Here is a 53467-nt window from a genome sequence, read left to right on the forward strand (position 1 = left end):
TTCATCGCGACACCGGTCATCGGGGAGGCGCTCCGAGAGGCGGTCCGGGCGGCAGAGGCCTGGATACCGGAGAGGAGATAGACCCCGTCCGGAAAACTCTTTCTTTTGAGAAGACCCATACCATCTCTGTGAATATCGCCGAGCGCCTCTCCCCCCCCGCCTACATCGCGATAGTCGGGGCCGCGGTCGTCATCATCCTCGCCGGGCTTCAGGCGGCCACTGCCATCGTCAGCCCGCTCCTTGTCGCCGTCTTCTTCGCCATGATCACCGCGCCCATCATGACGTGGCTGACCCGCCGGGGAGTGCCCCCGGTCATCGCCGCCGGAGCCGTGGTCGTGGGGCTCATCGGGGTCCTCGCCGGGATGATCGCCTTCCTCGGTGTGGCCCTCACCGGGTTCGTCCGCTCGCTGCCGCAGTACCAGGCGCGCCTCGACGAACAGCTCGCCATCACCCAGTCCATCCTCGCCGAATACGGCATCACCCCCGGCACCATCCAGCTCGGGGACTACATCGATCAGGCGTTCATCGTCCAGCAGGTCGCCGGGATAGCCCGCGAGGTCGGGTCCATCGCCGTCGAAATCTTCGTCATCCTCGTCGGGATCGGGTTCCTCCTCCTCGAAGCGCCCCGGATCGCAGCCGTCGTCAGGCGGCACCTGGGGGCGGAGAGCCCTCCCTACCGGCACCTCATGGAGTCGGGTCGGCTCCTCATCGAGTACGTCGTCGTCAGGACGAAGGTGAACCTGGTCACCGGCACCGGGACCGCGCTCTTCCTCGCCGTCCTCGGGGTCGACTTCGCGCTGCTCTGGGGCTTTGTCGCCTTCGTCCTGAGTTTCGTCCCCTACATCGGCCTCGTCATGGCCGCGATCCCGCCCATCCTCCTTGCCCTCATCGAGTTCGGGCCGGCCGGGGCCGGGGCCGTCATCGTCGCCATCACCCTCATCGACGCCGCCGCAGAGAACCTCGTCCTCCCCCGGATGGCCGGGCGGGACCTCAACCTCTCGCCGTTCGTCGTCCTCTTCTCCGTCGTCTTCTGGGGGATCATCTTCGGGGTGGTCGGGGTCCTCCTCGCCATCCCTCTGACGATCGCGGTGAAACTCTTCCTCGAGAGCTGGGACGAGACCCGGTGGATCGGGGAACTGCTGGGTGCCAGGGAGGAGTAAGGTTATATACGCCGAGGAGATATCCCGGCGCATGTCACCTGGAGGAAGAGAGCCATGAGCGACCTGGTCGCCATCGCCTACGAAGGCGAGGATACCGCGTTCCGGGTCAGGGACCGGCTCGTGCAACTGACGAAGGAGCACGTCATCGAACTGGAGGACCTGGTGGTCGTCGTCCACCGTCAGGACGGCAAGACCGAGATCAAGCAGGCCACCGACCTGGTCGGGATGGGGGCGCTCTCCGGCGCTTTCTGGGGGCTCCTGATCGGCCTGATCTTCCTTGCACCGATCGTCGGGCTTGCCATCGGCGCGATCGCCGGGGCGCTTGCCGGACGCTTCACGGACTACGGCATCGACGACAAGTTCATCAAAGAGGTCGCGGAGAACGTCGGACCGGGCAACTCCGCGGTCTTCCTGCTCATCAAGAAGATAACGCCGGATAAGGTGGTCGACGCCATCAAGGAGTACGGTGGCCGCGTCATCCGGACGTCGCTCTCGGAGGCGGACGAGGCAAACCTCCGCGACGCCTTCGGGACCGGTGCACAAAGAGAGGTCCCGCCGCCTTCCGCGTGAGCGCCAGCACCCCACTCTTTTTCTAAGGATAGGGCCGGATATCCCGGGGCATACGTTCATCACGCCGCAATACGTATTCAGGATGGAGACGTAGCGGGTCGCCCGGAGTAAGTATGCGGGAAGTCAGGGTCACGAGAACTGAGCGGGACGGGGCGCTCGAGATCGGGTTCCGGTTCAAGTCGCTGGATCAACTCCTCGACCCGGACGACCCGTCCCCACTCCCCACGCGGGAGGTCACGGAGTTTGCCGAAGAGTACATCGCAAGTTACCTCGACGGGTGCAACCTCAAGAAGATCGCCGGCATCGCCGTCGGCCTCCCCCGGGAGTCGCTCACTCCCGGGGAGGCCGCGCTTCTCCCGGAGGCGATCCGGCGACACTTCTCGTTTCGTATCGCCGACCTCGACGATGACATGCGGGTCTCTCGCCGGGAGGGCAGGATCAGCCTCGCCCTCGCCATATCCAACGCAACGGTCGCGGTCCTCTTCGTCACGGTCTTTGCCGGGGACCTCGAAGACCCCCTCGTGATCCTGCTCACCGGCCTCGTTACCATCTTGAACTGGGTGACGGTCTGGGACACCTACGAGTACTTTGTCTACGATTACCGGCGCGAGGTGCGGAAACGCCGGATCTACCAGAAACTCGCGGGCATCGAGATCCGGGTCGAGGGATGGTGAGGCCGGAAAAACGCAAAACGTTTAGGAAACGCCGCCCAACGTCATAGGATGAAGAGACCAGCCGGCCGCTATCTTGCTTACCTCTTCCAGTTCCTCATCGCGGTAAATATCCTCATCGCGCTCTCGTTCGGCGAATACTCACAGGTCTTCACCGGCGTTATCGGGCTTTTCCTGACCCTGGTTCCCGCCATCGCCACCCACAAGTGGAGCATCACGCTCCCCTGGCAGGTCAATCTTCTCATCGCCTTCCTGCTCTACCTCCATGTCGCCGGCGAGATCCAGGGGTACTACCTGCTCTACTACCCCTACTACGACAAGATCGCCCACCTCATCGCCGGGATAACCGTCTCGATCCTCGCCTTCGTCATCGTCCTGCTCCTCGACCGGTTCAGCAGGCTGAACCTCTCCCGGTGGATGATCGTCGGGTTCATCATCATTGCCGCGATGGCAATGGAAGGGTTCTGGGAGATCTACGAGTGGCTCTTCGATACCTTCCTCGGGACCAACCTCCAGCACGGCCTCGACGACACTATGCTCGATATGATCTTCGTCCTCATCGGCTCGATCATCGTTGCGCTCGTAGGGAATCGCCGCCTTCAGGAGTTCTCAAAGGAGGAGATCACTGACGGGTTGGTGATCGCTGAAGAAGACCCGACCGGGTGACGGCCGGAACCTTTTTCCGGTGCGGCCCGGAGAGGGGGCGCCATGCTTGAGCAGATGGAGACGGGTGCCGAGAACGTCGTCGGGTTCCGGTTCGACGGCGAGATGACGGACGATGACTACACCGGGACGCTGATCCCGGCGCTTGAGGAGAAGACCCAGCCGGTTTTCGGGGTCCTCTTCGTGATCGTGGACTTCCACGGGTGGAAACCTCGTGGATACTGGGAGGCCCTCAAGCGGTGGCCGGGGATGGGAAAGGTCGACCGGATCGCGGTCGTCGGTGGCGAGAAGTGGGAGGAGTGGATGAACCACCTTCCGGGACTCTTTGTGGGGTTTGTCGGGATCGACGTCCGCTACTTCACCGAAGGCAGCCTGGACGACGCTCTCGACTGGCTGCGGGGACCGCTCGCCGTCGAGGGGACCGCACCACCGGGTCCGGGATAGCGGGGCGGGCAACCTTTTTTCATCCCGGGCGATCCAGAAGTGATCAGACATACAGCCCATGCACTATTATAAAGATATCATATTCGAAAGACCCCGGTCGGTAGAGATCCGACGTTGCGGGTTGCTCCCGGCGGACCTCCACTTTCATACCCGGCACTCCGACTCGGCCACCCGCGTGCGCGACGCACTGAAACTTGCCGCGCGGCAGGGGATCGGGCTTGCGATCACGGATCACAACCAGGTGAGCGGCGTAACCGAGGCCGCGGGGCAGAAGATCCGCGTCCCCCTCATCCCCGGCATCGAAGTCAGCGCGAACGACGGCCCGCACATCCTCCTCTACTTCTACTCGGTCTCCGACCTTCTCGACTTCTACCAGCGCCACATCGAGAAGAACCGGAGGGACGGGCCGTTCACCGCGATACGCCTTGACACCCCGGATATCCTCGACCGCCGGGAGGACTACTCCTGCATCGCCGTCGAGGCCCACCCCTGCGGCTACGCCTTCCTGAACCGGGGCGTCGAGCGTTGCGTCGCAGGCGCGTGTATCGGCGAAGAGGTCTTCTCCCGCCTCGACGCCCTCGAGGTGATCTGCGGCGGCATGGCCCGGTCCCACAACCTGAAGGCGGCCGGGCTCGCCGTCGCCCACGGCCTCGGCCGGACCGGGGGGACCGACGGCCACCTCCTCCACGAACTCGGCGGGGTCGTCACCTCCGCCGAGGCCGATACCGTCGACGAGTTCCTGGACGCCGTCCGGGCGAGGGAGACGGTCGTCATCGGCCTTGAAAGGCCACTCATCGAGAAGGCGGTGATGGGGACCGCGGTCCTCCCGCACCACCTCCCCTATGCCGTCCCCATCCTCCAGGCCCGCTGGGAGCAGAGCCTCCCCCGGATCCGGAGGTTCGTCGAAGGCCGGCTGAACTGGTGAGGGACCTCACCCGAGCGGCGAGAAGAGCCGGGAGACCGACTCCTTCACCCGGATCCGCAAAGGTCGCGCCCGATAGCCTGCGAGCGTGATCTCGGTGGAGACAGTGAGGTCCTCCTCGAACGTCCGCGCAAGCTCCGCCCCGACGGTCGCGTCGTAGAAGAAGGCGTTCGCCTCGAAGTTCAGCCGGAAACTCCGGATGTCCCAGTTTGCACTCCCGACCGACCCCGCCTTTCTGTCGACGACGATCGTCTTTGCGTGGAGGAACCCGGCGTCGTAGGTGTAGGCCCGCACCCCGGCATCGAGCACGTCGCCGATGAACGAGAGCGTCGCCCAGTAGACGAACGGGTGGTCGGGCTTGCAGGGGATCATGATCCTGACGTCGACCCCGGAGAGCGCCGCGATCCGCAGGGCGTCGGTGACGCTCTCGTCGGGAATGAAGTAGGGCGTCTGGATGTAGACCGACTCCCGGGCGGAGGTGATCAGCTTGATGTAGCCCTCCTTGATCGGGTTCCACCGGGTATCCGGGCCGCCGGAGACGATCTGGACCGGCGTCGTCCCGGGACCGACTCCGTCGGGGAAGTAGGGGGCCTCGAGAGAGAGATGCTCGTCGGTCGTGTAGTTCCAGTCGAGGAAGAACCGGAACTGGAGCTGCTTGACGGCATCTCCCGTGATCCGGACGGCAGTATCCCGCCAGGGGCCGAGCGGTCCATCCCCCAGGTAACTGTCCCCGATGTTGAACCCGCCGATGAACCCCACGACCCCGTCGATGACGGCGATCTTCCGGTGGTTGCGGTAGTTGACCCGGTAGAACGAGGGGAAGAAGACCCCGATCTTCCCGCCGGCATCCTCCAGTTCCGAGAACGCCGCCCGCGACCCGCCTCCGGACATAGCCCCTATCGCATCGAAGAGAAAGCGGACCTCGACACCCTCCCGCGCCTTCTCTGCGAGGGCGTGGACGACCGCCTGCCCGAGGTCATCGTTGTTGACGATGAAGTATTCCAGGTGGATGTGGTGGCGTGCCCCCCGGATCGCATCAAAGAGCGCCTCGAACTTCTCCTCTCCCCGGGTGTAGATATCGACCCGGTTCTTCTCGGTCAGGTAGGCCCGGTTGTTCTGGAGGAGGAGGAAGATCGTGTCGCGGAACTCCTCCGCCACCGGGGTGGCGAACCGGTGGAGGCGACCGGCGAGTGCACGGCGCTGCTCCTCGAAGAGGTCCTCGAGGTAGCAACGGTCCGCCCGTTCCTTGACGACGAACATCCGCTGCCGGGTGTAGTTCTGCCCGAAGAAGAGGTAGAGCACAAACCCGGCCAGGGGCAGGAAGAAGAGGACCATCAACCAGGCAGCCGTCGCCGTCGGGTTCCTCCGCTCGAAGAAGACGATGGTGACGCCGGAGATGATGTTGATGAGTATGATGATGGAGAAGACTACCGGGAGATCCATTCCGCCGCCTCCCCGCCGGAACCGGGCATACCTCTCTTCTCTCCACGGGAGTATATCCGTGTATCTGTACGGCTCCGGTCCGCCGCATTCGCGCCGGTCGGATACCCGGGTGCATGCTACCGGACATACGGTTCGCAGCACCCGGACGGCCGCAGCTTTTTTCTCTTCAGCGGCCTAAGGGGCACCCATGCTTGACCGGATGAAGGAGAGTTCAGGGCGTGTAATCGGGTTCCGGTTCGACGGGAAACTGAGCGAGAACGAGTTTGCCACCATCCTGGTCCCGGAACTCGAACGGGCCATGAACGATGACCAGGGTGTCCGGGTCCTCTTCAAGATCGAGGGCTTCCGGAGCTGGAGGCCGGGGGAGGGGTGGGACGCCTTCCGGAAGTGGCCGGGACTGGAGAAGGTCGACCGGATCGCGGTCGTCGGCGGGGAGCAGTGGCGGGAGTGGATGAACCGGCTGCCGGGGCTCTTCGTCGGCTTTACGGGGGTCGACGTCCGCTACTTCCCCGAGAGCCGTCTCCGGGACGCCTGGGGCTGGCTCCGCGAGGGGCTCGTGGTCCTGATGGTCCCGGAATGACCGCCCGGACCAGAAACACCTCCCGGGATCGTGAGAGATGGGCAACCTTCTAACAACGATCGTCTCTCTGCGAGAGGGGTGACCATGCCCGCCCCGTCCCGCCTCGCATCCCTCACCCGGGTCGTCATCATCGCTGCCGTCGTCGTCACCGGCATGCACCTCGGCGCCGCGATCGTGAATCCGGTGCTCGTCGGGCTCATCCTGGCGGTCATTATTACGCCAACCGTGCGTCGCCTAGAAGGGCGTGGGTTGCCCCGGGTGGCAGGAGTGCTGGCGATGGCCGGGGTGATCGCCGGGGTTGCCCTGCTGCTCGTCGCACTCCTGAGCCTCTCGCTCATCGAGCTCGACAGCGCGCTGCCTGCCTACCAGAACCTCTTACAGGCGCAAACCCAGGGGCTGCAGTCGTGGCTTGCAGACCGGGGAGTCCCGATATCGGCGCAGCCGCCCGAATCACCGAACGGCTCCGGGCTCATCCCGCCGCTCGGGGAGATCCTTGCCGGGCTCTCTACTCTGGTCATCGATTTCCTGGTCATCCTGGTAGTGACCGTTCTCATGCTTCTCGAGACGGACTCGTTCCGGGAAAGACTCGCAGAGAGCCTGGGGCCGGGCGCCATGGCGGAACTCAGCCGCTCCGCGAACAGTCTGGTTGCATACGCGTCCTTCCGCACCAAAAACGGGCTTGCAACCGGTATCGCTGTCGCGATTCTCCTGCTGCTCCTCGGCGTCGACGGACCGGTGCTCTGGGCGATCCTGATCGTCGTCCTCGGCTACATCCCCTACTTCGGGACGCCTATCGCATCGGTCCCCCCGATCGGGCTTGCCTGGCTCGAGGGCGGCCTATCGGGGGCACTTGCGGTTGCGGTCGGCATCTTCGTCATCGATCTCCTCGCCCGCCATCTCCTCCTGCCCTACCCTGCCGAGCAGGCGCTCCAGATCTCCCCGCCGGTGATCGTCCTCTCGGTCCTCGCCTGGACGCTGGTGCTCGGTGTCCCCGGGCTGTTTCTCGCAGCACCCCTGACACTGCTCATCAAGGCGGTGCTCTCGGGCTCTCTTGAGACACGGTGGCTGGCGATACTGATGGAACGGACCTGAGGCATACCGGGGTCGGGCGGCGAGCGCATATTTATGCATCGGCGGCGAACGCAGGTGTTATGCACTGTCCCGTCTGCGGAGACGACTGCGTCACGGACGCCCGGACCATCCTCGCGGAACTACCTGGCCGTTTCGCCCCCTGTCCCGACTGCATGGGGCTCGTCTACGACAAACAGAGCCCCCCGCCCGATATTGATACGGCGGAGCCCTGCCCCTCCTGCGGGAGACGGTTCATCGACGAGGTCTTCGCCGATATCTACCGGGTGATGGCCGGGGAGGGCGACCTTGCCGGGACCGAACCACTCGCCGCCGTCGGGACGCCGCTCATCCACCCCGGGACCGCGATGCGGCGGGCCCCCTACCTCCCGCGGCGGTCGCTCCTCCTCCTCTCCCGGTCGGTGGGGGAGCGGGCGGCCGCCCGGCTGGTCGGCGAGGTCCCGGAGGTCCGGGGGGTCGTCCGGACCGGGGTCGGGACACCCGGGATCACGGACACCGATGCGGCGCCGCAGGCCTACACCCTGCTTAGCGGCTGCGACGTCCGGGCCGACGTCTTCCCGACCAGGAGAGGGCCTATCGTCGTCTACAAGCAGCAATCGGTCCTGCACATCGAGTTTTCCCGGGGCCAGAACGAGAAGATCCTCTCCCTCGAGCAGGAGATCGGGCGGCACCGCCCCGGGACCTTCGTCGACGCCTGCTCCGGCGCAGGCACCCTCGCGCTTGCCGCCGTCCGGGCGGGCGTCCCCCGGGTGATCGCAAACGACGCCTGGTACGCGGCCGCCTTCTGGACCGCCTGCAACCTCCAGGTGAACCGGGAGATCCTCGGTATCGAGGAGGTGACGATGCACCGGTCCTACGACGACCTCCGGCGCCGACCGGTTGCGCGGGACCCGGTCCGGGTCGCCACCGCCGCCGGCCGAGGAGAGGTCGAGGTCTACCAGGGCGACCTCCGGGACCTCGCCACCGTCCTCCCGCCCGGAATCAACCTTTCGGCCCTCGACCTCTTCGAGAAGGCGGATCCCGGGAAGGTCGAGGCGGTCACCCGGGCGTGGCGGACCCGGGTGGGCGGAGCTATTTTTATCCCATAGACCCCAGTATATACGGGGACTAGCCTGGGTGGCTCGGCGTCACCTGTTACCCGAAACCGTCGTCACGCGGGAGGCGAAGTCCGGAGAAGGCCGCAACGGCTTGCAGAATCTGTTGCGTCCCGACGGAGAAGCCTCGTCCCATGAGGTCGGCGGAGAGGTATCAAAGCCCCGGAGGGGGCGGCGACCTTTTGCCGCGGGTACCGGTTCAGGCCCGGAAGGGAGCAGACTTACCGTGGACGTTCGGCGCCCATGGGGTTGCGGGGTGGAGGAGGGATGCAGCGGTGAATGCTTGTGCGTACGGTCGACCGAGGACGTGTCCCCAACGGCGATCTCCATGGCAAAAGTAACGATTCTTGGGGCTACAGGGAACGTCGGCATGTTTGCGGCCCACACCATATCCGAGATACCCTACGTCAGCGATATGCTGCTCGTCGGGAGACCCGGACGCGAAGATTTTCTCGCGGGCTGCTGCCGTGACCTATCCGATTCATTTGCTGCACGAGGCACCGATGTCCGACTCTCCTGCAGCACCACGCTCGTGGATATAGAAGGCTCGGACATCATCATCTGCACCGCAGGCATACCCCGCCGGCCGGGGCAGGACCGAAACGACCTCGCCTTCGAGAACGCGAAGATCATCGCCGAGACCGCCGAGATTGTCGGCCGGTCTGCGCCCGACGCCCTCCTCTTTCTCGTCACGAACCCCGTCGACGTCATGACCGCCGTCGCCCTGAAGTACTCGGGGTTCAAGCCGCGGCAGGTCTTCGGCCTCGGGACGCATCTCGACTCGATGCGCTTGAAATCCCTGATCGCCCGCTATTTCCGGGTCCACGTCAGCGAGGTGCATACCCGAATCATCGGCGAACACGGCGAGAGCATGGTTCCGCTCTGGTCGGCGACGACGATCGGCGGCATCCGGATCAGCAACCTGCCCACGTTCTCAGGGCTGCCCGTACAGGAGTTCATCGATACGGTGCGCACGAGCGGTGAAGCGATCATCAGGGATAAAGGCTCTACCGTCTACGGGCCGGGGGAAGCGATTGCAACCCTTGTCAGGACGATCCTCGGGAACGAAAACCGTATCCTCACCGTCTCAAGCCACATCGCAGGTGAAGTCCATGGGATCGGCGACGTCTGCATCGGCGTGCCTGCCCGGATCAATCGCGACGGCGTCTTCCCGGTTCCGCTCAGTCTCGAAGTGGACGAGGTCGCCGGGTTTGCGGAGTCAGTCAAAAAGATCCGCAAGGTCACCGCTGAAGTGATGGAACGGCTCGAAGAAGCCTGTTAAGCGGGGAAAACGGGTATAGGAATCCACTCACACGAGGGTGGATTCGATGATATCGGCGCTTGCGACGCCTTCAATGCCCCGGAGCGCTGCTTCGACCTCATCGGGAGCCCCGGCTTTGTCGGGGACGACGATGGCGGCTTTCAACGCAACGAGCCCGAAGCCGATCGGCTCCTCCCGGATATCGTCGACCGGGACGGCCGCCCTGACCGCCGCCTTGAGGGCTTCACGGTCGATCTCGGGGGATTCGGGCATGATCTTCACGATTATGGCTACGTTTCCCATGGTTATGGCCCCTGGAACCCGCACTTCGAACACGTATAGGCTATGCTCTGCTCCCTGCACCGGTAGCACCGGTTGATCCTCTGGCCGCAGACCGGGCACAAGAATCCGGTTGAGCCTTCTTCGGCCAGCGTGGCATTGCAGGAGGTACATCGCTCACTTGCTATCATCATCATTTCCTCGGAAGTCAACCTATCATATCTCCCCCGGAGCAGTTAAAATCTCGGATCGACGAGAGTCCCGATGACGGGCTCGTCACGGAGAGCCTGCCGGACACGGTCAGGATGCCTGCCGTTGACCACCCGCGCCGCGAGGCCGTGCTCGAAGACGAACCGGATGAACGCGGGATCGACCTCGTCGGGGGTGATACCCGGGTCCTCGACCCGGGCAAGGAGTCTCCGGCGGTGGTGGATCCCGTCGACCGACTTGAGGAGGAGGAGGTCGGCCGAGAGTTCGTGCGCGACCCAGGCGGCGATGGTGTCTGAGGTGATGCTCCAGGAGTGAGGGAGGGGGTCGGCCTCCCGGAGAGCACAGTAGGGGAGGAGGACTGTCACCTCCTCCGGAAGCGCGAGGACGGGTGTCGCCGGGACGCCGTGCGAGGCGATGTACCACCCGAACTGCTCCATGCCGGCGATCGCCATCCAGTGGCCGGCGGTATCCGAGACGGCGAGGCGCCGGACGAGGTCGGTGAACTTTCCGCCGCCGGGGACGATCAGCACCGGGCGCCCGACCTCGCGGAAGACCTCGATCAGGGAAGGGGCCCGGTCAAAGAGGCTTCCGCCCATCTTGACGACCAGGGGGGGTGCGATTGCGGTCATAATCGCTCTGGTATTAAACCGGGAGAGACATAACCCTGCGTATGCGCCGGATCGTCCTCGTTGTCCTGCTCCTCTGCCTCCTTGCCGGGACGGCCGGTGGAATCCAGATCGTCGAGTTCTGCCCGGACCCCTATCTTCCCGGCGATCTCGACGAGTACCTGGTGATCGAGGGAGAGGGCCTTCTCGACGGCTACGTCCTCTCTGACGGCGAAGGAGGGTTCCGGTTCCCGGCGGGGACCCGGATCGACGGGCGGCTGGTGGTCGCGAAGAGCGGCCGGGCCTTTGCGCAGGTCCATGGCTATCTCCCCGACTTCGAGATGGAGGAGCGGACACCGGAGGTTCCCGACGTTCTCCCGAACGGGAACTTCCAGATGGCGAACACGGCCGACGAACTCCTTCTCTACCACGGGACCACCCTCGTCCAGAAGGTCGCCTGGCCCGCCGACGTCCACCCCCGGCAGGGGCAGGTCCACTACCTCGAAGGGGAGGCCTGGGACCCGCGCCCGCTCTCCATCGGCCAGTCCCGTCTTGCGCCTGAGACGTTCGAGGACGTCGCGGTGACCGCGTTCGTCGCCCCGGACTGCTCGTATGAGGTCTTCGCGGCGGCCGTGGAGTGCGCACGGCGCGAGATCCTGGTGAACGTCTACGAGTTCACCGATGAAAAGATGGCCGGGGATCTCATCCGCGCCCGGGAACGGGGCGTGGCCGTGACCGTCCTCCTGGAGGGCGGGCCGGTGGGTGGTGTCTCCCCTGAAGGGCGCGCGGTCGCAGGCGCCCTCAACCGGAGCGGTATCCCGGTCCTTGCGATGACGACGACAGACATGGCCCACGCCAAGTACCGCTACGACCACGCGAAGTACCTCGTCGTCGACGGTGGACTGGTCCTCGTCGGGAGCGAGAACTTCAAGCCCGGCGGCTACCCGGCGCCGGGGCTGCAGGGCAACCGCGGGTGGGGGGTCGTTCTCGAGGACCGAAAGACCGCGGCCTACTTCCGGGAGGTCTTCCTCCTCGATGCGGCGGGCGGAGATATCGTCCCGCTCGAGGGGACGACGGCCGACCTCCGCACCCCCTGGGCACCCGACTACACGGTGGAGTTCCGCCCCATCCGTGTGGAGGGGGCGCGGGTGACCCCGGTCCTCTCCCCCGACACGAGCGCGCTCGTCCTCGAACTGATCGAGGGGGCAGAGGAGAGCATCGCGATCGAGCAGGCCTACATCACGAACGAGACCGCGCTGGAACTCAACCCCTACCTCGCGGCCGCGATCGAGGCCTCCCGGCGAGGGGTTGCCGTCCGGGTGCTCCTCGACTCCGCCTGGTTCAACATCGCTGACCGCGCGGACAACGACGAGATGGTCGAGGTCATCAACCGGGTCGCCGCGGCCGAAGGGCTGCCGCTCGAGGCCCGACTCGCGAGCCTTGAGGCGAACAACCTCGACAAGATTCACAACAAAGGGGTCGTCGTCGATGGCCGGACGGTTCTCGTCAGCAGCATCAACTGGAACGCCAACTCGCCGGCGTTCAACCGGGAAGCGGGCGTGATCATCGAGCATCCGGGGGTTGGGGCCTACTACACCCGGATCTTCGACGACGACTGGAACGCCGCTCTGGCGGGCACCGCGCCCGGTCCGGACTTGCTCAAGATCGCGGTAGCGGCGTGCATCATCGCCTGGCTCGTGGCGCTCTACCTCTATCGGCGGCGGCGCACCTGAGGCTTCACCGTCTGCCGGAGAGGCCGGCGGAACGGCAGACGTCGCAGATGGTGATCGCCCCTTCGCCCGAAGCGACGGCGGAGACCCACCGTTCGATGACCATCTCGAGGGCACCCGGAAGATCGCTCCCGGAAAAACCACGTTTCCGGCTCATGTACTGGGATATCGCGGCCCTGCTGATCCCGAGGCGCTTTGAGGCCTCGCTCTGGCTCAGCCCGCGCTCGTTCACCAGGCGGTAGACCATCTCGGCACGCATCTGCGGGAGGAGCTCCCGGGCGAGGGTGTCGCAGCGCATGATGTCGCAGGAGGAGGGCTCGGTCATTGCGCGGACACCGCCTGGGACTCTTTGTATTCGTAGAGGATCTGCCGGGCGTCGCGGAAGTTGAACTTCTCCACGATCATATCGTTGTCTTTGAGTCGCTTTAAGGCATAACGGACGGTGCGAGGGGCCAGGCTGCTGAGACGGACGAGCTCCTTATGGGTCAGGGCACCCCCGTCCTCGAGCAGCAGGAGGATCTTGCGGGAGGAGGGGGGAAGGTTCACATCATCCATGAGGATCAGTTAACGCTGTTAACATATCAAACTGACGGATGTTATAACCCAAAAAGACCATACGGGATCTATGCTCGAACGGCAGGAGAAAATAGCCATCGTCACGCTCGTATGCGTCGTCGGGATCGTGCTTGCGACACACCTCCTCTTCGACGCCGTCGGCCGGACGATGGTTGCGGCCCCCTACTCCGAGGAGGTCCCGGACGGGGCGCTGACCCTCCTCGAGGGGAAGGTCGATGAGGTCAGGAGGACCTCGACCGGCGGGCACCTGGTCCTCACCGTCAACGGCACCTCCGTCTTTCTGCCGCAGGACGTGGCGAGAACGCTCGATATCGGCGAGGGCGAGAACGTGACGCTGTACGGGATCGCCCAGACCTACCGCGGAAAGAGGGAGGTCGTGGTCTCCTCCGCGGCAGACGTCCGGGTGTTCAAATGATGGAAGTCATGGGTTTTCTGCCCGGTTGAGCACCCGGACGGCTCACTTCGTCCCGGTATAGAAGATATCGGCGTCCCTGTCGTCTTTCCCGATACGGGGCCGCGCACGGCGGGGTTTTCCGGAACCCTGCTCATCTTTTTCGACCGTAGTCTCAGGCTTCTCCCGGGCGGGCGCCGGGGTCTCGTCGGGCCTCCTCTTCCTGCCCCCCTCCACACCGGCCCCGGAGGGGAGATCTCCGTCGTTGATCCGCACGCTCGGCATAGAGGAGAATGGCCCGGTCGGGTATATGACACCTTGGATCTGCCGCCGGCCTCGAGACAACGGAAAATCCCGAAACCCTGCCCGCTCTGGAACGGAAGTTCCTCGTCCGGCTCACATGAACTGTTCGAATCGGTCGCGGGGCACCCGGCAGATCGGGCAGGTCTCGGGCGGTTTGTTCCTTGCGCAGAGGTAGCCGCAGACCCGGCACCGCCAGACCGGGTACTTCAGGCCGCCCGGCAGCACGGCAGGCTCCTCCTCTGCTCGCCGCCGCTCCGCCGGTGTCGGACGCCGTTCCGGGACGGAGGCGGCGCTACGCAACCCGGCCTCGATCTCCGCGTTGACGTAGAGAGCGCAGTAGCAGGCGCCGTAGTCGGCGATATCGGGGTCCCGGTAGTCGCAGGGGCAGATGATGTCGAGGTCGTCCTCGTGGTCCCCGGAGGCGAGCCGGCAGGGGCAGGATATATAGCCGTAGCGCTCCCGGTTGGCAAGCAGGCCCCGGACAAGGGACTGGGTGAACTCCTTATCAGGGTTGAGGTGATAGCCGCCGGCCTCCGCCTCCTCTGCGAGGTCCTGCGTGAATCGGTCGATCTCCTCGTCGCTTGCCATCTCAGGCATCGACCGCCTCCCGGATCTCCTCCTCCTGGAACCCCACGATCACCTGTGCATCGTTGACGACAAGTGTCGGGAACGAGAGCCGCGGGTTCCAGCGTTCGACCTCACGGACCACCCGGTCCCGCTCCTCCCCCGTGAGCAGATCCACGTAGATGTACGAGAACCCGACGCCGAGGTCGGTGAGGAACTTCTTCGTATTGGCGCACCAGCCACAGGTACTCAGGGCGTAGAGGATCACCTTGCCGCGGTCAACTCCGGGCACATGCTGCATCTCGGTCATGGTTATACCGACTTCGGAGGCCGAAGGTAAGTAAGTTTTCCCCCCGGGGGCGGGGACTATCCAGTCTCAACAAGGAGAAGGAGGTCGCTCTCGCGGGCCGCGAGCGAGACCCCGGCAAGGCCGAACTTGCGCCGGTAGAACCGGAGCCTCCGCTCGGAGAGCACACCGGGACCCGGGACCCGGAGCCCGACCACATCCCCCTCCCGCCGGAGGGAGAGCCGGATATCGTGGACGCCGGTGGCAACCATATCCTCGAGGACGCCGACGATCTCGTCAGAGAACCGTTCGCGGTCGATCAACACCGGCGGGAGGGAGCCCTCGGTCTCGAGAGAGAGGCCGACGCCCTCGAAGAGCGGGAGGTATGCCAGCCGGCAGGCCAGTTCGTCCCGGTAGGCCGCCGGGTCGTCGGCTGCCTCGATGAACGCCTCGTCCGAGAACGGGCAACTCGATACCCCGGTGATGAGATCCTGGAGCACGGGCGCGAGATCGACGGCGGAGAGAGTGACCGTCTCCTGGTAGCCCATGATCGTGCTCATGAAGTCGGTGAGCAGGCGGTCGGCCCGGCGGAGGAGCGACGCCTCGACGACGTGATTGAGCCGGGCGCCCACAAAATGGGCTTCGATCCGCTGGATCACCTGGATGGCTTTGAGGACGAGCTGGATCTCGAGTCTCTCTCCGGCATCGAACTCATCGGCGAACCGTGAGAACCCGGCAAGAAACTCGTCGATCTGGTCGGATTCAAGCATCTCCGTGTACCGCCGGGCCTCCTCGGCCTCGCCGAGGTCTTCGAGGCGGTAGGCAAGGGCGTAGAGGCGTCCCGCGATCACCGCGAAGACCCGGCTGGACTCCTGGAGCAGGTCGACGGCGTGCTCCAGGGAGTCGTCGAGCCGCTCCCGGTCGAAGGTCCCGATGCCGGAGAGCCCTGCGGCATCCCCGGCGAGCCGGTCGAGGAGGGCCGGCATCGCCGCGGCCGGGATGCTCCGGCCGTGGCCCGGGCAGCAGAGGCGCACCGGTTCGTGCTCGAGGATCCACCGGACCCGGTCTATGGACGCGAGCAGCGCCGGCTGGTCCCACCCGGCGATTCCGGCGATCCCCGGGCTCGTCGCAAAGAGGAGGTCGCCGATGAAGAGATACTCCCCGAGCCGGATGCAGATGCTGTCGTGCGAGTGGCCCGGGGTGTGGTAGACGAGAAGGGTATCCCCCGAGCGGAGGGGGATCTGCTGCCGGCAGAGGACGGTCCCGCTGCCGGTCTCCAGGGTCTCGCGGTCGCGGGGGGAGAGCAATGGGAGGCCGACCGGGAGCGGCTCGACCTCCCACCCCATCAGTTCCGCAACCGTCCGGGCAGCATCGCCGGCCTCGAGCGCCCGGGCCCCCGCCTCCTCTGCGGCGACGGTGAGGTCAGGGAGGGACCGGAACCGCCGGTCCCGGATGGCCTGGTAGCAGTGGTCGGCGTGGCAGTGGGTGAGGAGGAGGAGGACCGGGCGCGGTCCCTCCCGGAGGCTCTCCTCGACGAGAGAGAAGATCCGGTCCATCTGGCCGGGATCCGCACCGGTATCGATGATCAGGATCTCACCGGGCGTCCGGACAAGGTAGGCGTTCGAGCAGGTGACGTCCGGTTTCCGGAGGAAGGGGTATATCTCGGCGCCGGCGGTCCCCGGCACCGGCTGCCATCGTTGGTCCTCAAGCATGCTTCTCCACCTGACAGATCTGGACCAGTGTTGCACCGGAGAGGAGAAAAACCAGGAGGATTCTGCCCGCGGCGGGATCGCATAACGCTTATCTCGCCGTGCGAGAAGGAGGGGAATGGTGAAGACAGGGTATGCACGTCAGAAGACTTGCCAGAATCCTGGCCGTGCTCGTGCTTGCAGGGTGGATCTGCGGCACCGCCGCGGCGCAGGAGATGACCATCGATGAGATCGGCACCGTCGCCGCCGGGGAGACGCTCACCGTCAGCGGGACGACGAACCTCGCCCCGGGTAACCGCCTGCTCGTCACGGCAACACCGGTCGCGTTCGGGCCGGCGAATGCCTCGACGCCGTCCGGAGGGGGAGGGGCATCGGGGACAGCCGTCGTGCAGGCAGGGAACGGTACCGCGAACACGTGGTCGTTTGCAATGGACACGACCGGGTTTCAACCCGGCGAGTACATCGTGACCGTGGAGAGGGTCGAGGGCGACGCCACGGCAACCACCACCTTCACGGTCACGGAGGCGGGAGCGGTCACCCCCACGGCGACGGCGACGGTCCAGACCACGACCGCCACCATGCCGACGACGCCGGAGCCAAGCCCCACACCGACCGCGGCCGGGTCCGCTCTCCCGGTGACGGCAGCCCTCGCGGCGGCAACGGCCGGAGTCCTGGTGCGGCGGTAGGGACAGTCACCGCCGGTCCACGATCCGCTTCGGCCGGCCGGGTACCCGGTGAAGTTCGAGCCCGCCCGGCGGCGTGACGTTGCAGACGATCCGGAGGGATCCGTCCTCGTAGGCCGTGGCAAGGGCCGGGACCAGCCGGAAGAGGGTGGAGAGAAACGTCTCCTCGACCTTGCCCGGATCGGCGCCGGCCGGGTCGAGGGACTCCATGCTCACCCGGAGGACAGTCTCCCCCGCCTCGTCGCCACCATAGATGAACACCTCGTACTCCCCGTTCAGGACGGCCATATTCCCCGGCGCAAAGACCGCCGCCTCCACGTCCACCCGGTTCAGCGGAACTCCGGCGACCGGGAACGTCTCCGCCTCGCGCCGGGGGTTATCGATCCGCATATGCGTCCGCCCGCACCCGCACCGTTCCCGGGAGACGACCCGGCAGGTGTCCTCCGTGTCGTAGTTGATGAGGAGCGTCCCCGCCCTCTTGCCGGGTTCAAGGAGCGTCGTATAGACCAGCCGGCCGGTCTCGCCGTCCTGGACGAACCGGTTCAGCCGGGGGTCGTAGAGGTCAAAGTGAACCAGGTCCTCGGGGACATGGAGCCCGGCCTGGCGGATGCACTCGCCGCACATCGTCCCCTCGGTGCTCCCGTAGTTGTTGTAGACCGGGCAGCCCCAGACCTCCTCCAGGTAGCGCCGGGATTCCGGGGCAAAACTCTCGCCGCCGACGACGAGGCGTTTCACGCCAACCTCCTGCGGCGAGATCCCCTCCGCCTCCATCCGGCGGGCAAGCCTGAGGAGCTTGAAGACGCTCCCGATCACCGCCGTCGGACGATACTGCGCCATCACCCTGACCGGGAAGGTGCACTTCCCCTCCGGGATGACCGTCACCCCGAGGTCCCGGGCAGCGAGCGTCATGGTGTTCGCCCCGACGTTCATCCCGTAGGAGGCGCAGACCACCATCCGGTCGCCGGAGAGAAAGCCCTGTGAGACAAAGAGCCGGGCGTACTTCCCGGCATACCGCTCCCAGTCCTCCCAGGTGAGGAAGAAGGCCTTCGGGACACCGCTCGTCCCGGAGGTCTCGTTGACCGTGAAGACCGCCTCCCAGGGGACGCTCTTGAAACAGAACTCTTCTGCCTGCGGGGGCTGGTACCGCCGGATCGTCGCCCCGGAGATGATGGGAAGGTCGCGGAGGTCTTCGTGCTCCCGGATCGCCTCCGGGCGGATGTCGTGTCGCGCAAACCACCGGCGGTAGAAGGGTGAGTGCTCCGCCGCATACCGGACGGTGGCGCGGATCCGCTCGTCGACGAGCGCGTCAAGGTCCGCTCGCGCGAGCGTCTCCACCACCGGATGATAATATCGGTTGTCTGCCATCGGGCCGGCATGGACGCCCGGGGTAAAATAGGTGCCGGGGGATCAGAGCGCCCAGGCAGGAATGTCGAGGGGGATACCGAGCGCCCAGAGGACGATCGTGTAGAGGCAGATCATCCAGAGCGCGACACCCATGAGGTCGAGCGCCCAACCGGACTTGAGGAGGTCTTTCGCGTCGATGTAGCCGCTCCCGTAGGCGACGGCGTTCGGCGGGGTGGCGACCGGGAGCATGAACCCGATCGAGGCACAGACCGCGGCGGTCAGCATCAGGATGATCGGGTTTACGCCCATGCTGATGGCCGCGATTGCCATGATCGGCATCAGGATGGCGGCGATGGCGGTGTTCGAGGCGATCTCGCCCGCAAAGACAACACCCAGCGCCACCACGAGGATCAGGAGGACGACCGGGAGCCCGTGGATGAGGGTGAGCGACTCGACGATCGCCGCGGCAAGCCCGCTCTCCAGGAACCCGCTCGAGAGGGCGATACCGCCGCCGAAGAGGAGGAGGATGCCCCAGGGGATCTTCACCGCCCAGACCCAGTTCATCGTGAAGATGCCTTTCTTTGCGTCGACCGGGAGGACGAAGAGGAGGAGCGCACCGAAGATCGCGATGGTGGAGTCCTTGATCCCGGGGAAGATCATATCGAGCCCCGGGATGACCAGCCCATCGATCTCCTTTGTCTGCTCGAATATCCAGGCGAGGGCGGTCAGGACGAAGACGACCAGCGTCCACCGCTCCCCGGCGGAGATCGGGCCGAGTTTCCCGATCTCGTCGCGGATGATCCCCCTGGCGCCCGGGAGGGCTGACCCCATCTCACGGTAGGGACCCCGGGTGAGCCAGATCCAGGCGAGGAAGAGGAATATGGCGGCGAACGGGACGCCGAACTTCATCCAGGTGAAGAAGTCGATGGTGGGCGCGTCGGGAAAGATCGTCGCGAACTGAGCGATGAAGATCCCGTTCGGGGGCGTGCCGATGATCGTCGCAATCCCCCCGATGCTCGCGGCGTAGGGGATGCCGATGATCAGACACCTTGCAAGCGCCTGTTCTCCCCTGTCGAGGTTTTCAAGCGATTTGTCGGCGCCGGGGAGGATCGTCAGGATGATCGCGACCGCGATCGGGATCATCATCATCGCCGTCGCGGTGTTCGAGATCCACATCGAGAGGAACCCGGTGGCGACCATGAACCCGAGCACCAGGCGCCTCGGGCTCGTCCCCACGACCCGGATGATGTTGAGAGCGATCCGCCGGTGCAACCCCCACCGCTGCATCGACATGGCGATGATGAACCCGCCGAGGAAGAGGAAGATCACCTCGTTGCCATAGGACTCCGCCACCTTCACCGGGGAGAGGACCCCGAGCGCCGGGAAGAGGACCAGCGGGAGGAGTGCGGTCGCCTCCAGGGGGATGACGCCGGTGACCCAGAAGAGGACCATAAGAACGGTAACCGCCGCAACGGACTTCGCTTCGGGCGCAAGAATGGCGGGATCCACAGGAATCGCCAGGATTACGAGGAAGATGAGGAACGATGCGATAATGAAGGCGACCCTTTTCATCCTCAGATGTGGGAGAGGAGATTATTTAAGGGTGCGGAAATGAAATTGCAACCGATTTAAAGCGCAATAAGCGAAAAGGAGCCGATTCGGGTCGACCGGACCCCCGCCGGCGATCTTTTGCCGGGCAACGTCGCCGGGACGGCAGAGCACCAACCTATATCAGCAGCATCAGCACACGGGATAGCATGACACCAGAGTGGATCTGCAGGCGAGGCTTCGTCATCCTCCTCGCCGTCTGTCTTCTTGCCCTCTGTGCCGGGGGGGCCGGGGCCCGCGGACCGGGGATCAACGATGTCCAGCCCTACGATACAATCTTCATCTACGAAGAGGGGCTCAATCTCACGCAGCTCCGCAACGCGACCACGAACAACCCCATCACGGCGCTCCAGAGGTACCAGGACGACGACCCCGACCAGGGAGTCATAAAGAGCATCCCGGTCGCTGACGACACCGACTTCGAGGTGCAGGAGATCCTCGTCGGCGAGGAGTACGGGACCTACCACGCCTTCAACCCCACCGACGGGGCGACGGCGCTCGTATTCATCCGCGAACCGCAGGTCTTCCTCGACGTGGTCCTCGCGAGCCCCCACCACAACGAGCCCCTGACCGGACTCACCGTCTCATCGAACACCAAAATAGCGTTCCGGATTGTCGCTCCCGACGTCGGTTCCTTCTACCAGGCGGGCGGCGTCTATCCAGCGACGGTCGACATCGTCCTCACCCATCCGGGCGGTGCGGAGACCACCGTCATCAGCGGGATCAACCTTGCGGGGTTGAACGTCACCTCGACCCGGTTCTACACCGACGACCCCGGCAAGCCCGGCGCGATCCCGCTCTCCGGCCTCCGTGAACAGGGGACCTACACCGCCCGGGCCGTATGGAGAACACCGGCGGGCTTCGACGCCTTCGCTTCCGACTCTGAACCCGTGACGTTTTCCGTCGGCAACCGCGTCGGGATCGATACCGGGACGCCGACACCCACCGCGACGGCGACCGCCACGCCGACGACAACGCCGGTGCCGACGACCCCGCCCACGACCGCACCGGCCGTGACGGAGACGGCGACAACGGCACCGGTCGGGACCGCGACGACGGTGCCGGCAACCCCGACGCCGACCGCGGCCCCGCTCCCGGTCGCGGTGGCCGTGACCGCGCTCGGTCTCGCCATCGCCCTCACCGGCAGGCGCAGATAGAGAAAAATCAGCAGAACCGGCAGCCGCAGCCGCCGGCCGCGACCCGGATCCGGCGGAGTGCGGCGGCCGCCCACCTCCCGACACCCGGGTCGGGGTCTTCGAGCGCCCGGATGAGCGCCGGGGCCGCTCCTCTCTCCCCGATCATCCCGAGGGTGTAGGCCGCCCACATCCGGAGGCGGGGGTCGGGGTCATCGAGCGCGGCAAGAAGTCCCGGAAGGGCGGCCGGCCCGAGGGCAGAAAGGGCCCTTGCCGCCTCCATCCGGTCGGCGGTCGCGCCGTCGCGAAGGATACGGATCTGGTCCTCGACCGTCACGGCGACTCGTTCTCCTTCTTCTCCTCGCTCTCGGCGAAGATCTCGTCCAGTCCCACGTAGATCGGGAAGACCTCGTGGACCCCCGCGAGGAGGAAGACCCGGTAGACGTCGGGCTGGACCGAGCAGAGCGCCATCTCCCCGTCCACCACACGCAGGTCGCGGAACTTCTTCAGAAGCACCCGGAGACCGCTGCTGCTCATGTAGGCCGCCTTCTCCAGGTTCAAGAGTATCCGCTTCCCGCCGCGCGCCAGCACCCCGGAGAGCGCCGAATCCAGGTTTTCTGCCGATTCTGCATCGATTCTGCCATCCACCGATACGATCGCCGTATCGTCCCGCTCACTGACCGAAACGTCCATGGCTCTTCTCTTGGCGCGTGAGGGAAAAAGCAGCTCGTTTTGCACCGGGCCCGCGCCCGCCGGAAAAAAGGTTAGTGGGTCTGCCGGTAGTAGTCCCACGCATCGACTACAGTACCGTTGGCAAAGATGCAGACGCCGTACTCGCTGCCGTCGGGGTTCTGCCGCGTTTCGTAGGTGTGGCCCTGCTCCGTGCACCAGACCGCGGCCGGGTCTGCCATGCCGACGGTTCCGCCGCACGAGGAGCAGGCCCACGGGACGGCGATGATCTCGACCGGTGTCCCCCACTGCTGGATGGTCATGACACCCTCCTTCTCCTCCCCGACAAAGGTGATCCGCATCCCGTCGACGCGGTAGCGCTCTTCGAGCCTGAGGGGGAGGTAGTGCTCGCCGCCATCGGCGACGATCCCGTAGAACCCACCCTCAAGGTCGATGTAGGTGACCGTCCCGGTCGTTGCGACGAAGGTTGCGTTCCCCGCCGTATCGATGGCGAGGACCTTGACCGGCGTCCCCCACTGCTGGATGGTCGCGACGTCCTCCTGCACCTCCAGAACAAAGGTCACGTTCAGGCCGTCGACCAGCCGGGCCTCATCGAGACCGAGCGGGAGGTAATGCCGGTCGTCGTCGGCGATTATCCCGTAGAACCCGCCCTCAAGGTCGATGTAGGTGACCGTCCCGTTCCCGGAGACAAGCCGGACGCCGTTGATGGGCTCGATCGTCCTGATCGCGACCGGTGTTCCCCACTGCTGGATGGTCGCCGTCTCGTTCGCGATATCGACGACGAACCTGACCCGGAGACCGTCGCTCCGGTACTCCTCCGGGAGGTCGGCGGGGAGGTAGCGCGTCCCGTCGTCGGCGATTATACCATAGAACCCGCCCTCGAGGTCGACGTAGGTGATCGTCCCGTTCCCGGAGATGCGGTCGGCCGGGTCATCCTCTCCCCCGGCGGCCATGCACCCGCAGGCGATGACAGCCGAAAGAAGGGTGAGGGCGATGACCATATAGTTCAGATATGCACCCGTCATAGGTATCAACACCGATACATTCTCCCGCCGGAGGTAAGTAGGTTGCCTTAACTACGAAGGGATTCGGAGTTATCCGTCCAAAAAAGGCCGAATATCAGCCAGAAAAAAAATGTTAACGTCCCCCGACGCCGCCGCCGCCAAACCCGCCACCGCCGCCGAAGGACCCGCCGCCCCCGAACCCTCCGGAACCACCGCTTGATGGCGGAGAGTAGAGGATGATCGGGGCAAAGATCACCGGCATGTTCGAGTAGAGCGGCATCCCGACGTCCGGGAGGCTGATGTTCAGGTTCTTCATCGCCTGCTCGACCTTATCGCCGAGGCCGAGCGCCGTCCCGTAGACCAGCCACTCGCCCCACATCGAGAGGTCGGCGGGGGAGTACTGCCGGATCAGCGCGAGATCCGAGAGGAAGTAGGCGAACGCGTCCCACTCGAGTTTCTCCTTGTAGTGGTCGTCCTTCCAGACCCCGAAGAGCGGTGAAGGGAAGAGGGCCGCGATCCCGACCTGGACCGCGACGATGAAGGAGAGGACAGCGGCCGGTATGAGGAGGTAGGCCGCGCCCGGTGCGAGGATGAACGCGAGGATCGCAAGCCCGCAGGGGATGGCACCGAGGAAGAGGAGCGGGAGGACGAACTCCCGGCCGTCCTTGACGTACTGCCGGGAGAGTGTGGTGTCCACGTCCCGGGAGAGGGCGGCAAGCGACTGCTGGTACTGCAGGATCCGGTGCTGGTAGCCGGGACTCCGCCGGGCGGTCTCGGCGAACCTGTTGAGTTCGTCGGTATCCACGACGTGGTCGTCGGCGACGTTCGCGAGGAAGTTGAGCACCCGCTGCTCGTAGGGGTCGGTCGACTCCCCGGAGACAATCCGGACCGTGACCCCTTCGCCCTCCGGCTTCTCGGCGACCACAATCTTCCCCTGCCGGTGGAGGTCGAGGACCGTCGCGTAGAACCCGTTGTCGTCGAACTCGAGGGGGTCGCCCTTGAAGAGGAGATTCACCTGCCAGGGCTTGAGCGCGGCGTTCGGCGTGAAACTCAGGTACTCGGGCACCGTGAACGGCTTCTCCCTCCCGTAGCGGAGGTAGACGCCGAGGAGGATGAAGGGCATCGCAAGGACGAGAAGGGTCGCAAGGCCGTAGAGGAGCCCCGCCGCCCCATAGAGGATCGGGGGCCAGCGGTTCGCGTCGGCCGCCTGCTGCCGCACGTCCGGGACGTACGTCGGGAAGCCGCCGACTCTCTCCGTGAACGCCGGGTCGAGGATCATCTCGACGTTCAGCGCATCGTTCTGGGATGCGCTCCCCGTTATCACGACGGACTCGGCCGTCCGCTCGATGTTGAGGGTCGGGGGATGGGTGTAGACCTCCTCGATATCACCGGCGAACGGGAGCGTGATCCGGACGTCCCGGAAGGGGACGTGCTCGTCCACGAGCTTCAGATTCAGGTGCGCCCACTCCTCGTCGTACTCGATCGGCGGCCGGACCCGGTAGCGGTACTCCACCGTGTAGGTGCCGGGCTCGAAGTAGCCGGGGTTGAAGAGGCCCACCTCGTTCTCGAACGCAAGGCTCCCGATCGTCCCGACGTCCGAGGGGGTCGGATTCCCGGCGGCCGTCCGGACCTCACCCCCCGTGTCCTTGACGTAGCCGATGGTCCCGGGCGGGGCGGTCATCCCGGTGAACTCGATGTGCGGCTGGTCGATGGCGGTGAAGGTGAGCGGCGCGTCCCAGTAGCGGAAGAGCATCCGGTACTCCCCCGCCGCACGGACGTCGTAGGTATAACTCTCGATCAGGGTCCCGTTCTCGTAGAAGACCGCGTTGTACTGCTGGACGTCCAGGTCTCCCTGGAAGAGGCCGGGGAGCGCGGCCGCTCCGGCGACCGCCAGCACCCCGACGAGCAGGGTGATGACGAAAAGGATGATGATCTGTTGTCGTTCAGTCACGCGCATGGCTTATCAGAACGCTATCGTTGGCACCCGCTCGATCTCCTCGCCGAACTCCAGGTACTCGAGCTTTGAAAAGCCCATGGCGCCGGCGATCAGGTTCGAGGGAATCGTGTCGGTCATGGTGTTGTACTGCTGGGCGATGTTGTTATAGGTGTAGCGGTGCCGGGCGATCTCGTCCTCGACCCCTTTGACCGCGCCCATCAGGTCCTTCACCGTCTGCGAGGTCTTGAGGTCGGGATAGTTCTCGGCGACGGCGAGCAGCCGCCCGAGGACCGACCGGGACTCGCGTTCGAGTTCGTTCAGGTCACCCGGGCCGGCGCTGCCGATGCGGGCCCGCATCGCGGTCACGCCGGTCAGCGTCTCTTTCTCGAAGGTCGCGTAACTCTTCACCGCGCCGAGGAGCTGCTCGATCATATCCAGCCGCTTCTTCATCGCGACCTTCACCTGACCGACCGTTGCTTCGGCGGAGTTTTTGAGGGAGAAGAACCGGTTGTAGATGCCGATTACCATTGCCACGATGCCGATGACGACCAGCACCACGACAACGATAAGGACAAGGGAGATGATGTCCACCAAGGTTGTCACCAGTATTCTATGTACCCTGCGGCGTATTTAAGAGATGACCTGCGAAACCGCAGGAAGGGGAGAAGAACCGTTGATATGGGCGGATCTTTCGGGGCTCTTTGTAACGCCGCGATCCGGCTACTCCTCGACCGCCTCGCCGGAGCTCACCATCGCCACGACCTTCCCGTCGGCATCCCGGAGGAGGGCGTTGTGCCAGAGGACCGAGCGCTCCCGGCCGTCCCGGGTGACGACCGGGCTCTCCTCGAAGGAGGGTGGCTCGATCTCTCCGGCCACGAGACGGTGAAAGTTCCGGGTGAGCCGCTCGCGCAACCGCTCCGGGACGACCGTTCTAAACCAGTCCTTCCCGGCGAGGTCCTCTCCAGCATACCCCAGGATCTGGCTTCCCTTCCGGTTGACGAGATCGATGGTGCCGTCCGCCCCGATCACCGCGATCATCACGCCGGCCGCATCGAGGTATCCCTGCGCCCGGTCGCGTTCGGCGACCAGGAGGTCCTCGGCGGCGGCGCGGTCGGTGATATCCTCGGCGATGCCGAGCATATACCTGAGTATGCCCCGGGAGTTGAAGACCGGGATCTTCTTCATGGAGATGCTCGCCCCCGTCGGGAGGTGGACCTTCTTCTCAAGCGCGGCCGAACGCTCCACCATCTCCCGGTCGCCGTCGGCGAAGAAGGCCGCCATCTCCGGCGGGAAGAGGTCGTCGGCACGTTTTCCCGCCATCTCCTCCTGCGTCACACCAAGGAAGGCCTCGGCGGCCCGGTTGGCGAAGACGAACGTGTTCCCCTCAACCTCCCGGACGAAGACCATGCTCGGGACGTTGTTGACCACCGAGTAGAGGAACGACTTCCACTGGGTCACCCGCTTTGTGGCGCGCACCCGTTCGGTGACGTCACGGCAGACCACCCGGTAGCCGGTGAAGTCGCCGATCATGTCGTAGATCGGCGTCCCGCTCACGTCGAGGACGACGGCGCTCCCGTCCCGGTGATGCATCGTCCATTCAAAGAGGACCTTCGGCTCCGGAGCGGTGAAGAGGGCGGCGAACTTTGCCCGGACCGATTCGGCCTTATCCGGGTCCATGAAGTCGCAGGGCGTCTTCCCCCGCATCTCCTCGGGCGAATAACCGAGGATATCCCGGCTTTTGGGGCTGACATAGGTGAACGTGCAGGTCTCGTCGACGTTCAGAATCAGGTCGTTGATGTTCTCGACCAGGCTCCTGAAAAGCATCTCGCTCTCGCGCAGGGCCTCTTCCGCACGGCGGCTCTCGGTGATGTCCTCAAGGATGATGGTGACGCCCGGCGCCCCGTCGTCAAAGACGGTGGGCAGGAATTTGATCCGGAAGAAAAGTTCCTCGTCGTGCCGCAGGAACCGGAGTTCCTCTGAGACCTCGCGGCCGTTCAAGGCGCCGGTGATCCGGTCCCGTATCAGAGGGTGGTCGAACCCGGCGAGCGGCGACTCCTCGATGCTGTTCCCGAGGACGGCGTCGCGCTCCTTCCCCGCGAACGCACAGACGGCATCGTTCGCCTGGACGATCCGGCGCTCGCGGTCGAGCACCAGCACGAGATCCGACGAGAAGTTGAGCATGGCGGCGATCGGGACCCTCTGCGAGAGGTAGAAGACCTTGGCCTTTCCGTAGGTCTCCATCTCCACCCGGCCCGAGACGAGGAGGATGTCAAGGTACCGGGAGACGGTGTTCCGGTTGATCCCGACGGCAGCAGCAAGATCGGAGACCGACATGCCCCGCGGATGCTCTTTTAGCGTGCTGAGCAGGAGGGAGAGTGCGTCGGTAGTGGGATCCATGTGCAAATAGAGTTCGGCGCCGGAGGATATAGGGTTTTGCCGTGGTGCATGCTATGATGCCACACGCAATGCCACACGACAATGCAAGGCATTAGACCAAAGAAATATATACTATATCGATCAACGCATGATCCCCCAGGGTCGGAAGGGTTCTCCGACAGACCGGGCCATACAGGCACAGATGGTCCGGGCCGGCACCAGATCGGCTGGGATGGGTGAACGGAACATTCACCACGCTGATTGCATCCACGTCAATGCTAACGTCCTCGCCGGGGGTACTGCCCCGGAGAACACCACAGAGCACACCTCTCTAAACGTATACCGGCACGGTGGATGGGGGAACCGGGGCGGGTGGCACAACCGCCCCGGGATCTCCCGCAGACACCGCATGGTTATCACACACCCAACAATATACCCTCTTTTTTCCTGAGCCCGCTGAGGCATCCCGGGACAGGAAAGCAACATCTATCTCCCATTAGATTGAAAACTCGTTCAATGAGCGATCGCTTTGAGATCCTCGAGAGAAGGGCAGGCGCCGTCGATATCATCGCCGTGAAAGGGAGACTCGACGCAGGTTCTTCGGAGAGGGCGGAAGAACGGATAAACCACCTGCTCGACGCCGGAGGAAGAAACCTCCTCGTCAACCTCTGCGACCTCGACTACATCAGCAGCTCCGGCCTCCGGGTGCTGCTCGCCGCCCTGAAGCGGTTGAAACGAGACGGCGGGGCGCTCAGGATAGCCTGTGCACAGCCGCAGATCCTCGAGGTCTTCACCATGGCAGGGTTCCACAGGATCTTCTCCATCTTCCCCGATGAAGCGGCGGCGCTCGACGGGTTCACGGCGAGGCCCTGAACGGTACCCCGGAAGGTAACCAGCATGGCGCTCTCCGGCTTCAACGACATGTTCTTCGTGCTCCTGCAGATGATCTGCGTCATCGTGGTGGCCGCGTACCTGATCTCCCGGACGGCATCGTTTAACGAGGTGCTCGAGGGCCGCGTCACCTGGAAAGGCCAGGCTATCCTCATCCTCCTCTTCGGGGCGCTCTCCATCTACGGTACCGAGAGCGGCATCACGATCCTCGGCGCCCCGGCAAACGTCCGCGACCTCGGGCCCATGGTCGGAGGGCTCGCCTGCGGCCCGGTGGTGGGGATTGGCGCCGGCCTGATCGGGGGCGTCTACCGCCTCCTCCTCGGGGGAATCACCGCAGTCCCGTGCACGGCCGCAACCATCCTCGCGGGCCTCTTCGGGGGGCTGATCTTCCTTTTTGCCGGAAAGAAGTTCATCGGGATGCAGGGTGCCGTCCTCTTTGCCATCGGCATGGAGGCATTCCACATGGGGCTCACCCTCCTCATCGCCCGGCCGTTCGACCAGGCGCTCGCCATCGTCGAGGGAGTGACCTTCCCGATGATCATCGCCAACACCACCGGGGTCTTCATCTTCGCGTTCATCATTGCAAACCTGATCTCCGAGCGGCAGACGAAGGCGGAACGGGACTCCTTCCTCTCGGAACTCGAGCGGAAGAAGGCCGAACTCCGGATCGCGCACGACATCCAGATGAGTTTCCTCCCCGAGGACCTGCCGCAGGTCCCGGGTCTCGACCTCGCCGCCCTCGCCCTCCCGGCAAAGGAGGTAGGCGGCGACTTCTACGACGCGATCCCGCTCCCGGGGGAACGGACCGCCCTGGTCATCGCCGACGTCGCCGGGAAAGGTGTCCCTGCAGCGCTCTTCATGGCACTCTCCCGGACGGTGATGCGGGCGAACACGCTGGTGCCGCGGAGCGCCCGCGAGGCCGTCGGTGAGGCCAACGCCCTCATCGCCGCGGACGCCAAGTCCGGGATGTTCGTCACCCTCTTCTACGGGGTCGTCGACCCGGCAGCCAGGATGCTCACTTACGTCAACGCGGGGCATAACCCGCCCCTCCTCTTCCGGGCGGGCGGCGGCCGCCCGGAGGAACTGAAAGGGACCGGGATCATCCTCGGGGTCATGCCGGAGGCCGAGTACGGGGAGAAGACCGTCACGCTCGGGAGCGGCGACCTCCTCGTCTGCTACACCGACGGCGTCACCGAGGCGATCAACGCGAACGAGGAGCAGTTCGGGGAAAGAAGGCTGATCGAGACCGTCATGGGCTGCCGCACCCTCACCTCCGGGGAGGTCATCGACCGGATCCGTGACGGGGTCAGAGAGTTCTCGGGCGATGAACCGCAGTTCGACGACCAGACGCTCATCGTCCTGCGGGTGGCATGATGGCGGAACTGACCGTGCGGGCGGAGCTCCCGGCGCTCGCGGCGATCGCCGACTTTCTCGCCGAGACACTCACCGAATGCGGCGACGAGATGGTCTTTGCGGTCCAGCTCGCCGTGGACGAGGCCTGCAGCAACACCATCCTCTACGGGTATCCGGGCGGGGGGGCCGGGACGATCACGGTCGCCTGCACCGTGGACGACGAGACCGTCTCGGTGGTCATCACCGACGACGGCGTCGCGTTCGACCCGCTCTCCGCCCCGCCGCCGGCACTCGACATCCCTGTTGAAGAGCGGCCGATCGGGGGCCTCGGGGTCCATTTCATCCGGACGGTGATGGACAGCGTGGCCTATGCCCGCCGTAACGAGAAGAACGTCCTCTCGATGGAGAAGAGGCGGCCGGCGTCATCCTGATGCCGGGAGGAGCGACCCGAGCACCCCGGGAAGGTCCTCTTTTGCCGTGACGACCGCGGCGGACTCCTCGAGCATCAGGTTGACCCGTTCGTGGTGCCCGACAGCCCGGAAGTCGGTGCGGAGCGCGACGATACTCTTGTTGAGGGCATAGGCGAACCCCATCTCCCAGGATGTCCCGGAGTCGGCATCGGCGCCGTCGATGACCGCGACGACGATATCGATCTCCTCGAGCGCCCGGAGATGCTGCGCAAAGATGGTCCCGTTCTCCTCCCGGCACCGGGTGTGGCTTGTATCCCCCACCTCCTGGGGGAGGTAGACCTCGAAGAGGTGTGCTTCGAGGAGGTCGCGGAGGACGAGGTTGTAGGTCCTCTCAGCTTCGGTGAAGAGCGGGCCTGCGAGGTAGACCCGGTAGCGGGCGAACTCCTTTACGTCGACCGCCGGGATATCCGGGAACCGGGCGAGGAACGCTCCCCGGCCCGGCTGTTTTTCAGGCGAGTGGTAGGTCGCCGTCACCCCGCAGGCCGGGGAGGAGTCCACCCCGACGACGGCAAGGGGCACCTCGCCGCGCTCGCGGATAACGGCGCGGACCTCCTCCTCGAGCCGGTCGAGCAGAGCGGCGAACTCAGGGGTCGCGAGCCGCTCGACAAACGAGCCCGGTTCCCGGTCGGCGCCGAGGTGGAGCGTCTCCGGGCAGGGGAGCGGGACCATCTCGATCGAGAAGCGCCGGCAGCGCTCGACTGCCCGACGGAAGTAGTCCAGGTCCTCATCGGTCGTTATTCCGCGGGCACGGTACGCGGGGTTCTCTATACAGGGCGCGATGAGCACGTACATTGATAGTACCTGGACGGCGTACCATAACAAGACAGATGATACCGCTCTACGCCTATCGGGACAACACCTGCGACCCCCGGAAGTGCACGATGAAGAAACTCGAACGGCGGGGGATGGTGAGGATCGTCACCGCCGTCGCGAAGATCCCCCGCTCGACCCTCCTCCTCGACCCGACCGCAGAGCAAGCGGTCTCCCCCGCAGACCGGCACCTCCCCTCGATCACGGCGCTCGACTGCTCCTGGGAGGTCCTCGACACCGGGGCCGTCGCCTCCTGGCGCAACCGCCGGGCGCTTCCCTACCTTGTCGCCGCAAACCCGGTGAACTTCGGCCGGCCGTTCCGCCTGACCTCGGTGGAGGCGATGGCCGCGACGCTCTACATCCTCGGCGAGAAGGAGCAGGCGCACGACATCCTCGCGGCGTTCGGGTGGGGGTTGCGCTTCCTCGAGGTGAACGCCGATCCCCTCGAGGACTACGCAAAGGCGAAGGACAGCGCCGAGGTCGTCGCCCTCCAGGCGTTGTATTGGTGATAAATCCTCACGTTCGCCCCGAACACCACCTTTTTATGTATCAACCTTTCAGTTCACCATTAGGAGGATACCGAATCATGGACACCGAACGAGAGAAGGTATTGCTGGCCGCGGCGCATGCCGTGACGTTCAAGCCTGACTACATGACCGTCGACAAACTGGAGGCAGCGAGCCGGGGGCACGGGGCGCTCGTCATCCCCGCGTTTGCCGCGGCAAACTCGCTTGCGGAGGACATCTTCTGCAACATCGGCGCACCGGAGATGCACCTGATGAGCATGACGATGGTCGATGCCTCGGCCCCCCACCTGCCGCTCGATTCGATCATCCAGAAAGCGGTGGATGAGGCGAAACGGGGCGGGGCGGAGCCGGCGAACGCAGCACTGATCGTCGCGACGCTCGCCTACTTCTCAGGGAGCTGCGCCCGCGCCGGTGTCCCGCTCGGGAACCGGAAACTCGGGGCCATCGCCCGGATGCATGCCGGCGGCGACCGGACGAGCGCAATTGCCCTGACGACGAACAAGTTCACCCACCGGGTCCCGGCGTTCCCCGCGTACCTGGCGATCTACGAGGCTTTGATGGATAAGAAGCTGACCCGGCTCGACGGCGCGGTCCTGCCGCCGTTCGTCGCTGGCGGAGGTGTCATGGGTCACGCCGCCCTCGGTGAGGACTACAACATCCCCGAGCTCGCCAGAAACGCCGCGAAAGTCGGGACCGAGGCGATGATGCGGAGCATGGAGGGCGCCGGGACAACCCCCTACCCCCTCTGGCCGGCCCTGATCGCGTCGGCGGTGACGATGGAACTCGTCCATCCCGACGCCATGCTCGGCGAGGAATTCGGGAAGTTCGGCGAGGTCGACTCAGCCTACCTCGCCGGAAAAGGGGCCGTCGAGGCGGCGAACCTCCCGGCGAAGCTTCACATGCGGGGGACCGGAGAGGAGTACGACACCGCCCGGATCGTCGGCGACTTCGGCCTGATCCTGAAGGATGTCGGCGGGCCGTCGGTGATCGGGTCGATGGTCACAAACGAGCTCTTCGCCGGGTTCCAGGAGGCCGCCCTCATCGGGGCCGGGTTCTCCGGCGGGCCGGTGAACGTCCCGCTCGGCCACATCGCCGGCGACATCCTGCCGGCGCTCCGTCTGCTGCTGGCAAACGGCGGCGACGTCGAGGCAACCGCGGCGGCGATCCGGGACTACAAGATGCAGTCCTTCATCGACCCGGAGCTCGCCCTCTGTGCCCTGAACACCATCGTCCGGAAGGCGGAGGTCGTGAACCGGGGCTCGGTGACGGAGGCCTGCATCCGGGCAAGCGAGGCGGTGCGGGACCGGGCGATCTATCGGCGGGCGGTGAAAGCCTACGAGATGCTCAAGGCGGGAAAGTCGGTTGAGGAGGCCGCCGGCGCCCTCGATGCGGAGAAGAGGGCCACTGTCGAGCAGCGGGGCTCCGCGGTCCTCTCCGGCTTCACCGGAAAAGAGATCGCGTTCCGGTTCACAGAAATAGCAGCCCAGGCGCGGAGGACCGACCCGTTCACGGCGAAGTTCTGGGGGTTCGACGCAAAGATCTCCTACGATATCGCCATCGATGGCAAGGACTACCGGATCGAGAACCTCACCGCCCGGGTGATCCCGGAGTACGCGCTCGAGGGAAAGGGACGGGATGACCCCGACATGGGCACCGCCATCTTCATCGGCGCCGTCCTCACCCAGGAGCTGCAGTACAGCGGGCACACCATCCTCAACGTCACCGTGCCGGCCGCGGTCGCGGCCGCGCTCGGGACCGACCCGAAGGAAGCGGCGAAACAGGCGGCGAAGGGGGCATACCTGACGAACGCCATCGCCGGTACCCGGGAAGCAGCGGTACGGGTCGCAGAACTAGCGCGAACGGTTCATACGAGCCTCAACGAGCCGATCGAGGGCATAGAGTGAGAATCTGGCGGGGAGTATGAAGGTCCTCGTCATCGACCCCAGGTGTGCAGGGATAGCGGGAGAGACCCTCCTCGCATCCCTCATCGACCTCCTCGGTGAGCCCCACGCGCTCGACGCGCTCGCGGACGCGATCCGGAGCCTCGATCTCTGCCGGGAGTTCGGGTACGAGGCAGAGAGTGTAGAGGGAGGCGGGATCGCGGCGACCTTTCTGGCGATCGAGGTCGGGGAGGAGGGGGGAAAGGACGCAAACGAGATCCTGAATGCCGCTGCCGTGGCCGCAGATGCAGCAGGCCTCTCTGAAGGTGCCCGTTCACGGGTGCTTGCCGTCATAGGCGACCTCGTCGCCGCCGGACAGACCGTCGCCCCGGTGAAGACGATCTTCTCGGTCGTCGGCACGATGCTGCTCCTCGACCGGGCTGGGCTCCTCGAGGGGACGATCGTTGCAACCCCGCCGGCACTCGGCGGCGGGACCATCACGACAGAGTTCGGAGAGATTCCCGGGCCCGCCCCGGCGACGCTTGATATCCTCGCCCGGCACCGCCTCCCGTTCGCCTCCGCACCCATCGAGAGAGAACTGACCACGCCGACCGGGGCAGCCCTGCTCGCCAACCTTGCAGCGGCTGCCGTGACGCTCTACCCGGCGATGGTGCCCGCCCGAGTGGGTTATGGCACCCGGGCAGCCCCGGAGCGATCCGGCTTCCTCCGGGTGGTGGAGGGAGAGAGCCTCCCCGGAGGGGAGGACCGGATGGTCATGCTCATGACAAACCTCGACGACGTTCCCGGTGAAGTGATCGGGTATGCGATCGAGCGCCTCTTCGCGGAGGGTGCGGTAGATGTCTTCGTCACCCCGGCGTCCGGGAAGAAGAATCGACCGGTCAGCGTCGTCTCGGTGATGGCGCCGGCAGAACGCGAAGACCGCCTGGTCCAGGTTCTCATGGAGGAGACCGGAACCCTGGGGGTACGGGTGCACGAGTTCCGGAAAGTGGTCGCGGACCGGCACAGGGAGACGGTGCCGGTCAGCCTCGGCGGCAGGGAGTACCCCGTCAGGGTGAAGACTTCGACCGTCGACGGCCGCCTGATCGCAGAGAAGCCCGAGTACGATGACCTCGCGGCGGTTGCACGAGAACTGGGCATCCCCCTCAGGTCCGTGGACGAGGAGGTCAGGTTGCACCTATCCAGACGAAGAAGAGGGACAGGACAGCGCCAGAGGGTGGTGCAGGAGGGTGGAGTCCCATCCGACCGCCCGTATGCGGCAAACACCGCACGCGACGAGTGAGTGCGAGCACATCCCACCGGGATGCGCCCTACTCGCGTCTACAGTTCTCTCATGTCACCGGGGTAATAGTTCCCCAAGCTATTAGATGATGCACTCGATATTTATACAATTCTATTTCGCATCGTCGATAGGCCCGTGGTTTTGCCGTAATTATCCGAAAGCCTTTAGAATGGCCCTGCGTTTCCGGAACATTTCTTGCGCCCGGTCCCTGGAAGGAGAAATAAACAACGTATTTGTGGCGTATCGCGAAAAGAATCGTTCCTTGCCGTCAGCCGCCGGGCTTACGCTCGAAGAAACGCGCCATCCGCCTCGTATCATCGAGCATGGCGGTTTGTTGGGGATACACACCTGCCAGGGAAACACCTGCCAGGGAACCGGGCCCCGGGACAGAGGGGGGTGATACGTGCTCTATCGAGATCTTCTCCCAAACGGCCCTATACGATTCCAGCAGGTTTAATATCCTGACCGCAGACCTCCGATTATGCGCATACTTTTCATAATCGTCGCACTCGTCGTTGCCGTCGCGGTGTGCGGGGCGGGCTGCACGGGAGAGAACCAGCCGCCTCCGGAGGAGAGAGCGGAGTCGGTTCTCCAGGAGGCCGTCACCGGAATAAACAGCGAACTCGTGTCGGTCAGAGCCTCGGCAGGCGAGAGCGCCCGGGTCCTCGGCGAGGCCGGGCTTACGAGCGCCGCCGGGAGAGAGGCGGTCAGGCAGGCGATGCTGGACCACCCCCACACGGAGTCGACCCTGGTGGTGACAAAAGACGGCATCGTCGCCATGGCCGTGCCCGAGAACTACGCGGGGCTTGTGAACACGAGCCTCCTCTCCCAGCCGCAGACCGAGCGGGTACTCCGGGGGCAGGCGCCGCTCACGAGCGAGGTCTTCCATCTGGAGGAAGGGTTCTCCGGGATCACCCAGAGTTACCCGGTATTCGGGCCGGACTACCTGGGTTACGTGAGCATCGCCTACCGCCCCGACACCCTCATCGAGCGGGTGGTCGCGCCCCTGACGAACAGCACTCCCTACGACGTCTGGGTAATGCAGACCGACGGCGTCGTGATCTATGACACGACGCCCGAAGAGATCGGGAAGAACCTCTTCTCGGACCCCGCATACCAGTCACCGGAACTCCAGGAGGCGTTCTCCCGAATCGCCGCCGAGCCCTCCGGATCGCTCGTGTACTCGTTCTGGGATACGGATTGGGCGCGGAACGTGACGAAGGAGGCGAATTGGGACACTGCCGGCATCGATGGAGCCGAATGGCGCGTCGTCGTCACGCGGAGCACCGATGCATAGGAGGTGTCGGGCGCAACCGAGGCCCCTCTCTTTTCCCGCTCACCAGAACCCGGGCACCAGGACATACATCGCCCAGTCCATGTACTCCCGGCCGTAGCCGAAGTACTCGTCCTGGATGCGGCGGAGGTAGTCGGTCATGAAGTCGCGGTCGGGGTGGTCGGGGTGGTCGGCGAGCCAGGAGAGGACCGCCTGCCAGATCCCCGACTCGTAGCGGTCCCAGTCGTCGGCACTCGACCGGACGACGGCGGCGACGTCGAGCCCGGCCTCGCGGGCGAGACCGAGGATCTCGTAGCCGGTCAGGACGTCGGGCCATTCCCGGGCGAACTCCGGCGGGGTACGGTCGGACCGCCAGCAACGGTCGCCGATGACGATCGTCCCCTCATCGTGGACGAGACCGAGGAGGGATTCAAGCGTCGCCGCAAACCCGCCGTGGATGTGGGACGCCCCGATCGAGGCGGCGCAGTCGAACGGCTCGCCGGGAACATAGTCGCGGGCGTCCATGCACCGGACGGCGATCCGGTCGGAAAGCCCCGCCTCACGGAGTGTCTCCTCCGCCCGGGTGCAGGCGTCCTCACGGGTCTCGATACCGAGGCCCGATATACCGTATTCGCGGCCCCAGAGTCCAAGGATCGTGCCGTTCCCGCACCCGGCCTCCACGACACGGGACCCCTCCCGGAGCCCGGCCGCCTTTCCTGCGGCGAGCACCTTCTCCGGCGTCGTCGGGTTCATGATAGCGAGCGCTCCCTGGGTTATGCTGACGAGTTCGTTCTTATCCATGGATGGCGGTCCTCCGGCTTCTCGTACAGGATACGTCCTCCCTCCATAAATCCGTACACCTCGATCGGGCCTGCCGACGCCCGCCGGGTCGCCCCCGGAAGCACCACCGTTCATCGCCAGAAGGGGGCGCCTGGTCCATCGGGGCTGCAGTCCCGACACGGCGGGAAAGATTTATTTACCAGATGATCGGGTTAACTGCCAGTGGTTATATGCAACCGGAGCAGGATACCCCGGGAAGGATCCTGCGTACCCTCAAGTTCCGGCCCAGGGGCATGACGATCACCGAGATCGCGCACGCCCTCAAGGCAAACCGGAACTCTGTCTCAAAGCACCTTGAGGTGATGCAGGTGGCGGGCCAGGTCGAGGCACGGCTCGTCGGCAACGCAAAGGTGTATTCCGTCGCGCAACGCGTACCTCTCTCGGCGTTTCTCTGTTTCACGAAGAACCTGATCCTGGTCCTCGACGTCGACCTCACGATCGTCCAGGCAAACGACCAGTGCCTGAGAAGGTTTGGGCGTGCAAAAGAGGAACTCGTGGGCCAGAACCTCCAGGAAGCGGCCCTTCCGGTTGTCTCCTCGCCGGAAGCGCTCGCCGTCGTCGAGGGGCTCGAGCGGGAGCAGGTGATCACCGATATCTGCCACCGGCATGACGGCGGCGGGGAGTCCTTTTACCAGATGCAAGCGATCCCGACGACGTTCGAGGGCGGGGAGAAAGGGTGCACGCTCGTCCTCGAGGACATCACCGAGCAGAAACGACATCTTCAGAACACGGCGCTCCTCGCCCGGACCGCGATCGACCTCGTCGACCTGCAGCCGGTGGAGAATATCTACACCTACATCCTCGACCGGCTGCTGGAACTCGTGCCGGGTGTGTATGTTTACATCCTCTCCTACAGCGAGGCCGAACACCGGTTCGCCATTCGGGCGGTCGCGGGTGAGGGATTCCGGGAGGGGCTCACGGAACTCCTGGGAAGGGACCCTGTCAACCTGGCCTTCCCGGCCACCCGCGCCCTCGAAGCCCCTTTTCAGCAGACCCCCCTCTCGCTGCGCGGCCTCGAGGAGTTCGTCCTCCGCCCCGAACCATCCTCGTGGTCGTTCTACGACCTCTGCTTTCGGGCGATCCCTGAGGAGGTCTGTGAGGCTATCCTGGAACGGTTCGATATCGTGAAGTTCTGCTTCATGGGACTGGTCTGGCGGGATCGTCTCTTCGGCATGACAGGCATCTTCCTTCCTCCGGGAAGAGAGGTCGAGAGCCGGGAGACGGTCGAGTCGTTCGTCCGGCAGGCGTCCATCGCGCTTGCCCGACGTGAGACCGCCGAGCAGCTCCGGCTGAGCGAGGCGCGGTTCCGGGGCATGCTCGATGCGTCTCCTTTCGGGGTCGCGCTCATCGACGATGACAGACGGTTCATCTACGTCAACCGGCGGTTCATCGAGATCTTCGGCTATGAGCCGGACACTGCAACCACATCCGCCGAATGGATCCGGCAGGTCTTTCCCGACGAGGCCTACCGGCAGGAGGCCGTCGACGCCTGGAACTCGGATCTCGATCAGTCGGTCCCGGGCCAGGTCCGGCCCCGGACGTTCACCATCCGGGACCGGGACGGGGCGAAGAAGGCGATCCTCTCCCGCGCCGTCACCCTCCCCGACGGGACACAGTATCTCACCTGTGAGGACATCACCGAGGAGGCGCGGGCCTACCGTCTCCTCATCGCGGACATCGCCGACCTGCGGCGGCGGGAGCAGGAGCTCCTCATCAAAGACCGGGCGCTGGCCTCCACCCGGCGGGCGATCGCCCTCCTTGCTCCGGACGGGACGGTGACCTACGCGAACGATGCGTACCTCGCCCTCTGGGGCTACCCGGACGCAGTTGAGGTGCAGGGCTCGGACTTTTCAGGGTTCTGGGAGCGCCCTGATGAGATCCGGGAGATCGTCCGGGCGGTCCTTGACGGCGGAGCGTGGCACGGTGAGCAGACCGCCCTCCGGAACGATGGCACGAGGTTCCCGGTGGATCTCCTCGGGACGCCGATTGTGGCCGAAGGCGGCCGGGTGATCGGGATGATGGCGGCCGCGACTGCCGGAACGGCAGGAGCGTGAGAAGATGCGAAGCATCTTCGAGTTGCGACTGCCCGATAGGGTACACCGCTCGCCGGCCAGGATCCGACATATAAAGATATGCCCGGCACTGCCGTTTTGCAGTACCGCACGGCGGTTCTGATGCGTAAAGGCTTATTTTACCTCCGGATCACTCCGCATCTGTACCAGGAGGTGAGGAGATGCAGAAGACCATCGAGAGGAGAGAGGTAAAGGAGGCAGAGACCGGGCGGGTCCGGGAGCTGATGCACGTCATGCTCAACGCCGACACCTACACCAGCCTGCAGGCGATCAGCGCTCTCGGGGCCATCGGGGCCCCGGCTATCGGGCCGCTGGTGGAGACCCTGCTCGCCGTCGACAGCGATGCACGCTGGACCGTGGCGATGGCGCTCGCACGGACCGGGGTTGAAGCGGTGGAGCCGCTCATCGGGGTCGTGCTCGTCGCGGACGACGATATCAAGAACCCGGCTATCTGGGCGCTCGCCGAGATCGGCGACCCCCGGGCGGTCGAACCGCTTGTCGGCACCCTCCGGACCAGCCAGTCCGAGTGCTGCCGGGCCCTGACCGCCGCGGCCCTGCTGAAACTGGGCGACCCGGCGGGCGTCGCCGAGGTAGAGAGGGCGTTTGAGCAGTCCGGCGAGGCGTTCACGGGCCTTGCGATGGAGGCCTACGAGGGGACGTGAGCTGCCCCCCGCCGGAACACACCTTTTTTGCCGCCTCCGGGGGCGGCACGGATGAGTAACTACTAATAGCGCCGCATATCAAGAGATCAGTATGCGAGGGCGCCCTATCCTGCTCCTGATCCTCATTATCGCGACCGTCGTTGCCGGAGGCTGCACGGCGCCGGAAGATGCCGCAACCATCCAGCCGGTCTCCCCGTCGCCGGCGCCGACAGAGGTCCAGGCGGTGGGAGCAGGCCAGCCGGCGCCCACCCCGGCCGTGCCTGCGGGAGCGGAGAAGACACCAAAGAGCGTGGGGTTCGTCGACCCGGGGACCTATCGCCTCCCGACCCCGACGCCCACGATCACGATGACGAAGCAGCCAAACGACCTCCAGGTCTCCGGAAGGATGGTGGAGTATGCAAAGGCAACCATCGACTACCCCCCCGGCGTTCTCGCCACCGAGGTCTACCACATCCCCTTCCCCTACTGGGCCATCAACATGAGCGCAACGCCGATAGGTGACTCCGCCTGGCTTGAGATGGAGATCTGCGACCCGGTAGACCCGAACCGGGCGATCAAGGAGATCCGGTTTACCCGGGGTGACTTTCTGCTCTCAGCGAATGTTTCCTCGGAGAACGGTTCCGTAAAAGTCGAGAGGTCATACGATATCCGGGAAGGATATAACGATTATTACTTTGTCATCTGCTCGGGATCGTTGAAATCACTCACCATCACCATCCAGGTCCCAGAGAAGTACCTCGTCTAGAGAGGAGGTGCCTCTCCCCCTTCCTCCGCGGCACGGAGTTCCCGGTCGTAGTCCCCTATCGCGAGAGCATACTCCCCCCATGCCTGATCCGCCCGGGCAAGGTTCTCCTCTGCCGCGGTGCAGGCGTTCGCGTTGTAGGCGGCCGCGGCCGACGACCAGAGGGAGAATGCACGGTTCAGGTGGTCGAGCGCCCGGATGTAGGCCGACCGGGCCCCGGCATACGCTTCGGGGACCGCATCGGCCCCGATGATCCCCCGGTGGTAGGCCGTGACAGCCCTGCCGTGCTCCGCGATGGCCGCAAACTCCCGCATCGAGGCGTCAGCCCCGGCGACCGACGGGCGGTCCGGGCGGGACCCCAGGTGGGAAGAAACCAGCCCGGAGACCCGGGCGAGGTCGGCCTCAGATGCCGCCACGTGGCTGCCGAACGCCGCAACCTGTCGATCTTCGGTGTAGGCAACAAAGAGCGTCCACCCGATGAGAGCGACGGCCACCACGAGAGCCGCCACCCCGACGGCCATGAGCGCCTTCTTCCAGCCGATCGCGACCTTCGGGAGGCTCGGGATCTTCAGGTCCACGGTCTCACACTCCTCTCGCCGGCAGGCGGACCGGGCGGATGCGGTACTCTGCCGGCGCGGGGATGTGATGCAGGGGGATGATCTCCGGCGTTCTGGAGATCACAGCCTGCATCTTCGTGCCGTCGGCATCCCCGATGGGGAACGGCTTCCCCCAGGATGTCCTGTTTCCCGAGGGGACCGTGAGGTAACCCGTCCCCTCGATGTAGTAGTAGTGCTTCCCTCCATACTCGAAGTACTTCGGCGTGTACTTCGCGTAGTAGGGGTTGAACTCATCCATCCGGATGCCAAGGGCCATATGACCCTCAATACCGTGATTCGAGTCGCCCCGATACTCCAGCAACACCGTATCATACCCGAGGGCGTCGAGGAGCCCGCTCATCAGGATCGCCGCATCCTCACAGTCCCCCTTCCCGTCGACGAGCGTCTCGACGGGGTATTTCTGGTATTCAACGCCGCCCGCGACCTGCCGGGCATGCCGGGGGAGAACCCCCTCGATGTAAGAGTCCGTGCTGTTGTCGGGCACGTAGGGGATCTGCTGGACGAAGAAGACGAGGTCCATCAGCCGGAAGTACTGCTCCTCCGGGTTTGCGGCAGGGGGCGCGATCCGGCGGGCAAGGTCCTCGAGGATCGGCCGATCTGCGTCTGCAAGGGCGTAGCGCCCCCAGGCGAGGCGGTCGGTGATGCGCGGTGTCTCCCGGCGCTCAAGGAAGAGCGCCTCCGGGACACGGACCTCCGTCGTCCGGACGCCGCCGTCGATCGCCGTCCAGCGGAAGGTCCGGGTATAGGCCGGGCCATCCTCCGGGTAGGGCGTCGCCGTCGGCGAGGGCGTGGGAGGGGCGTAGACGGGCGGTGCCGAAAACGATGTCGCACCGGGGGAGCCGGAGCCGATCGGCTCCCCGAGCAGGGCGGGTTTCACTACGAGGGCGACGAGCAGGATCACGAGCCCGCCCGCAAGAACCGGGATAACGTCCTTCCACTCCATCTCCGGGGACCTGCCGCGTATCGGTACCAGGATATGGGCAGTCGGCCGCTAAAAACCTTGACTACGGCCGGTCCCGGGAGCCCGCTCCGGAGGTACGTATGCAAACGGTCTCAGGGGACCCCAAAGCCAAAGTATGCGGCGACAAAGCGGATCGCGGCATAGAGGAAGTAGAGGCCGAAGACCAGTTTCAGGGTCGCCGGCCGGAACCACGTGATCGTCGCGGCCCCCACCTGGGCGCCGGCGATCGACCCGGCGGCGAGGATCAGCCCAGCCCCGACGGCGACGAAGCCCTCCACGAGTTTGATCCCGCCCCCGACGACCGCCATCGGTATCATGGACGCAAGCGACGTCCCCATCGTGACGCAGACCGGGGCGCCGAAGAGGTAGAGCAGCCCCGGGACGAGGGCGTAGCCGCCGCCGAGCCCGGTGATCCCGGTCAGAACGCCGACCCCGGCCCCGAAGAGGAGGTGGCCGGGAGGCGTGCCCCCGATGCACTCCGGCTCCGGTCGGGCGGCGGGCCGGAGCCCGTCCCGGATCATCCCGATGGACGGGGCGAGGAAGACCAGCCCCAGAATGAGCCCGAGGAGGCGGGTCTGGTCGACGAGGAAAGAGAAGAGCCAGGAACCGAGGAGGACGCCGAGAAGGCCTCCGGTGGCGATCGAGACCGCCACCCCCCGGTCGAGGTTCCCCCGCACCAGGTGGCCGAGGGCACCGGAGAGCGAGGTGAAGATGACCACAAAGAGCCCGGTCCCGATGGCGACGGGCTCTGAGAACCCGAGGGCGAAGTACATGACCGGGAGCATGATCGTCGACCCCCCAACCCCGATGAGGCCGCCGAAGACCCCGGCGACGACGCCGACCGCGAGGAGGATGAGCACGGCAGGGAGGTCGAACGCCGGGTCGACGACGAACGCCGCCCAGAGCATTCCCGCGACAACAACGGAGAGGAGCGCTGCCCGGGCGACCCGGGGCTCCATCATCTTACCGGACGCTCATCAGAGAGCGCCGGGTGGTCCTCGCTCGCTTCAGGCCGGATCGCTGTCGGACGGGACGGCATACACCCCGTTATGTAGCCCCCGTCTCCCCATGAACCTGCCGGAACCGGTCAACGGGGAAGGCAGACCTCCTCGGTGCCTGCCACCTGCTTCCTCGGAGCGGTCGCGTAGACGCAGACCGAGGGGTAGTACCGGGTGACGTACTCCTTGAGCATCCGGACGGCACAGTACTGCGGGGCGATGCTTTTCATCGACTCCTTCATCATCCGGACCCACTTCGGAGGGACGTCGTTCATCGTCCGCGAGTAATAGAGCGGCGCGATCTCGTTCTCGATCAGGTCGTAGAGCGTGTTTGCGTCTGCCCGGTTCTCCTCCGCGTAGGGGGTGCGGCCCTCGATGCCCCAGCCGTTCCTGCCGTTGTAGCCCTCGACCCACCAGCCGTCCAGAACCGAGAGGTTCAGCACCCCGTTCATTCCCGCTTTCATACCGCTCGTGCCGCTCGCCTCCATGAGCGGGACAGGGGTGTTCATCCAGACGTCCACGCCGTGGACCATGTAACGCGCAAGCTGCCCATCATAGTCCTCGACAAACGAGATCCGGCCCCCGAACCGGGGGTCCTGGGAATACTGGTAGATCTCCTGGAGAAGGCGCTTGCCCCGTTCGTCGGCCGGGTGAGCTTTTCCGGAAAAGATGAACTGCACCGGCCTCCAGCGGTTGTTCACGATCCGGTCGAGCCGGTCCAGGTCCTCAAAGATGAGGTCCGCCCGCTTGTACCCGGCGAACCGGCGGGCGAACCCGATCGTCAGCGCCGACGTATCGAGCATCAGTCCCTCGGCGGCAAGGTTTGCGGGCTCTTCCCGGTGTCCCGCCCATTTGAGGCGTTTGCGTTCCCGGATCCGGGAGAAGAGTTTCATCTTCAGCCACTGGTGCTCACGCCAGAGTTCATCGTCCGGGATCTCGTCGACCATCTCCCAGACGACCGGGTTATCGTACTCCTCCCGCCAGTTCGGGTATACCGGATCCATATACAGGTCGAAGAGCGACTCGATCCGGTGGTTCAGCCAGGTCGGCATGTGGACGCCGTTCGTGACGGCGTCGATCGGCACCTTCTCGACAGGGAGGTCGGGCCAGAGGGGCTGCCACATCTCCCGGGCGACCTCGCCGTGTTTCTGTGAAACGCCGTTATGGTGGCGGCTCATCCGGAGCGCGAAGGCGGTCATGTTGAACCCGGAGCCCGGGTAATGCGGGTCCGCACCGAGCGCCATGAACTCGTCCCAGGTCATATCGAGCGACGGGCAGTAACCGCGGAAGTACTTCGCCATCAGGTCCTCGGGGAAGACATCGTGGGCGGCGGGAACGGGGGTGTGGGTGGTGAAGACCGAGGTGCCCCGGACCTGTTCGCACGCCTCTTCGGGCGGCATCCCGGCCGCGAGCCGCTCACGGAGCCGTTCCAGGAGGGCAAACGCGGAATGGCCCTCGTTTAAGTGCATCGCCGAGTAGTCCACGCCGAGGGTGTGGAGGACCTTCCGTCCGCCGATGCCGAGCACCACCTCCTGCCGGAGCCGGCACTCGATCTCCTTCAAGTAAAGGCGGTGGGAGATGCTCCGGTTCTCGGGGAGGTTCTCGTCGATGTGAGTATCGAGGAGGTAGAGCGGGACACGGCCCACCTGCACCTTCCAGACCGCAACGTAGAGGGCGGGCTCGATCAGGGGAACCTGCACCACAAGCTGCTTTCCGTCGTCGTCAAGCACCCGGAGGACCGGGGCGGCGTCGCGGTCCAGGATCTCCGCGACGTTCTTCTGCCACCCGTTCCCCTCCATGTGCTGGTGGAGGTAGCCTTCGGCGTACATGAACCCGACGGCGACCATCGGGACGCCGAGGTCGCTCGCCGCCTTGACGTGGTCGCCCGCGAGGATCCCGAGCCCCCCCGCGTAGAACGGGAGGGATTGGTGCAGCCCGAACTCGCTTGAGAGGTAGGCGATCGTCAACGGTTCCCGCCCGGGGTAGTGCTGAGCAAACCAGCTCGTCCTCGGTTCCATGTACTGCTGGAACCGGTGCATGAGGATGTCGTAGCGGCGGAGGTACTCCGGGTTATTTGCCGCACGCTCGAAGTACCGCGGCGGGGTGTCAAGGAGCATCCTGACGGGGTTGTGGCGGCTCATCTTCCACTCCGCCCGGTTCAGCTGTTTGAAGAGCACGCTTGCGGTGGAGTGCCAGCTCCACCAGAGGTTGTACGCGAGGTCGACCAGCCCGAAGATCCGCTCCGGGACGTGGGCGAACCGGTCATAGGGTATCTCCGTCTTCATCGTGGCGGGCATTACCTGTCGAACCAGATAAGTGCTTCTGTCGGGAGGTCGGACTTAGCGCCGTTCCTCGCGCTCCATGATCTCCCGGATCTTCCTCTCCTCCCACGCCCTGCCGAAGATCCGGCCCTCAACGTAGACGGAAATGCCATGGAGTACCACGGCTATCCCCCAGAAAAACGTCACCCAATAGAACCAGAGCGAGTTGGGGCTGAAGAACATGTTGATCCCGAAGAGGAGGAGGTTGACGGCAATGTAGACAGTAAGGTGTTCCTAGAACCCCCGGATCTCCTCAACCCGCCTCCTTGCACGGGCATACCGTTCCTGCTCGTCCATGAGTTCCGGTTGAAGGCCCCGAATTTTTTATACCTGTTTATGCCATCCGCCCGGAGACCTCTCCGGCGCATGGGCTCCCGTCGGGGGAACGGCGGGGATTTGAAACGATATTTCGGCGGGACCCCTCGCACGCCGGCCAAAGAGAAAGGAGAGGTATTATACGCACCTGCTGCCGATCTTCCTTGACCAGAAACCCGGAGGAGCGTGGATTCGAATGCGGCAGATGATCGAGGCCGACGGCCTCACCAAGGAATATGGCAGCGTCACCGCGGTGAACAGGGTATCCTTTTCTGTCGCGGAAGGGGAACTCTTCGGCCTCCTCGGGCCGAACGGATCGGGCAAGACGACGATGATACGGATGCTGACCGGGCAGGTCCCGCCGACCTCCGGGTCGGCCAGGGTGATGGGGCTCGATCCGGCGAATGACCCCATCGGGGTCCGGGGGCTCGTCGGGATCATCCCGGAGCAGGAGACGCCGCCGAGTTTCCTCACCGCCGAGGAGTACCTCTGCTTCGTCGCCCGCATCCGAAGCCTCGACCGTATCGAGGAGCGGTGCGACCGCTGGTTTGACCTGCTGGAGTTTCAGGAGAAGCGGGACGTCCTCTGCAAGGACCTCTCGCGGGGCACCCGGCAGAAACTGATGTTTGCGCAGGCGTTCCTCCACGAGCCCCGGCTCGCCCTCATCGACGAGCCGCTGATCAACCTGGACCCCATCGTGCAACGGACGGTCAAGGACTTCCTCCAGGGCTACGTCCAGGGCGGCGGGACCATCTGCCTCTCCACCCACATCCTCGATATCGCCGAGGAGATCTGCGACCGGGTTGGGGTCCTCCACAACGGCAGGCTACTCTACTGCGGCCGAACCGAAGAACTCGCCGGGGCCGGCCGGCACCTCGAGCGCTCCTTCCTCGACCTGGTGCGGGGCGATGCCGGTGCCTGACCTCTTCCTCGCGATGATGAAGGAGGAGTGGCGGATCCACTCGACGATCTTCGGGAGCGTCGGGTTTGCGCTCTTCCCGGTGGTGGTCGCGGTCTTCGCCTTCGCGGGCTCGCTCACCCTCCCGATCTTCTCGGATACGCTCCCGTACACCACGATGGCCCTCCTTGCACTCCTCCTCTTCCTGCTTGCCGGGGTGATGGTGGGGTCGTTCGGGACGATGGGCCGGGAGTTCATGAACCGCCGGTTCGGGCAGGCAAGCCTCGTCGCCTACGCCTCCCGGAGCCTCCCGGTCTCGGAGCGGCGGATATTTGCAACGTTCCTCGTGAAGGATACCGTCTACTACATCCTGCTCTACGTCCTTCCCTTCGCGGCGGGGTTCACGGCGGCGACGCCGTTCATCTCCCTCGACCCGGGCCTGGGACTCCTCGCGTTCGTCTCCCTTGCGCTCGCCTTCCTCATGGGGCTCGCCATCGTATGCCTTCTCTCGACCCTCTACGCGCGCTCCGTCCGCCTCCTCGCCGGAACGGTCGTGATCCTCGTGGTCGCAGGGCTTTTCGCGCTCCACCTCGGGGCGGCACCCGTCTTCCCCGCGTATGCCTTCCTCCTCGACCCGTCGCCGGTCCCGTTCGTCCTCTCGCTCATCCTCATCCTGGTCCCGGCCGCCGCATCGGTCCTCCTCGTCACCGTCGACTACCCGGACCGGACGAAACGGTTTGAAAACAGGTTCGATCCCCTCGCGGAGAGGCTCCGGCCGCTCGGGAGCGCGCACTTCATCGCGAAAGACGCCCTTGACCTGCTGCGGAGCGAGGGCGGGGCCGGGAAGGTGGTCTTCTCGTTCCTCCTCCCGCTCGGTCTCGTCTGGGTCTGCCTCCGGATCCTGGTCCGGTTCATCCCGGGGATCGACCCCCTCGTCGTCTTTGCGGTCCTGATCGGGGTGCTCTCGGCGACCATCTACAACTGGCTGACCGAGTTCGACTCCTTCTCGGTCTACGCCGCCCTGCCGGTGGAGGTCTCGAAGGTGATCGACGGAAAACTGAAGAGTTACGCCCTTCTAAACCTTCTCCCGGTTGCCGTCCTCGTGCTTGCGGCGGCGACCTCCGGCGGGGCGGGAGCGCTCTTCCCGGCCCTCGCCGCGTTCCTCTCGGTCTCGGCCTACACCCTCGCGGTGACGGTCTACCTCACCGGGCTCTACCCGAATGTCATGCTCTATCACGCCTGGGTCTTCCTCCGCTACGTCCTCGCGACGAGCCCGGTACTTCTCCTCCTGATCTTCATCTCGATCCTTGACCCGTACTACGCCTTCGGGAGCCTCCTCCTCCTCGTGCCGGCGGCGTTCCTCCTCGCCCGCGGACGGACGAGGTGGCAGGCGTGGGAGATGCCGGGGTACTGACGATTGCCGGAATATCTGGATAGGAGAGGCTTCGCGTGAGTCGGCAGGGAGAACGTTACACTGCCCGTCACCGGGTGATCCCTGCCTCATGGAGCGCGGCCTCACCGGCGTCACGGAACGCCCGACCGACGTTGCCGGGGCCGAGGAGGACCCCGCCAAAGACCCTTGAGACGACCAGCATGTGACTCTCGAGGGCATGCTTCCGGAACAGGTCAAGGAGGACCCTCCCGGGCCGGCCGACCTCGCCGTCGTTCTTGAACTCCTCAACAGAGCCGCACCGGAGAGCGGCGCAGTGGTGGGCATAGAACCGGGACCGGCGGACCTCGAGCTTCGCGGCGCCGAGCGGTTCCGCGGTCATCCCCCCCTCACGGGGCCGCCCCCTCCGCCGCCACCCGCTCCCTCGTGTACTCGTCCCAGTGCGCCTCCATGAACCCCCGCATTCCGCGGCCGGGCCGGTACGGCGGGTATATCCGCCGGTAGACCGCTTCGGCCCCGGCGAGGCTCTCCGTCGGCAGGACGTCGGTGTAGGCCGCAAGGTAGAGGAGCCCGATCGAGGCCGACCGGGAGACCCCGAAGCCGCAGTGGACCAGCACCTGCCGCCCCTCCCCGAGGCACCGGTGGATGAAGGCGAGAGCGGCGTCGATCGCCTCCTTCGGAACCTCGGCAGGGTCACTCGACTCGACCAGGTTGAGCATCAGCCGGTTCCCTCGCCGGGCGACCAGGTGTTCGGGGTGGTCCGGCGGCACTGTGCCGAGGGGCGAGTAGGTGACGGCCAGGCAGTGGTAGGGGCTCCGGCAGGCGTGCACCACGCACCAGGTCTCGTGAGTCTCCACCGCGACCTCGTAGTCCTCCTGCGTCCCGACATACAGGTTCTGGTAGATCTCGATCATATCCCGCGCCCTCCCGCCACCTTATCAAGCGCATACGCCGCAGCCCCGAGGAGGGGCGAGCTGCCCGCGAGGCTGGAGACGACGATCCGGGGGAGGGGGAGGTAGCGGTCGATACGGGGCTCCATATACCGGATCACGATATCCCCGTAGTAGCGGGCAAGCGGTCCGTCGAGGACGATGACCTCCGGGTTGTAGGCGACGACGACGCTCGACACCCCCCGGGCGTTCACCTCCCCGAGCACCTCCATGAAGGCGAGGGCGACCGGGTCCTCCGCCCGGGCCGCCTCGAAGATCGCCCGGGTGGAACCGGCGTCAAAGACCACCCTCCGGATGTTTGCCGCCTTCCGCCACGCCGCGAAGAACTGAGGGATGTTCTTTGCCGAGGCGTAGGCCTCCCAGTGGCCGGAAAAGCCGCACCCGCAGACGAGGTTGTAGTGGGTATCGACAGGGATGTGCCCGATCTCACCGGCGTTCCCGTCCATACCGAGGAGCAGGCGGCCGTTCACCACCGCGCCGCCGCCGATCCCGGTGGAGAGCGTGATGTAGACGACGTTGTCGGAACCACGGGCGGCTCCCGCCCACCGCTCGCCGAGGACGCCGGCCCGGGCGTCGTTGATCAGGGTGACCGGGAGGCCGAACCGATCCCCGATCGGGCCGGTGATCTCCACGACCGGGAAGGCGATGTTCGGCGAGTTCGTGACCCATCCGCGGCCGAGGTCCAGGGGGCCGGCCGAAGCGACGCCGATCGCCGTGACCTCCCGCCCCTCCGGAGACGCGAGGAGGGCCTCCACCCGGGCGATGATCGCGGCGGTGATCACCGCACCGGAGAGCCCCGTTGTCGGGGTCGGGAGGGCGGTATGCGCCAGTATCGTCGCGTCGGAGCCCACCAGGGCAGCACGGAGGTTGGTCCCGCCGAGGTCGACGGCAATCACGGTCGTCATCAGGGTCACACCTTTCTTCTTCTCCTCGAACTACGCAGAGCGCGGGCATGAACTACCCCACCCTCAAGGGTGGGGCTTCCTGCGAGTATCCGGGGGTCTCTGGGATCCTCGGACCTGTCTGTCGCAGATTACCGGCGAACTGCCGATAGCCCGTCCACAGGGCATGTTGTGATAGGAACCGTACCATGATGTTGACCGCACTGTTTTGATCTCGATCAATACAGTTCCCACATTCACAGTCCATAACTCGTTTCCAGAGCGGCATATCGTGAACCGCTCCGCATACGCAGCAGGTCTTTGTCGTATCCCGTTCATCGATTTTTATTACGCTCTTACCTATAAGGGTTGCCTTGTAGGTTAAAAATCCGATGAACCGTGAAAGGTGTCCAGAGTTCTGGGTAGAACGATTGAGTCCGGGCGTGGCCTGCTTTGACTTTGGCATCTGCTTGACGGAGAGGTCACCGACCAGAATCGTGTTTGCCCGGGTGTTTCGAACGAGTTTCCTGCTCACCTTGTGCTGAAAGTCTTTGAGCTGGTTGCTCCGCTTCCGCTCCATCGTGCGCTTGGCACAATTGAGCCTCTTCCACTTCCGGCTCTTTTTCTTGCAGTGATCCCGCCGTGATTGTACGGCATCGATCTTCGGGTTCCAGTACTTATCAGGTCGGGCATTCCCGACTTCAAGGAACTTTCCTGCACTGTTGACCCCAACATGTTTCGTGACCCCAAGATCAAACGCCTGGTAAAGGCCGTTGTCCCGGTACTCCTGCTCTGGCTGCACCTCGTGGATGAGGGAGACGTAATACGCTCGCTTCAGGTCGTCGTAGAAGAGATCCACCTGCTTGACGTTGACAAATGTCTGCCCGGAGGAAAGATCAAACGCCAGCGGTATGTCGTTGTAGAAGTGCGAGAACCGGATCTTGCCGTCGGTGATCTTGAACCCACTCTGGTTGTAGCGGAGCGTGCAGAAGTGATCCTTGCCCTTGAACCCCGGAGGGTTGGCATCCTCATCCCCGTGCTGTCGCAGGGCGAGGAACGACGTGAAGTTGTCGTCCAGCGATTTGAGCGTGGTCTGCAGAACCTTAGAGTAGACCCATTTGTACTCGGGATACTTCTTTTTCAGTTCCGGAAGAGCGTTGGCCTGCTGGACATACCCGATATGCTGCTTATCGGGCCGGTCTTTGTTCTCCAGATAATTCTGGTTCCGTTCTGCAAGCGCAAAGTTGTAGAGTAACCGGCACTTCTCGGAGAGATGCCAGAGCACAGCGGCCTGAGCAAGAGTCACCCGGATCTTGACTTTTGTGGCGATGTACATCGGAAAACGCTCCTGCGGCTCTCTCAGGAAGGATATGCTGTCCTCTGCCATCAAGAAGAGCCGCGCGGAGCGAAAGTGAACAGACGAAGGGGCGCCGCTTCACGGAAGATGCTCCGCATCTTCCTGTCAGGCACAACCCGCTGGGTTGTGTCGTGTCATCCCCGCACCTGTTGACCCGGGGTCTTCACGCTCTGCCCCGCGAACCCCGCGGGCATAAACCTACGCCCGGACCGGCGACGGATGATCCCGGATCAGATGTCTTCCCCCACCGCCAGGCAGGGATACTTCTCCCGGGGATACCTGCCCTCGACGAACTCGCGGACGAACTGCTTCCTCGATGCGGCCGCAAGGAGGTTGTCATAGACCTCTTTTTTAACCCCGGCGTAGCGGTAGACGTTCCCGCTCTCGCAGACGACGAGGAGCGCCTTCGTCGTCGGGTCGTAGCCGATGGACGTGATGCCGGCTGACTGCTGAGACATACGGGTGGGTGTGGCGGGCGAAGGTGATAGCCGTTGCGGCGGGCACCGCCTGCCGATCACCTGACCTTCTCGTAGGGGTAGCGCAGCCGGATGAAGTCCCCGAAGTACCGGCCCTTCGACCGGGCTGCAAGCATTCCTTCGTAGACTGCAGGCGGCACCCCGACGTAGTGGTAGACGCCGCCGCTGTGGAACTCGACCTCCAGGATCTCATCTTCCGGGTCGTAACCGACGGACTTGATATTGGTGGATTCGACAGCCTGGCGTTGCATGGACAGGGGTAGAAGAAGTGATGTGGGATAAGAGTTGTGGGTGATGGGGGCCGCGACGGAGAGCGATCGATCGGCAGATCTACACCGCCACAGTAAGGGCCGCAAACGCCGCGAGTGCCGCGAGCGCGAGGAAGACGAGCACCCCCACCGTCCAGACGACCATGAAGAGGGCGACCGTCAACAGGCGCGTCTCCCGGAACGGGACGGCCCTCGCGTTCATCCGCCGTGCCGTGGCCCAGGCGTCGTAGATCCCGTAGAGCCAGACAACCACGCCGGGGATGAGCATCACGAGAAGCCCCGCGAAGACCAGCACGAGCACCAGGAGACCCTTCACCGTCTCCCCGTTGCTGACCTGCCCCAGGCCCGGGAAGAGGAGGGAGAGTCCAGCCGCAAACACCGGGTTCTTCTCCCCCCGCACCGGGAGCCCAACCGATTCCGTCATGATTCCTGCAATAAAATGCCTCCCGGGGGAGGAAAGAGGTTTCGGCACGTCAGCATCACAGCTCCGTCAGGCTCATCACCTCAAGAGACAACCATCCCCTGGTGAGGAATCAAGATGGCACGAAGAGACATAACCGCCGATGAAGCAAAGGCGATGGGCGAGCACCTCGGCATCGCCTGGAACGAGTTCGACGTCGAGCAGTTCCGGCGCGGCATGGTCGTGGAACTCGAACACGGCCTCCATGACCCGAAGACGAACGTCACCGACGACGACCTCCTGGTGACGGCAAAGATTGCGCTTGCGCACTTGAACGAGTTCCCGGACTACTACGACCGGCTCGAGGAGATGGAGGAAGAGGCGGAGGCCTACTGGGCCGACCGGAAGAAGCAGGGTTGATGCGCGGCAACTCTTTTGCCCGCCCATTGCAACCATAATGTATGGAACGACGCTCGGAGGCAGGGTGGATCAAGATACGGCAGCGGCGGGTCATCGACGGGGCGGAGTACTACGCCGAACGGCTCTACGAGACCCAGCACGCCGCGGGTTCTTACGCCCGGCTGTTGGAGCACCGGGGAAGTGACGTCCTCGTCCTTCCGACCGCCCACGAGGGGGGGCACCGGGGCTACGCCGTCTTTATCCGAAGATAAAACCCTGACATCGGAGAGAGAGGCTGCCCGGTAGAGGAGGTATAAGGAACGGGCCGATGCCGTCGGCCGGAGATAGAAGAATGGCGTGGGGGGAAAACCCCATCCACACTCCCCATTACATTGTCGGCCGGGGGAGTGATAAATTCCCCGTACGGCAGGGGTTGAAGGGTTGAATCAGGCGGTTCAATTCGCCCGGATCGCCGGGACCGGGGACCGCTCTCGCCACTCGTCGCGGAGGACCCCCCAGAGGTCGACATCCTCGTAGACACCCCATTTCCGGAAGTGCCCCCGGGAACGGCCTTCATACAGCATCCCGCACTTCTCCATCACCCGGCCTGATGCCGGGTTGCGCGAGAAGTGCACGGCGTGGATCCGGTGCAGCCCGAGGACACAGAACCCGTACCCGATCACCGCACGGACCGCCTCGGTGGCGTAACCCCGGCCCCAGCAGGACGGTGCGACCCAGAACCCGAGCTCGCCGCGGGCGTGCTCCAGATCGATCCGGAGGCGGACGCCGCCGATGAGGCTGCCTTCCCCCGCAAGCGTGACGGCGAAGGCCGCGGCGTCGCCGCGCTCACTGCCCTCGCGGAGGGAGGCGATCCAGACCTCGGCGAGGCCGTCCGGGTAGGGGTAGGGGAGGAGGGTTGCCGAGGCAACAGCATAATCTCCGCAGAGCCGTTGAACCGCAGGGGCGTCCGCAAGGTCGAACGGCCGCAGGAGGAGGCGGCCGGTTGCGAGGACTGGCTGTCTTTCCATGAATATGCTCATGGCCTCAGCCCGATATAAGCCCTGCCACTCGTCGCCCTCGGGCCTGCAGGA

Annotated in this window: 62 protein-coding genes and 1 other RNA gene; 30 read left to right on the top strand and 33 right to left on the bottom strand. The window is 65.0% G+C overall.

The annotated features are described in order from the left end of the window. Positions 1-128 precede the first annotated feature (128 nt). The 6 genes from V6K60_RS00480 to V6K60_RS00505 all read left to right on the top strand — a co-directional run bounded on the left by V6K60_RS00480 (position 129) and on the right by V6K60_RS00505 (position 4433). The gene (locus V6K60_RS00480; protein WP_332448547.1) at positions 129-1160 is read left to right on the top strand and encodes an AI-2E family transporter; all 1032 of its coding nucleotides are present in this window, start codon (positions 129-131) and stop codon (positions 1158-1160) included. A 54-nt stretch (positions 1161-1214) separates the two neighbouring features. After that, positions 1215-1730 carry a DUF1269 domain-containing protein gene (locus tag V6K60_RS00485; RefSeq protein WP_332448548.1) on the top strand — a complete coding sequence of 172 codons (516 nt, stop codon included), beginning with the start codon at positions 1215-1217 and terminating at the stop codon, positions 1728-1730. Positions 1731-1843: 113 nt separating this feature from the next. Continuing rightward, positions 1844-2404 (top strand): hypothetical protein, encoded by a 561-nt coding sequence (locus V6K60_RS00490; RefSeq protein ID WP_332448549.1) that lies wholly within the window; start codon positions 1844-1846, stop codon positions 2402-2404. A 48-nt stretch (positions 2405-2452) separates the two neighbouring features. Beyond that, positions 2453-3067, top strand: a complete 615-nt coding sequence (locus tag V6K60_RS00495; protein WP_332448550.1) for a hypothetical protein — start codon at positions 2453-2455, stop codon at positions 3065-3067. Positions 3068-3109: 42 nt separating this feature from the next. After that, on the top strand, positions 3110-3508 hold the full coding sequence (locus tag V6K60_RS00500; RefSeq protein ID WP_332448551.1) for an STAS/SEC14 domain-containing protein: 399 nt from the start codon (positions 3110-3112) through the stop codon (positions 3506-3508). A 58-nt stretch (positions 3509-3566) separates the two neighbouring features. Next, positions 3567-4433, top strand: coding sequence for a PHP domain-containing protein (locus V6K60_RS00505; RefSeq protein ID WP_332448552.1), 867 nt, complete (start codon positions 3567-3569; stop codon positions 4431-4433). A gap of 6 nt (positions 4434-4439) precedes the next feature. Here the strand turns inward: V6K60_RS00505 and cls are convergent, their stop codons facing one another. Beyond that, on the bottom strand, positions 4440-5873 hold the full coding sequence (gene cls, locus V6K60_RS00510; protein WP_332448553.1) for a cardiolipin synthase: 1434 nt from the start codon (positions 5871-5873) through the stop codon (positions 4440-4442). A 187-nt stretch (positions 5874-6060) separates the two neighbouring features. Here cls and V6K60_RS00515 point away from each other — a divergent pair, with 187 nt between their 5' ends. From V6K60_RS00515 to V6K60_RS00535, 5 genes are all read left to right on the top strand, one after another. After that, positions 6061-6453 carry an STAS/SEC14 domain-containing protein gene (locus V6K60_RS00515; protein WP_332448554.1) on the top strand — a complete coding sequence of 131 codons (393 nt, stop codon included), beginning with the start codon at positions 6061-6063 and terminating at the stop codon, positions 6451-6453. 84 nt (positions 6454-6537) lie between these two features. Next, the gene (locus V6K60_RS00520) at positions 6538-7545 is read left to right on the top strand and encodes an AI-2E family transporter (RefSeq protein ID WP_332448620.1); all 1008 of its coding nucleotides are present in this window, start codon (positions 6538-6540) and stop codon (positions 7543-7545) included. A 59-nt stretch (positions 7546-7604) separates the two neighbouring features. Beyond that, a complete protein-coding gene (locus tag V6K60_RS00525) occupies positions 7605-8630 on the top strand; it encodes a hypothetical protein (protein WP_332448555.1) in 1026 nt (341 codons plus the stop codon). Between the two features lie 12 nt (positions 8631-8642). Then, positions 8643-8953, top strand: an RNA gene (ffs, locus tag V6K60_RS00530) — signal recognition particle sRNA. A gap of 11 nt (positions 8954-8964) precedes the next feature. Beyond that, complete coding sequence (locus V6K60_RS00535) at positions 8965-9918, top strand: malate dehydrogenase (RefSeq protein ID WP_332448556.1); 954 nt, start codon at positions 8965-8967, stop codon at positions 9916-9918. A 27-nt stretch (positions 9919-9945) separates the two neighbouring features. Here the strand turns inward: V6K60_RS00535 and V6K60_RS00540 are convergent, their stop codons facing one another. From V6K60_RS00540 to V6K60_RS00550, 3 genes are read right to left on the bottom strand one after another with little or no spacing between them, the layout of a single operon-like run. Further along, entirely contained in the window at positions 9946-10200 is a 255-nt protein-coding gene (locus V6K60_RS00540) for an elongation factor 1-beta (protein ID WP_332448557.1), read from the bottom strand. A 2-nt stretch (positions 10201-10202) separates the two neighbouring features. Next, positions 10203-10373, bottom strand: coding sequence for a zinc finger domain-containing protein (locus V6K60_RS00545; protein WP_442919539.1), 171 nt, complete (start codon positions 10371-10373; stop codon positions 10203-10205). 39 nt (positions 10374-10412) lie between these two features. Beyond that, complete coding sequence (locus tag V6K60_RS00550; protein ID WP_332448558.1) at positions 10413-11015, bottom strand: amino acid kinase family protein; 603 nt, start codon at positions 11013-11015, stop codon at positions 10413-10415. Positions 11016-11056: 41 nt separating this feature from the next. On the opposite strand from V6K60_RS00550, the gene V6K60_RS00555 reads away from it, so the two are divergent. Further along, complete coding sequence (locus tag V6K60_RS00555) at positions 11057-12724, top strand: phospholipase D-like domain-containing protein (protein WP_332448559.1); 1668 nt, start codon at positions 11057-11059, stop codon at positions 12722-12724. A 4-nt stretch (positions 12725-12728) separates the two neighbouring features. Here V6K60_RS00555 and V6K60_RS00560 read toward each other — a convergent pair whose 3' ends face one another. Both V6K60_RS00560 and V6K60_RS00565 read right to left on the bottom strand, forming a co-directional pair. Further along, positions 12729-13046, bottom strand: coding sequence for a transcriptional regulator (locus V6K60_RS00560; RefSeq protein WP_332448560.1), 318 nt, complete (start codon positions 13044-13046; stop codon positions 12729-12731). Next, positions 13043-13276: a winged helix-turn-helix domain-containing protein gene (locus V6K60_RS00565; RefSeq protein WP_292383583.1), complete on the bottom strand. Its 234-nt coding sequence runs from the start codon at positions 13274-13276 to the stop codon at positions 13043-13045. The genes V6K60_RS00560 and V6K60_RS00565 overlap by 4 nt, the downstream gene beginning before the upstream one ends. 70 nt (positions 13277-13346) lie before the next feature. On the opposite strand from V6K60_RS00565, the gene V6K60_RS00570 reads away from it, so the two are divergent. Then, entirely contained in the window at positions 13347-13712 is a 366-nt protein-coding gene (locus V6K60_RS00570; protein WP_332448561.1) for a hypothetical protein, read from the top strand. 42 nt (positions 13713-13754) lie between these two features. Here the strand turns inward: V6K60_RS00570 and V6K60_RS00575 are convergent, their stop codons facing one another. The 4 genes from V6K60_RS00575 to V6K60_RS00590 all read right to left on the bottom strand — a co-directional run bounded on the left by V6K60_RS00575 (position 13755) and on the right by V6K60_RS00590 (position 16553). Continuing rightward, a complete protein-coding gene (locus V6K60_RS00575) occupies positions 13755-13973 on the bottom strand; it encodes a hypothetical protein (RefSeq protein WP_332448563.1) in 219 nt (72 codons plus the stop codon). 111 nt (positions 13974-14084) lie between these two features. Further along, complete coding sequence (locus tag V6K60_RS00580) at positions 14085-14588, bottom strand: ferredoxin-thioredoxin reductase catalytic domain-containing protein (protein WP_332448564.1); 504 nt, start codon at positions 14586-14588, stop codon at positions 14085-14087. Then, positions 14581-14865 (bottom strand): glutaredoxin family protein, encoded by a 285-nt coding sequence (locus V6K60_RS00585; RefSeq protein WP_442919540.1) that lies wholly within the window; start codon positions 14863-14865, stop codon positions 14581-14583. The genes V6K60_RS00580 and V6K60_RS00585 overlap by 8 nt, the downstream gene beginning before the upstream one ends. Before the next feature lie 56 nt (positions 14866-14921). Next, positions 14922-16553, bottom strand: coding sequence for an MBL fold metallo-hydrolase (locus V6K60_RS00590; RefSeq protein WP_332448565.1), 1632 nt, complete (start codon positions 16551-16553; stop codon positions 14922-14924). Between the two features lie 131 nt (positions 16554-16684). Between V6K60_RS00590 and V6K60_RS00595 the strand changes: the two genes are divergently transcribed. Next, positions 16685-17236 (top strand): hypothetical protein, encoded by a 552-nt coding sequence (locus tag V6K60_RS00595; protein WP_332448566.1) that lies wholly within the window; start codon positions 16685-16687, stop codon positions 17234-17236. Between the two features lie 6 nt (positions 17237-17242). Here V6K60_RS00595 and ftsA read toward each other — a convergent pair whose 3' ends face one another. Together ftsA and V6K60_RS00605 are read right to left on the bottom strand one after the other, a co-directional pair. Further along, positions 17243-18598, bottom strand: coding sequence for a coenzyme F390 synthetase (gene ftsA / locus V6K60_RS00600; protein WP_332448567.1), 1356 nt, complete (start codon positions 18596-18598; stop codon positions 17243-17245). 42 nt (positions 18599-18640) lie between these two features. Then, entirely contained in the window at positions 18641-20149 is a 1509-nt protein-coding gene (locus tag V6K60_RS00605; RefSeq protein WP_332448568.1) for an SLC13 family permease, read from the bottom strand. A gap of 185 nt (positions 20150-20334) precedes the next feature. On the opposite strand from V6K60_RS00605, the gene V6K60_RS00610 reads away from it, so the two are divergent. Continuing rightward, complete coding sequence (locus tag V6K60_RS00610) at positions 20335-21342, top strand: DUF3821 domain-containing protein (RefSeq protein ID WP_332448569.1); 1008 nt, start codon at positions 20335-20337, stop codon at positions 21340-21342. A gap of 7 nt (positions 21343-21349) precedes the next feature. Here the strand turns inward: V6K60_RS00610 and V6K60_RS00615 are convergent, their stop codons facing one another. From V6K60_RS00615 to V6K60_RS00640, 6 genes are all read right to left on the bottom strand, one after another. Next, positions 21350-21655: a HEAT repeat domain-containing protein gene (locus V6K60_RS00615; RefSeq protein WP_332448570.1), complete on the bottom strand. Its 306-nt coding sequence runs from the start codon at positions 21653-21655 to the stop codon at positions 21350-21352. Further along, the gene (locus V6K60_RS00620) at positions 21652-22011 is read right to left on the bottom strand and encodes an STAS domain-containing protein (RefSeq protein WP_332448571.1); all 360 of its coding nucleotides are present in this window, start codon (positions 22009-22011) and stop codon (positions 21652-21654) included. Before V6K60_RS00620 ends, V6K60_RS00615 begins: the two co-directional genes overlap by 4 nt. A gap of 71 nt (positions 22012-22082) precedes the next feature. Then, positions 22083-23033 (bottom strand): putative hemolysin, encoded by a 951-nt coding sequence (locus V6K60_RS00625; protein WP_332448572.1) that lies wholly within the window; start codon positions 23031-23033, stop codon positions 22083-22085. A 112-nt stretch (positions 23034-23145) separates the two neighbouring features. Beyond that, positions 23146-24969: a DUF2207 domain-containing protein gene (locus V6K60_RS00630; protein WP_332448573.1), complete on the bottom strand. Its 1824-nt coding sequence runs from the start codon at positions 24967-24969 to the stop codon at positions 23146-23148. 6 nt (positions 24970-24975) lie between these two features. After that, on the bottom strand, positions 24976-25554 hold the full coding sequence (locus V6K60_RS00635; protein ID WP_332448623.1) for a LemA family protein: 579 nt from the start codon (positions 25552-25554) through the stop codon (positions 24976-24978). A 114-nt stretch (positions 25555-25668) separates the two neighbouring features. Next, positions 25669-27345 carry a PAS domain S-box protein gene (locus V6K60_RS00640; protein ID WP_332448574.1) on the bottom strand — a complete coding sequence of 559 codons (1677 nt, stop codon included), beginning with the start codon at positions 27343-27345 and terminating at the stop codon, positions 25669-25671. A gap of 495 nt (positions 27346-27840) precedes the next feature. Here V6K60_RS00640 and V6K60_RS00645 point away from each other — a divergent pair, with 495 nt between their 5' ends. From V6K60_RS00645 to V6K60_RS00655, 3 genes are read left to right on the top strand one after another with little or no spacing between them, the layout of a single operon-like run. After that, entirely contained in the window at positions 27841-28197 is a 357-nt protein-coding gene (locus V6K60_RS00645; RefSeq protein ID WP_332448575.1) for an STAS domain-containing protein, read from the top strand. Between the two features lie 24 nt (positions 28198-28221). Then, positions 28222-29589, top strand: coding sequence for a PP2C family protein-serine/threonine phosphatase (locus V6K60_RS00650; protein ID WP_332448576.1), 1368 nt, complete (start codon positions 28222-28224; stop codon positions 29587-29589). Continuing rightward, complete coding sequence (locus V6K60_RS00655; protein WP_332448577.1) at positions 29586-29999, top strand: ATP-binding protein; 414 nt, start codon at positions 29586-29588, stop codon at positions 29997-29999. Before V6K60_RS00650 ends, V6K60_RS00655 begins: the two co-directional genes overlap by 4 nt. Here V6K60_RS00655 and V6K60_RS00660 read toward each other — a convergent pair. Next, a complete protein-coding gene (locus V6K60_RS00660) occupies positions 29991-30830 on the bottom strand; it encodes a nucleoside 2-deoxyribosyltransferase (RefSeq protein ID WP_332448578.1) in 840 nt (279 codons plus the stop codon). The two genes, V6K60_RS00655 and V6K60_RS00660, sit on opposite strands and share 9 nt — an antisense overlap. Before the next feature lie 35 nt (positions 30831-30865). Between V6K60_RS00660 and V6K60_RS00665 the strand changes: the two genes are divergently transcribed. The 4 genes from V6K60_RS00665 to V6K60_RS00680 all read left to right on the top strand — a co-directional run bounded on the left by V6K60_RS00665 (position 30866) and on the right by V6K60_RS00680 (position 35852). After that, positions 30866-31357, top strand: coding sequence for a DUF367 family protein (locus V6K60_RS00665; RefSeq protein WP_332448579.1), 492 nt, complete (start codon positions 30866-30868; stop codon positions 31355-31357). Between the two features lie 77 nt (positions 31358-31434). After that, positions 31435-33279 (top strand): hypothetical protein, encoded by a 1845-nt coding sequence (locus V6K60_RS00670; protein WP_332448580.1) that lies wholly within the window; start codon positions 31435-31437, stop codon positions 33277-33279. Positions 33280-33295: 16 nt separating this feature from the next. After that, a complete protein-coding gene (locus V6K60_RS00675; protein WP_332448581.1) occupies positions 33296-34555 on the top strand; it encodes a LarC family nickel insertion protein in 1260 nt (419 codons plus the stop codon). Between the two features lie 481 nt (positions 34556-35036). Beyond that, a complete protein-coding gene (locus tag V6K60_RS00680) occupies positions 35037-35852 on the top strand; it encodes a cache domain-containing protein (protein WP_332448582.1) in 816 nt (271 codons plus the stop codon). A 39-nt stretch (positions 35853-35891) separates the two neighbouring features. On the opposite strand, the gene V6K60_RS00685 is transcribed toward V6K60_RS00680, so the two are convergent. Further along, positions 35892-36629, bottom strand: a complete 738-nt coding sequence (locus V6K60_RS00685; protein ID WP_332448583.1) for an SAM-dependent methyltransferase — start codon at positions 36627-36629, stop codon at positions 35892-35894. A 182-nt stretch (positions 36630-36811) separates the two neighbouring features. Between V6K60_RS00685 and V6K60_RS00690 the strand changes: the two genes are divergently transcribed. The 3 genes from V6K60_RS00690 (at position 36812) to V6K60_RS00700 (ending at position 40147) form a co-directional block, all read left to right on the top strand. Continuing rightward, positions 36812-38722, top strand: coding sequence for a PAS domain-containing protein (locus V6K60_RS00690; RefSeq protein ID WP_332448584.1), 1911 nt, complete (start codon positions 36812-36814; stop codon positions 38720-38722). A gap of 179 nt (positions 38723-38901) precedes the next feature. After that, on the top strand, positions 38902-39402 hold the full coding sequence (locus V6K60_RS00695; RefSeq protein ID WP_332448585.1) for a HEAT repeat domain-containing protein: 501 nt from the start codon (positions 38902-38904) through the stop codon (positions 39400-39402). Positions 39403-39493: 91 nt separating this feature from the next. Next, the gene (locus V6K60_RS00700; protein WP_332448586.1) at positions 39494-40147 is read left to right on the top strand and encodes a hypothetical protein; all 654 of its coding nucleotides are present in this window, start codon (positions 39494-39496) and stop codon (positions 40145-40147) included. Here V6K60_RS00700 and V6K60_RS00705 read toward each other — a convergent pair. The 5 genes from V6K60_RS00705 to V6K60_RS00725 all read right to left on the bottom strand — a co-directional run bounded on the left by V6K60_RS00705 (position 40144) and on the right by V6K60_RS00725 (position 45224). Then, positions 40144-40722 (bottom strand): hypothetical protein, encoded by a 579-nt coding sequence (locus tag V6K60_RS00705; RefSeq protein ID WP_332448587.1) that lies wholly within the window; start codon positions 40720-40722, stop codon positions 40144-40146. The genes V6K60_RS00700 and V6K60_RS00705 overlap by 4 nt on opposite strands. 4 nt (positions 40723-40726) lie before the next feature. After that, the gene (locus V6K60_RS00710) at positions 40727-41704 is read right to left on the bottom strand and encodes a hypothetical protein (RefSeq protein ID WP_332448588.1); all 978 of its coding nucleotides are present in this window, start codon (positions 41702-41704) and stop codon (positions 40727-40729) included. A gap of 110 nt (positions 41705-41814) precedes the next feature. Further along, positions 41815-42684 (bottom strand): sulfite exporter TauE/SafE family protein, encoded by an 870-nt coding sequence (locus tag V6K60_RS00715; RefSeq protein WP_332448589.1) that lies wholly within the window; start codon positions 42682-42684, stop codon positions 41815-41817. A gap of 125 nt (positions 42685-42809) precedes the next feature. Then, the gene (gene glgP, locus V6K60_RS00720; protein WP_332448590.1) at positions 42810-45005 is read right to left on the bottom strand and encodes an alpha-glucan family phosphorylase; all 2196 of its coding nucleotides are present in this window, start codon (positions 45003-45005) and stop codon (positions 42810-42812) included. 54 nt (positions 45006-45059) lie between these two features. Further along, positions 45060-45224 carry a 2TM domain-containing protein gene (locus tag V6K60_RS00725; protein WP_332448591.1) on the bottom strand — a complete coding sequence of 55 codons (165 nt, stop codon included), beginning with the start codon at positions 45222-45224 and terminating at the stop codon, positions 45060-45062. Between V6K60_RS00725 and V6K60_RS00730 the strand changes: the two genes are divergently transcribed. Genes V6K60_RS00730 through V6K60_RS00740 form a run of 3 tightly spaced genes read left to right on the top strand, consistent with a single transcriptional unit; the run spans position 45153 to position 47668 of the window. Continuing rightward, the gene (locus V6K60_RS00730; protein ID WP_332448624.1) at positions 45153-45524 is read left to right on the top strand and encodes a hypothetical protein; all 372 of its coding nucleotides are present in this window, start codon (positions 45153-45155) and stop codon (positions 45522-45524) included. The genes V6K60_RS00725 and V6K60_RS00730 overlap by 72 nt on opposite strands. A gap of 28 nt (positions 45525-45552) precedes the next feature. Further along, the gene (locus V6K60_RS00735; RefSeq protein WP_332448592.1) at positions 45553-46278 is read left to right on the top strand and encodes an ABC transporter ATP-binding protein; all 726 of its coding nucleotides are present in this window, start codon (positions 45553-45555) and stop codon (positions 46276-46278) included. Then, a complete protein-coding gene (locus tag V6K60_RS00740; RefSeq protein ID WP_332448593.1) occupies positions 46265-47668 on the top strand; it encodes a hypothetical protein in 1404 nt (467 codons plus the stop codon). The genes V6K60_RS00735 and V6K60_RS00740 overlap by 14 nt, the downstream gene beginning before the upstream one ends. Positions 47669-47735: 67 nt before the next feature. Here the strand turns inward: V6K60_RS00740 and V6K60_RS00745 are convergent, their stop codons facing one another. From V6K60_RS00745 to V6K60_RS00775, 7 genes are all read right to left on the bottom strand, one after another. Beyond that, positions 47736-48026 (bottom strand): YigZ family protein, encoded by a 291-nt coding sequence (locus V6K60_RS00745; RefSeq protein WP_332448594.1) that lies wholly within the window; start codon positions 48024-48026, stop codon positions 47736-47738. Positions 48027-48033: 7 nt separating this feature from the next. Continuing rightward, positions 48034-48558 carry a dual specificity protein phosphatase family protein gene (locus V6K60_RS00750; RefSeq protein WP_332448595.1) on the bottom strand — a complete coding sequence of 175 codons (525 nt, stop codon included), beginning with the start codon at positions 48556-48558 and terminating at the stop codon, positions 48034-48036. Next, positions 48555-49499, bottom strand: a complete 945-nt coding sequence (locus tag V6K60_RS00755) for an ROK family protein (RefSeq protein WP_332448596.1) — start codon at positions 49497-49499, stop codon at positions 48555-48557. The genes V6K60_RS00750 and V6K60_RS00755 overlap by 4 nt, the downstream gene beginning before the upstream one ends. A 52-nt stretch (positions 49500-49551) precedes the next feature. Continuing rightward, positions 49552-50811: an RNA-guided endonuclease InsQ/TnpB family protein gene (locus V6K60_RS00760; RefSeq protein ID WP_332448597.1), complete on the bottom strand. Its 1260-nt coding sequence runs from the start codon at positions 50809-50811 to the stop codon at positions 49552-49554. Between the two features lie 251 nt (positions 50812-51062). After that, entirely contained in the window at positions 51063-51290 is a 228-nt protein-coding gene (locus tag V6K60_RS00765) for a KTSC domain-containing protein (protein WP_332448598.1), read from the bottom strand. A 56-nt stretch (positions 51291-51346) separates the two neighbouring features. Continuing rightward, positions 51347-51559 (bottom strand): KTSC domain-containing protein, encoded by a 213-nt coding sequence (locus V6K60_RS00770; protein ID WP_332448599.1) that lies wholly within the window; start codon positions 51557-51559, stop codon positions 51347-51349. A 79-nt stretch (positions 51560-51638) separates the two neighbouring features. Continuing rightward, a complete protein-coding gene (locus V6K60_RS00775; RefSeq protein WP_332448600.1) occupies positions 51639-52001 on the bottom strand; it encodes a hypothetical protein in 363 nt (120 codons plus the stop codon). Positions 52002-52115: 114 nt separating this feature from the next. Here V6K60_RS00775 and V6K60_RS00780 point away from each other — a divergent pair, with 114 nt between their 5' ends. Together V6K60_RS00780 and V6K60_RS00785 are read left to right on the top strand one after the other, a co-directional pair. Continuing rightward, a complete protein-coding gene (locus tag V6K60_RS00780) occupies positions 52116-52397 on the top strand; it encodes a DUF5661 family protein (RefSeq protein ID WP_332448601.1) in 282 nt (93 codons plus the stop codon). Between the two features lie 41 nt (positions 52398-52438). After that, positions 52439-52648: a hypothetical protein gene (locus tag V6K60_RS00785; RefSeq protein WP_332448602.1), complete on the top strand. Its 210-nt coding sequence runs from the start codon at positions 52439-52441 to the stop codon at positions 52646-52648. A gap of 183 nt (positions 52649-52831) precedes the next feature. Here the strand turns inward: V6K60_RS00785 and V6K60_RS00790 are convergent, their stop codons facing one another. Beyond that, positions 52832-53404, bottom strand: coding sequence for a GNAT family N-acetyltransferase (locus tag V6K60_RS00790; protein WP_332448603.1), 573 nt, complete (start codon positions 53402-53404; stop codon positions 52832-52834). Between the last annotated feature and the right edge of the window lie 63 nt (positions 53405-53467).

Origin of the sequence: Methanoculleus sp., from assembly GCF_036677455.1 — an archaeon.
In the GTDB taxonomy this organism is placed as follows: Archaea; Halobacteriota; Methanomicrobia; order Methanomicrobiales; family Methanoculleaceae; genus Methanoculleus.

Excerpts from the sequence above, each read along its gene's own strand:
- V6K60_RS00485 (WP_332448548.1), top strand. The coding sequence starts at position 1,215 with ATGAGCGACCTGGTCGCCATCGCCTACGAAGGCGAGGATACCGCGTTC.
- V6K60_RS00490 (WP_332448549.1), top strand. The coding sequence starts at position 1,844 with ATGCGGGAAGTCAGGGTCACGAGAACTGAGCGGGACGGGGCGCTCGAG.
- V6K60_RS00495 (WP_332448550.1), top strand. The coding sequence starts at position 2,453 with ATGAAGAGACCAGCCGGCCGCTATCTTGCTTACCTCTTCCAGTTCCTC.
- V6K60_RS00500 (WP_332448551.1), top strand. The coding sequence starts at position 3,110 with ATGCTTGAGCAGATGGAGACGGGTGCCGAGAACGTCGTCGGGTTCCGG.
- V6K60_RS00505 (WP_332448552.1), top strand. The coding sequence starts at position 3,567 with ATGCACTATTATAAAGATATCATATTCGAAAGACCCCGGTCGGTAGAG.
- cls (WP_332448553.1), bottom strand. The coding sequence starts at position 5,873 with ATGGATCTCCCGGTAGTCTTCTCCATCATCATACTCATCAACATCATC.
- V6K60_RS00515 (WP_332448554.1), top strand. The coding sequence starts at position 6,061 with ATGCTTGACCGGATGAAGGAGAGTTCAGGGCGTGTAATCGGGTTCCGG.
- V6K60_RS00520 (WP_332448620.1), top strand. The coding sequence starts at position 6,538 with ATGCCCGCCCCGTCCCGCCTCGCATCCCTCACCCGGGTCGTCATCATC.
- V6K60_RS00525 (WP_332448555.1), top strand. The coding sequence starts at position 7,605 with ATGCACTGTCCCGTCTGCGGAGACGACTGCGTCACGGACGCCCGGACC.
- V6K60_RS00535 (WP_332448556.1), top strand. The coding sequence starts at position 8,965 with ATGGCAAAAGTAACGATTCTTGGGGCTACAGGGAACGTCGGCATGTTT.
- V6K60_RS00540 (WP_332448557.1), bottom strand. The coding sequence starts at position 10,200 with ATGGGAAACGTAGCCATAATCGTGAAGATCATGCCCGAATCCCCCGAG.
- V6K60_RS00545 (WP_442919539.1), bottom strand. The coding sequence starts at position 10,373 with ATGATGATGATAGCAAGTGAGCGATGTACCTCCTGCAATGCCACGCTG.
- V6K60_RS00550 (WP_332448558.1), bottom strand. The coding sequence starts at position 11,015 with ATGACCGCAATCGCACCCCCCCTGGTCGTCAAGATGGGCGGAAGCCTC.
- V6K60_RS00555 (WP_332448559.1), top strand. The coding sequence starts at position 11,057 with ATGCGCCGGATCGTCCTCGTTGTCCTGCTCCTCTGCCTCCTTGCCGGG.
- V6K60_RS00560 (WP_332448560.1), bottom strand. The coding sequence starts at position 13,046 with ATGACCGAGCCCTCCTCCTGCGACATCATGCGCTGCGACACCCTCGCC.
- V6K60_RS00565 (WP_292383583.1), bottom strand. The coding sequence starts at position 13,276 with ATGGATGATGTGAACCTTCCCCCCTCCTCCCGCAAGATCCTCCTGCTG.
- V6K60_RS00570 (WP_332448561.1), top strand. The coding sequence starts at position 13,347 with ATGCTCGAACGGCAGGAGAAAATAGCCATCGTCACGCTCGTATGCGTC.
- V6K60_RS00575 (WP_332448563.1), bottom strand. The coding sequence starts at position 13,973 with ATGCCGAGCGTGCGGATCAACGACGGAGATCTCCCCTCCGGGGCCGGT.
- V6K60_RS00580 (WP_332448564.1), bottom strand. The coding sequence starts at position 14,588 with ATGCCTGAGATGGCAAGCGACGAGGAGATCGACCGATTCACGCAGGAC.
- V6K60_RS00585 (WP_442919540.1), bottom strand. The coding sequence starts at position 14,865 with ATGACCGAGATGCAGCATGTGCCCGGAGTTGACCGCGGCAAGGTGATC.
- V6K60_RS00590 (WP_332448565.1), bottom strand. The coding sequence starts at position 16,553 with ATGCTTGAGGACCAACGATGGCAGCCGGTGCCGGGGACCGCCGGCGCC.
- V6K60_RS00595 (WP_332448566.1), top strand. The coding sequence starts at position 16,685 with ATGCACGTCAGAAGACTTGCCAGAATCCTGGCCGTGCTCGTGCTTGCA.
- ftsA (WP_332448567.1), bottom strand. The coding sequence starts at position 18,598 with ATGGCAGACAACCGATATTATCATCCGGTGGTGGAGACGCTCGCGCGA.
- V6K60_RS00605 (WP_332448568.1), bottom strand. The coding sequence starts at position 20,149 with ATGAAAAGGGTCGCCTTCATTATCGCATCGTTCCTCATCTTCCTCGTA.
- V6K60_RS00610 (WP_332448569.1), top strand. The coding sequence starts at position 20,335 with ATGACACCAGAGTGGATCTGCAGGCGAGGCTTCGTCATCCTCCTCGCC.
- V6K60_RS00620 (WP_332448571.1), bottom strand. The coding sequence starts at position 22,011 with ATGGACGTTTCGGTCAGTGAGCGGGACGATACGGCGATCGTATCGGTG.
- V6K60_RS00625 (WP_332448572.1), bottom strand. The coding sequence starts at position 23,033 with ATGACGGGTGCATATCTGAACTATATGGTCATCGCCCTCACCCTTCTT.
- V6K60_RS00630 (WP_332448573.1), bottom strand. The coding sequence starts at position 24,969 with ATGCGCGTGACTGAACGACAACAGATCATCATCCTTTTCGTCATCACC.
- V6K60_RS00640 (WP_332448574.1), bottom strand. The coding sequence starts at position 27,345 with ATGGATCCCACTACCGACGCACTCTCCCTCCTGCTCAGCACGCTAAAA.
- V6K60_RS00645 (WP_332448575.1), top strand. The coding sequence starts at position 27,841 with ATGAGCGATCGCTTTGAGATCCTCGAGAGAAGGGCAGGCGCCGTCGAT.
- V6K60_RS00650 (WP_332448576.1), top strand. The coding sequence starts at position 28,222 with ATGGCGCTCTCCGGCTTCAACGACATGTTCTTCGTGCTCCTGCAGATG.
- V6K60_RS00655 (WP_332448577.1), top strand. The coding sequence starts at position 29,586 with ATGATGGCGGAACTGACCGTGCGGGCGGAGCTCCCGGCGCTCGCGGCG.
- V6K60_RS00660 (WP_332448578.1), bottom strand. The coding sequence starts at position 30,830 with ATGTACGTGCTCATCGCGCCCTGTATAGAGAACCCCGCGTACCGTGCC.
- V6K60_RS00665 (WP_332448579.1), top strand. The coding sequence starts at position 30,866 with ATGATACCGCTCTACGCCTATCGGGACAACACCTGCGACCCCCGGAAG.
- V6K60_RS00670 (WP_332448580.1), top strand. The coding sequence starts at position 31,435 with ATGGACACCGAACGAGAGAAGGTATTGCTGGCCGCGGCGCATGCCGTG.
- V6K60_RS00675 (WP_332448581.1), top strand. The coding sequence starts at position 33,296 with ATGAAGGTCCTCGTCATCGACCCCAGGTGTGCAGGGATAGCGGGAGAG.
- V6K60_RS00680 (WP_332448582.1), top strand. The coding sequence starts at position 35,037 with ATGCGCATACTTTTCATAATCGTCGCACTCGTCGTTGCCGTCGCGGTG.
- V6K60_RS00685 (WP_332448583.1), bottom strand. The coding sequence starts at position 36,629 with ATGGATAAGAACGAACTCGTCAGCATAACCCAGGGAGCGCTCGCTATC.
- V6K60_RS00690 (WP_332448584.1), top strand. The coding sequence starts at position 36,812 with ATGATCGGGTTAACTGCCAGTGGTTATATGCAACCGGAGCAGGATACC.
- V6K60_RS00695 (WP_332448585.1), top strand. The coding sequence starts at position 38,902 with ATGCAGAAGACCATCGAGAGGAGAGAGGTAAAGGAGGCAGAGACCGGG.
- V6K60_RS00700 (WP_332448586.1), top strand. The coding sequence starts at position 39,494 with ATGCGAGGGCGCCCTATCCTGCTCCTGATCCTCATTATCGCGACCGTC.
- V6K60_RS00710 (WP_332448588.1), bottom strand. The coding sequence starts at position 41,704 with ATGGAGTGGAAGGACGTTATCCCGGTTCTTGCGGGCGGGCTCGTGATC.
- V6K60_RS00715 (WP_332448589.1), bottom strand. The coding sequence starts at position 42,684 with ATGATGGAGCCCCGGGTCGCCCGGGCAGCGCTCCTCTCCGTTGTTGTC.
- glgP (WP_332448590.1), bottom strand. The coding sequence starts at position 45,005 with ATGAAGACGGAGATACCCTATGACCGGTTCGCCCACGTCCCGGAGCGG.
- V6K60_RS00730 (WP_332448624.1), top strand. The coding sequence starts at position 45,153 with ATGGAGTACCACGGCTATCCCCCAGAAAAACGTCACCCAATAGAACCA.
- V6K60_RS00725 (WP_332448591.1), bottom strand. The coding sequence starts at position 45,224 with ATGTTCTTCAGCCCCAACTCGCTCTGGTTCTATTGGGTGACGTTTTTC.
- V6K60_RS00735 (WP_332448592.1), top strand. The coding sequence starts at position 45,553 with ATGCGGCAGATGATCGAGGCCGACGGCCTCACCAAGGAATATGGCAGC.
- V6K60_RS00740 (WP_332448593.1), top strand. The coding sequence starts at position 46,265 with ATGCCGGTGCCTGACCTCTTCCTCGCGATGATGAAGGAGGAGTGGCGG.
- V6K60_RS00745 (WP_332448594.1), bottom strand. The coding sequence starts at position 48,026 with ATGACCGCGGAACCGCTCGGCGCCGCGAAGCTCGAGGTCCGCCGGTCC.
- V6K60_RS00750 (WP_332448595.1), bottom strand. The coding sequence starts at position 48,558 with ATGATCGAGATCTACCAGAACCTGTATGTCGGGACGCAGGAGGACTAC.
- V6K60_RS00755 (WP_332448596.1), bottom strand. The coding sequence starts at position 49,499 with ATGACGACCGTGATTGCCGTCGACCTCGGCGGGACCAACCTCCGTGCT.
- V6K60_RS00760 (WP_332448597.1), bottom strand. The coding sequence starts at position 50,811 with ATGTACATCGCCACAAAAGTCAAGATCCGGGTGACTCTTGCTCAGGCC.
- V6K60_RS00765 (WP_332448598.1), bottom strand. The coding sequence starts at position 51,290 with ATGTCTCAGCAGTCAGCCGGCATCACGTCCATCGGCTACGACCCGACG.
- V6K60_RS00770 (WP_332448599.1), bottom strand. The coding sequence starts at position 51,559 with ATGCAACGCCAGGCTGTCGAATCCACCAATATCAAGTCCGTCGGTTAC.
- V6K60_RS00775 (WP_332448600.1), bottom strand. The coding sequence starts at position 52,001 with ATGACGGAATCGGTTGGGCTCCCGGTGCGGGGGGAGAAGAACCCGGTG.
- V6K60_RS00780 (WP_332448601.1), top strand. The coding sequence starts at position 52,116 with ATGGCACGAAGAGACATAACCGCCGATGAAGCAAAGGCGATGGGCGAG.
- V6K60_RS00785 (WP_332448602.1), top strand. The coding sequence starts at position 52,439 with ATGGAACGACGCTCGGAGGCAGGGTGGATCAAGATACGGCAGCGGCGG.
- V6K60_RS00790 (WP_332448603.1), bottom strand. The coding sequence starts at position 53,404 with ATGGAAAGACAGCCAGTCCTCGCAACCGGCCGCCTCCTCCTGCGGCCG.